The 57,553-nt window shown below is 40.0% G+C and carries 59 protein-coding genes and 1 pseudogene (1 of these 60 cut by a window edge); 30 read left to right on the forward strand and 30 right to left on the reverse strand.

All coding sequences use genetic code 11. The features are described from left to right. Positions 1-102 precede the first annotated feature (102 nt). Positions 103-1,185, reverse strand: coding sequence for a sulfate ABC transporter substrate-binding protein (locus tag IQ226_RS10185; protein WP_193895063.1), 1,083 nt, complete (start codon positions 1,183-1,185; stop codon positions 103-105). A gap of 494 nt (positions 1,186-1,679) precedes the next feature. On the opposite strand from IQ226_RS10185, the gene IQ226_RS10190 reads away from it, so the two are divergent. The 4 genes from IQ226_RS10190 (at position 1,680) to IQ226_RS10205 (ending at position 4,884) form a co-directional block, all read left to right on the forward strand. Further along, positions 1,680-2,795 carry a sulfate ABC transporter substrate-binding protein gene (locus tag IQ226_RS10190; RefSeq protein WP_027402211.1) on the forward strand — a complete coding sequence of 372 codons (1,116 nt, stop codon included), beginning with the start codon at positions 1,680-1,682 and terminating at the stop codon, positions 2,793-2,795. A gap of 74 nt (positions 2,796-2,869) precedes the next feature. After that, positions 2,870-3,739 carry a sulfate ABC transporter permease subunit CysT gene (gene cysT, locus IQ226_RS10195; RefSeq protein ID WP_193895065.1) on the forward strand — a complete coding sequence of 290 codons (870 nt, stop codon included), beginning with the start codon at positions 2,870-2,872 and terminating at the stop codon, positions 3,737-3,739. Beyond that, the gene (cysW, locus tag IQ226_RS10200) at positions 3,726-4,565 is read left to right on the forward strand and encodes a sulfate ABC transporter permease subunit CysW (RefSeq protein ID WP_193895067.1); all 840 of its coding nucleotides are present in this window, start codon (positions 3,726-3,728) and stop codon (positions 4,563-4,565) included. Before cysT ends, cysW begins: the two co-directional genes overlap by 14 nt. A 52-nt stretch (positions 4,566-4,617) precedes the next feature. Beyond that, positions 4,618-4,884, forward strand: a complete 267-nt coding sequence (locus IQ226_RS10205) for an NIL domain-containing protein (RefSeq protein WP_193895069.1) — start codon at positions 4,618-4,620, stop codon at positions 4,882-4,884. A 188-nt stretch (positions 4,885-5,072) separates the two neighbouring features. On the opposite strand, the gene IQ226_RS10210 is transcribed toward IQ226_RS10205, so the two are convergent. The 3 genes from IQ226_RS10210 to IQ226_RS10220 are packed head-to-tail and all read right to left on the reverse strand — an operon-like array spanning position 5,073 to position 7,842. Continuing rightward, entirely contained in the window at positions 5,073-5,732 is a 660-nt protein-coding gene (locus IQ226_RS10210) for a restriction endonuclease (protein ID WP_193895071.1), read from the reverse strand. A 7-nt stretch (positions 5,733-5,739) separates the two neighbouring features. Further along, positions 5,740-6,912 (reverse strand): DNA cytosine methyltransferase, encoded by a 1,173-nt coding sequence (locus tag IQ226_RS10215; protein WP_193895074.1) that lies wholly within the window; start codon positions 6,910-6,912, stop codon positions 5,740-5,742. Between the two features lie 18 nt (positions 6,913-6,930). Further along, positions 6,931-7,842 carry a restriction endonuclease gene (locus IQ226_RS10220; protein WP_193895076.1) on the reverse strand — a complete coding sequence of 304 codons (912 nt, stop codon included), beginning with the start codon at positions 7,840-7,842 and terminating at the stop codon, positions 6,931-6,933. Between the two features lie 697 nt (positions 7,843-8,539). On the opposite strand from IQ226_RS10220, the gene IQ226_RS10225 reads away from it, so the two are divergent. Beyond that, positions 8,540-9,301: a Uma2 family endonuclease gene (locus IQ226_RS10225; protein WP_193895079.1), complete on the forward strand. Its 762-nt coding sequence runs from the start codon at positions 8,540-8,542 to the stop codon at positions 9,299-9,301. Between the two features lie 231 nt (positions 9,302-9,532). On the opposite strand, the gene IQ226_RS10230 is transcribed toward IQ226_RS10225, so the two are convergent. From IQ226_RS10230 to IQ226_RS10245, 4 genes are all read right to left on the reverse strand, one after another. Continuing rightward, positions 9,533-9,757: an acetyltransferase gene (locus tag IQ226_RS10230; protein ID WP_193895081.1), complete on the reverse strand. Its 225-nt coding sequence runs from the start codon at positions 9,755-9,757 to the stop codon at positions 9,533-9,535. Positions 9,758-9,815: 58 nt separating this feature from the next. After that, on the reverse strand, positions 9,816-10,124 hold the full coding sequence (locus IQ226_RS10235) for a DUF3181 family protein (protein WP_193895083.1): 309 nt from the start codon (positions 10,122-10,124) through the stop codon (positions 9,816-9,818). Positions 10,125-10,242: 118 nt separating this feature from the next. After that, positions 10,243-10,500, reverse strand: coding sequence for a hypothetical protein (locus IQ226_RS10240; RefSeq protein WP_193895085.1), 258 nt, complete (start codon positions 10,498-10,500; stop codon positions 10,243-10,245). A gap of 139 nt (positions 10,501-10,639) precedes the next feature. After that, positions 10,640-10,903: a hypothetical protein gene (locus tag IQ226_RS10245; protein ID WP_193895087.1), complete on the reverse strand. Its 264-nt coding sequence runs from the start codon at positions 10,901-10,903 to the stop codon at positions 10,640-10,642. Between the two features lie 687 nt (positions 10,904-11,590). Between IQ226_RS10245 and IQ226_RS10250 the strand changes: the two genes are divergently transcribed. From IQ226_RS10250 to IQ226_RS10280, 7 genes are all read left to right on the forward strand, one after another. Then, on the forward strand, positions 11,591-12,007 hold the full coding sequence (locus tag IQ226_RS10250; RefSeq protein WP_193895089.1) for a hypothetical protein: 417 nt from the start codon (positions 11,591-11,593) through the stop codon (positions 12,005-12,007). A gap of 149 nt (positions 12,008-12,156) precedes the next feature. Continuing rightward, positions 12,157-13,557, forward strand: coding sequence for a TldD/PmbA family protein (locus IQ226_RS10255; RefSeq protein WP_193895091.1), 1,401 nt, complete (start codon positions 12,157-12,159; stop codon positions 13,555-13,557). Between the two features lie 306 nt (positions 13,558-13,863). Beyond that, the gene (locus IQ226_RS10260; protein ID WP_193895093.1) at positions 13,864-15,795 is read left to right on the forward strand and encodes a WG repeat-containing protein; all 1,932 of its coding nucleotides are present in this window, start codon (positions 13,864-13,866) and stop codon (positions 15,793-15,795) included. A gap of 7 nt (positions 15,796-15,802) precedes the next feature. Beyond that, the gene (locus tag IQ226_RS10265) at positions 15,803-16,162 is read left to right on the forward strand and encodes a type II toxin-antitoxin system RelE/ParE family toxin (RefSeq protein WP_193895095.1); all 360 of its coding nucleotides are present in this window, start codon (positions 15,803-15,805) and stop codon (positions 16,160-16,162) included. 10 nt (positions 16,163-16,172) lie between these two features. After that, positions 16,173-16,502, forward strand: a complete 330-nt coding sequence (locus IQ226_RS10270) for a helix-turn-helix domain-containing protein (RefSeq protein WP_193895097.1) — start codon at positions 16,173-16,175, stop codon at positions 16,500-16,502. A 9-nt stretch (positions 16,503-16,511) separates the two neighbouring features. Then, the gene (locus tag IQ226_RS10275) at positions 16,512-16,814 is read left to right on the forward strand and encodes a type II toxin-antitoxin system HigB family toxin (protein ID WP_193895099.1); all 303 of its coding nucleotides are present in this window, start codon (positions 16,512-16,514) and stop codon (positions 16,812-16,814) included. Further along, positions 16,774-17,199, forward strand: coding sequence for a type II toxin-antitoxin system HigA family antitoxin (locus IQ226_RS10280; RefSeq protein WP_193895101.1), 426 nt, complete (start codon positions 16,774-16,776; stop codon positions 17,197-17,199). Before IQ226_RS10275 ends, IQ226_RS10280 begins: the two co-directional genes overlap by 41 nt. Positions 17,200-17,301: 102 nt before the next feature. Here the strand turns inward: IQ226_RS10280 and purQ are convergent, their stop codons facing one another. Both purQ and purS read right to left on the reverse strand, forming a co-directional pair. Beyond that, a complete protein-coding gene (gene purQ / locus IQ226_RS10285) occupies positions 17,302-17,973 on the reverse strand; it encodes a phosphoribosylformylglycinamidine synthase subunit PurQ (protein WP_193895102.1) in 672 nt (223 codons plus the stop codon). Between the two features lie 105 nt (positions 17,974-18,078). Next, positions 18,079-18,357: a phosphoribosylformylglycinamidine synthase subunit PurS gene (gene purS / locus IQ226_RS10290; RefSeq protein ID WP_168504069.1), complete on the reverse strand. Its 279-nt coding sequence runs from the start codon at positions 18,355-18,357 to the stop codon at positions 18,079-18,081. Between the two features lie 127 nt (positions 18,358-18,484). Here purS and IQ226_RS10295 point away from each other — a divergent pair, with 127 nt between their 5' ends. Then, positions 18,485-18,871: a Fur family transcriptional regulator gene (locus IQ226_RS10295; protein ID WP_193895103.1), complete on the forward strand. Its 387-nt coding sequence runs from the start codon at positions 18,485-18,487 to the stop codon at positions 18,869-18,871. A gap of 51 nt (positions 18,872-18,922) precedes the next feature. Here IQ226_RS10295 and IQ226_RS10300 read toward each other — a convergent pair. The 4 genes and pseudogenes from IQ226_RS10300 to leuC form a co-directional block, all read right to left on the reverse strand. Next, positions 18,923-19,264 (reverse strand): annotated as a pseudogene (locus IQ226_RS10300) (YcjF family protein); the annotation flags it as partial. A gap of 176 nt (positions 19,265-19,440) precedes the next feature. Next, positions 19,441-19,902, reverse strand: a complete 462-nt coding sequence (locus IQ226_RS10305) for an EVE domain-containing protein (RefSeq protein WP_193895104.1) — start codon at positions 19,900-19,902, stop codon at positions 19,441-19,443. A gap of 54 nt (positions 19,903-19,956) precedes the next feature. Then, positions 19,957-20,565, reverse strand: coding sequence for a 3-isopropylmalate dehydratase small subunit (leuD, locus tag IQ226_RS10310; RefSeq protein ID WP_193895154.1), 609 nt, complete (start codon positions 20,563-20,565; stop codon positions 19,957-19,959). 78 nt (positions 20,566-20,643) lie between these two features. Beyond that, positions 20,644-22,047: a 3-isopropylmalate dehydratase large subunit gene (gene leuC / locus IQ226_RS10315; protein WP_193895105.1), complete on the reverse strand. Its 1,404-nt coding sequence runs from the start codon at positions 22,045-22,047 to the stop codon at positions 20,644-20,646. A gap of 184 nt (positions 22,048-22,231) precedes the next feature. Between leuC and petE the strand changes: the two genes are divergently transcribed. Beyond that, the gene (gene petE, locus IQ226_RS10320) at positions 22,232-22,651 is read left to right on the forward strand and encodes a plastocyanin (protein WP_039201212.1); all 420 of its coding nucleotides are present in this window, start codon (positions 22,232-22,234) and stop codon (positions 22,649-22,651) included. Between the two features lie 270 nt (positions 22,652-22,921). Here the strand turns inward: petE and IQ226_RS10325 are convergent, their stop codons facing one another. Together IQ226_RS10325 and IQ226_RS10330 are read right to left on the reverse strand one after the other, a co-directional pair. Then, positions 22,922-25,156 carry a glycoside hydrolase gene (locus IQ226_RS10325; protein WP_193895106.1) on the reverse strand — a complete coding sequence of 745 codons (2,235 nt, stop codon included), beginning with the start codon at positions 25,154-25,156 and terminating at the stop codon, positions 22,922-22,924. A 244-nt stretch (positions 25,157-25,400) separates the two neighbouring features. Then, the gene (locus IQ226_RS10330; RefSeq protein WP_193895107.1) at positions 25,401-27,257 is read right to left on the reverse strand and encodes an NAD(P)H-quinone oxidoreductase subunit F; all 1,857 of its coding nucleotides are present in this window, start codon (positions 27,255-27,257) and stop codon (positions 25,401-25,403) included. A gap of 659 nt (positions 27,258-27,916) precedes the next feature. On the opposite strand from IQ226_RS10330, the gene IQ226_RS10335 reads away from it, so the two are divergent. From IQ226_RS10335 to IQ226_RS10350, 4 genes are all read left to right on the forward strand, one after another. Then, complete coding sequence (locus IQ226_RS10335; protein WP_027401081.1) at positions 27,917-28,225, forward strand: carbon dioxide-concentrating mechanism protein CcmK; 309 nt, start codon at positions 27,917-27,919, stop codon at positions 28,223-28,225. A gap of 93 nt (positions 28,226-28,318) precedes the next feature. After that, positions 28,319-28,663: a carbon dioxide-concentrating mechanism protein CcmK gene (locus IQ226_RS10340; protein WP_015080435.1), complete on the forward strand. Its 345-nt coding sequence runs from the start codon at positions 28,319-28,321 to the stop codon at positions 28,661-28,663. A gap of 6 nt (positions 28,664-28,669) precedes the next feature. Continuing rightward, on the forward strand, positions 28,670-28,975 hold the full coding sequence (locus IQ226_RS10345) for a EutN/CcmL family microcompartment protein (protein WP_015080436.1): 306 nt from the start codon (positions 28,670-28,672) through the stop codon (positions 28,973-28,975). 157 nt (positions 28,976-29,132) lie between these two features. Beyond that, the gene (locus IQ226_RS10350; protein ID WP_193895108.1) at positions 29,133-30,794 is read left to right on the forward strand and encodes a ribulose bisphosphate carboxylase small subunit; all 1,662 of its coding nucleotides are present in this window, start codon (positions 29,133-29,135) and stop codon (positions 30,792-30,794) included. Between the two features lie 91 nt (positions 30,795-30,885). Here IQ226_RS10350 and IQ226_RS25575 read toward each other — a convergent pair whose 3' ends face one another. After that, positions 30,886-31,017, reverse strand: coding sequence for a hypothetical protein (locus IQ226_RS25575; protein ID WP_255539957.1), 132 nt, complete (start codon positions 31,015-31,017; stop codon positions 30,886-30,888). Between IQ226_RS25575 and IQ226_RS10355 the strand changes: the two genes are divergently transcribed. The 3 genes from IQ226_RS10355 (at position 31,016) to moaA (ending at position 34,001) form a co-directional block, all read left to right on the forward strand. Continuing rightward, positions 31,016-31,825: a transferase gene (locus IQ226_RS10355; RefSeq protein ID WP_168466353.1), complete on the forward strand. Its 810-nt coding sequence runs from the start codon at positions 31,016-31,018 to the stop codon at positions 31,823-31,825. The two genes, IQ226_RS25575 and IQ226_RS10355, sit on opposite strands and share 2 nt — an antisense overlap. A gap of 100 nt (positions 31,826-31,925) precedes the next feature. Further along, positions 31,926-32,711: a BMC domain-containing protein gene (locus tag IQ226_RS10360; RefSeq protein WP_168466354.1), complete on the forward strand. Its 786-nt coding sequence runs from the start codon at positions 31,926-31,928 to the stop codon at positions 32,709-32,711. Between the two features lie 303 nt (positions 32,712-33,014). Next, on the forward strand, positions 33,015-34,001 hold the full coding sequence (moaA, locus tag IQ226_RS10365; protein WP_193895156.1) for a GTP 3',8-cyclase MoaA: 987 nt from the start codon (positions 33,015-33,017) through the stop codon (positions 33,999-34,001). A gap of 181 nt (positions 34,002-34,182) precedes the next feature. Here moaA and rpsD read toward each other — a convergent pair whose 3' ends face one another. After that, positions 34,183-34,791: a 30S ribosomal protein S4 gene (rpsD, locus tag IQ226_RS10370; RefSeq protein ID WP_096668263.1), complete on the reverse strand. Its 609-nt coding sequence runs from the start codon at positions 34,789-34,791 to the stop codon at positions 34,183-34,185. Positions 34,792-35,055: 264 nt separating this feature from the next. Here rpsD and IQ226_RS10375 point away from each other — a divergent pair, with 264 nt between their 5' ends. Continuing rightward, a complete protein-coding gene (locus IQ226_RS10375) occupies positions 35,056-35,640 on the forward strand; it encodes a hypothetical protein (protein WP_193895109.1) in 585 nt (194 codons plus the stop codon). Positions 35,641-35,701: 61 nt separating this feature from the next. On the opposite strand, the gene hetR is transcribed toward IQ226_RS10375, so the two are convergent. From hetR to IQ226_RS10390, 3 genes are all read right to left on the reverse strand, one after another. After that, positions 35,702-36,601 (reverse strand): heterocyst differentiation master regulator HetR, encoded by a 900-nt coding sequence (hetR, locus tag IQ226_RS10380; RefSeq protein ID WP_193895110.1) that lies wholly within the window; start codon positions 36,599-36,601, stop codon positions 35,702-35,704. Positions 36,602-37,069: 468 nt separating this feature from the next. Beyond that, positions 37,070-39,313 carry an EamA family transporter gene (locus tag IQ226_RS10385; RefSeq protein WP_193895112.1) on the reverse strand — a complete coding sequence of 748 codons (2,244 nt, stop codon included), beginning with the start codon at positions 39,311-39,313 and terminating at the stop codon, positions 37,070-37,072. A gap of 499 nt (positions 39,314-39,812) precedes the next feature. After that, the gene (locus IQ226_RS10390; RefSeq protein ID WP_193895114.1) at positions 39,813-41,069 is read right to left on the reverse strand and encodes an inorganic phosphate transporter; all 1,257 of its coding nucleotides are present in this window, start codon (positions 41,067-41,069) and stop codon (positions 39,813-39,815) included. A 136-nt stretch (positions 41,070-41,205) separates the two neighbouring features. Between IQ226_RS10390 and IQ226_RS10395 the strand changes: the two genes are divergently transcribed. After that, positions 41,206-42,267: a class I SAM-dependent methyltransferase gene (locus tag IQ226_RS10395; RefSeq protein ID WP_193895116.1), complete on the forward strand. Its 1,062-nt coding sequence runs from the start codon at positions 41,206-41,208 to the stop codon at positions 42,265-42,267. A gap of 515 nt (positions 42,268-42,782) precedes the next feature. Here the strand turns inward: IQ226_RS10395 and patX are convergent. The 3 genes from patX to queC form a co-directional block, all read right to left on the reverse strand. Continuing rightward, positions 42,783-43,019 carry a heterocyst-inhibiting protein PatX gene (patX, locus tag IQ226_RS25080; RefSeq protein WP_228039358.1) on the reverse strand — a complete coding sequence of 79 codons (237 nt, stop codon included), beginning with the start codon at positions 43,017-43,019 and terminating at the stop codon, positions 42,783-42,785. A 107-nt stretch (positions 43,020-43,126) separates the two neighbouring features. After that, positions 43,127-44,914: an FAD-dependent oxidoreductase gene (locus IQ226_RS10400; protein ID WP_304511103.1), complete on the reverse strand. Its 1,788-nt coding sequence runs from the start codon at positions 44,912-44,914 to the stop codon at positions 43,127-43,129. A gap of 159 nt (positions 44,915-45,073) precedes the next feature. Then, complete coding sequence (queC, locus tag IQ226_RS10405) at positions 45,074-45,769, reverse strand: 7-cyano-7-deazaguanine synthase QueC (protein ID WP_193895118.1); 696 nt, start codon at positions 45,767-45,769, stop codon at positions 45,074-45,076. A 578-nt stretch (positions 45,770-46,347) separates the two neighbouring features. Between queC and IQ226_RS10410 the strand changes: the two genes are divergently transcribed. The 3 genes from IQ226_RS10410 to IQ226_RS10420 all read left to right on the forward strand — a co-directional run bounded on the left by IQ226_RS10410 (position 46,348) and on the right by IQ226_RS10420 (position 49,335). After that, positions 46,348-47,430, forward strand: a complete 1,083-nt coding sequence (locus tag IQ226_RS10410) for a Gfo/Idh/MocA family protein (protein ID WP_193895120.1) — start codon at positions 46,348-46,350, stop codon at positions 47,428-47,430. 283 nt (positions 47,431-47,713) lie between these two features. Further along, positions 47,714-48,868 (forward strand): ParM/StbA family protein, encoded by a 1,155-nt coding sequence (locus tag IQ226_RS10415; RefSeq protein WP_193895122.1) that lies wholly within the window; start codon positions 47,714-47,716, stop codon positions 48,866-48,868. Between the two features lie 5 nt (positions 48,869-48,873). Further along, complete coding sequence (locus IQ226_RS10420) at positions 48,874-49,335, forward strand: plasmid segregation centromere-binding protein ParR (protein ID WP_193895124.1); 462 nt, start codon at positions 48,874-48,876, stop codon at positions 49,333-49,335. 761 nt (positions 49,336-50,096) lie between these two features. Here the strand turns inward: IQ226_RS10420 and IQ226_RS25920 are convergent. The 5 genes from IQ226_RS25920 to IQ226_RS10445 all read right to left on the reverse strand — a co-directional run bounded on the left by IQ226_RS25920 (position 50,097) and on the right by IQ226_RS10445 (position 53,028). Next, positions 50,097-50,549 (reverse strand): CsbD family protein, encoded by a 453-nt coding sequence (locus tag IQ226_RS25920; protein WP_193895126.1) that lies wholly within the window; start codon positions 50,547-50,549, stop codon positions 50,097-50,099. Positions 50,550-50,594: 45 nt separating this feature from the next. Further along, positions 50,595-51,065 (reverse strand): BON domain-containing protein, encoded by a 471-nt coding sequence (locus IQ226_RS10430; protein ID WP_193895128.1) that lies wholly within the window; start codon positions 51,063-51,065, stop codon positions 50,595-50,597. 14 nt (positions 51,066-51,079) lie between these two features. Next, on the reverse strand, positions 51,080-51,700 hold the full coding sequence (locus tag IQ226_RS10435) for a general stress protein (protein ID WP_193895130.1): 621 nt from the start codon (positions 51,698-51,700) through the stop codon (positions 51,080-51,082). Positions 51,701-51,902: 202 nt separating this feature from the next. Further along, positions 51,903-52,085, reverse strand: coding sequence for a CsbD family protein (locus IQ226_RS10440; RefSeq protein ID WP_027401912.1), 183 nt, complete (start codon positions 52,083-52,085; stop codon positions 51,903-51,905). Between the two features lie 43 nt (positions 52,086-52,128). Then, positions 52,129-53,028, reverse strand: a complete 900-nt coding sequence (locus IQ226_RS10445) for a DUF2382 domain-containing protein (protein ID WP_193895132.1) — start codon at positions 53,026-53,028, stop codon at positions 52,129-52,131. A 493-nt stretch (positions 53,029-53,521) separates the two neighbouring features. Between IQ226_RS10445 and IQ226_RS10450 the strand changes: the two genes are divergently transcribed. From IQ226_RS10450 to IQ226_RS10465, 4 genes are all read left to right on the forward strand, one after another. Then, positions 53,522-54,208 (forward strand): hypothetical protein, encoded by a 687-nt coding sequence (locus IQ226_RS10450; RefSeq protein ID WP_193895134.1) that lies wholly within the window; start codon positions 53,522-53,524, stop codon positions 54,206-54,208. 114 nt (positions 54,209-54,322) lie between these two features. Continuing rightward, entirely contained in the window at positions 54,323-56,074 is a 1,752-nt protein-coding gene (locus tag IQ226_RS10455; RefSeq protein ID WP_193895135.1) for an ABC transporter ATP-binding protein, read from the forward strand. 66 nt (positions 56,075-56,140) lie between these two features. Continuing rightward, positions 56,141-56,812: a HupE/UreJ family protein gene (locus IQ226_RS10460; protein ID WP_193895137.1), complete on the forward strand. Its 672-nt coding sequence runs from the start codon at positions 56,141-56,143 to the stop codon at positions 56,810-56,812. Between the two features lie 186 nt (positions 56,813-56,998). After that, the gene (locus IQ226_RS10465) at positions 56,999-57,292 is read left to right on the forward strand and encodes a hypothetical protein (protein ID WP_015083427.1); all 294 of its coding nucleotides are present in this window, start codon (positions 56,999-57,001) and stop codon (positions 57,290-57,292) included. A gap of 176 nt (positions 57,293-57,468) precedes the next feature. Here the strand turns inward: IQ226_RS10465 and surE are convergent, their stop codons facing one another. Then, positions 57,469-57,553, reverse strand: partial view of a 5'/3'-nucleotidase SurE gene (gene surE, locus IQ226_RS10470; RefSeq protein WP_193895139.1) — the 3' end only. Its footprint extends 596 nt past the window's final position; only the last 85 of its 681 coding nucleotides appear in the window; the start codon falls outside the window, past its right edge; the stop codon is at positions 57,469-57,471.

Genomic DNA, 57,553 nt, shown 5'->3' on the forward strand with positions numbered 1-57,553 from the left:
CCCCCAACCCCCTCCCCGCAAGCGATGAGGAGGCTAAGATGTACCTTATAAGAGGGGAAAACCGCTGTTAGAATAATTAGACTTAATCAAGAATTGCTATATTTAGCGTCTTCTACCCTGAATTCTGTCAAAAATAGCACCATCATCAAAGAACTTCTTCTGTACACCATTCCAACCTCCCAAACTATCCACAGTGTAGAGTCGGGCAATCTTGGGGAATTTACCTTGTACTTCTTTGGCTACAGTAGCATTAACTGGCCGAAAACCAACTTTAGCAAACTCTCGTTGTGCTTCTGGAGTGAACAGGAAGTTGACAAAAGCTTCAGCCACTTCACGATTTCCGTGCTTATCAACATTTTTATCTACAACTGCGACAGGTCCTTCTATAGAAATATTGACTGGAGGAACTTCGTAAGAAACATCTGTTTTTCCTTGCTGTGCAGCTAAAATGACTTCATTTTCATAATTTAGTAATACGTCACCCTGACCTTTTTTGTAAAAAGCATCACTTGATTCTCGTGCATCTTTGGGTAATACAATCACATTCTTAAACACATCAGTGACAAATTTCAAAGCCTGGCTTTCATTTCCGCCATTCCTCACCACAGCACCCCACAAAGCTAGGAAATTCCATCTAGCACCACCCGATGTTTTAGGATTTGCGGTAACAATCTTCACACCAGGTTTTGTTAAATCTGTCCAAGTCTTGATCTTTTTGGGATTACCAGGACGAGTTTCCAGCGCAACCACTGAACGGGTAACAATTGAATTATTGGGAGCTTCCTTCTCCCAACCTGGTTTAATCAAACCGGCTTGTTCGATTTTTTTTGTATCTAATGCTAGAGCTAAAGCTACCACATCTGCGGGTAAACCATCAATAACAGCACGGGTTTGAGAACCAGAACCGCCATAACTTTCCCTAATTACAACATCTTGACCTTTTTCTCTTTTCCATTTCGCTACAAACTGGGGAATGATTTTGGAGTAAGCAGCCTTAGTCACTGCGTAAGTAGCCAGGGTAATTTCAACTTTTTTACCGCTTTGACTCATGAGTTGCGTTTTTTGGGCTGTACCTGCAAATACAGGTAAAATAGTGCTTATGCTTAAGGTTGTGGCTAAGAACAGTGTCGAAAAGAATGGCTTTGTTGTCACGAATTTTTTAGTGTTGGAAGAATTATCTGTCATGGGATGTCCTCAAATTGGCTGCAATACAATCTACGGTATCTCTGTAAAGATACAGTATTTAACTTATCAAAAAAGAGCTTACCAGATGTAATAAATAAAATCAATAGTTTTTGCACTTAAAAACAACTATTTTCCTATCAAGTATTGAATGTATTTAATATTGCAGTTGATTTTTTGGCGTTTTTATTTACAAGCCTTATATAACAAGGTTTTGAGTAAATTAAATTCTATTTTTATCGTCAAGTTTGATTATTTATGTATTTTAATTAACTTATTTTCTAAGTATTTATATTTTGTTACCTCAAGAAAGACAATTAAAAATTGATACTTCTTTATTAGAGACGTTGTAATTTGTCCTAAAACTGGTAAAATCACCATATTCCCTATCGTCAATATGCTGTTTTAAACGGCATTGGCAATTATGTACTTTTGCACTAACACATAACTGCAAGCTAAAAAATTAATTGCCCGTAGTTTTACAGGAGGAAAAAATAATGAATTTGTGGCAACAATTACGGAAAAGATTACAACTGAGGTTTAACCCCAATTCTCTCAAAGGCTTTGTATCACTGGTTCTAGTAGGAACGGTATTGAGTTTATCTCTTGCTGCTTGTTCTGGGACAAACACCAGTAATTCTTCACCAAGTGCAACTAATGATACAGAAAAAAAACAGAATGCAGAACTAACTCTTGTCTCTTTTGCTGTTACTAAAGCTGCTCACGCTGCCATTATTCCCAAATTTGTGGAAAAATGGCAAAAGGAACATAACCAAACTGTAGTTTTTAAACAAAGCTATGGCGGTTCTGGTTCACAAACTCGTGCTGTAGTTGATGGTTTAGAAGCAGATGTTGTTCATCTGGCACTAGCTTTAGATACGCAAAAAATTGAAAAGGCGGGATTAATTCAAGCTGGGTGGGAGAAAAAATTTCCTAATAATGGAATTGTTACTAAATCTGTCGCCGCTTTAGTAACTCGTGAAGGCAACCCTAAAGGTATTAAAAATTGGGCTGATTTAGCTAAAGATAATGTTAAACTAATTACCGCAGATCCTAAAACTTCTGGGGTAGCGCGCTGGAACTTTCTCGCACTTTGGAATTCGGTAATTAAAACTGGTGGAGATGAAGCTAAAGCAACAGAGTTTGTTACTAAGGTTTATAAGAATGTCCCTGTATTAACTAAAGATGCTCGTGAAGCTACAGACGCATTTTTTAAACAAGGTCAAGGTGATGCTTTAATCAACTATGAAAACGAAATTGTTTTAGCCAGAGATAAGGGTGAAAAAACAAACTATGTTCTTCCTGATGTAAATATCTCCATTGATAATCCTATTGCTGTTGTGGATAAAAATGTTGATAAACATGGTAATCGGGAGGTGGCGGAAGCTTTTGTTAAATACTTATTCACTCCAGAAGCACAACAGGAATTTGCGAAAGTAGGATTTCGCCCTGTTGATGAAACAGTAGCTAAGAGTAAAGAGTTTGCTGACAAATATCCCCCAATAAAGACTTTAAGTACAGTTGAAGAATTAGGTGGTTGGGATGCTGTGCAGAAAAAGTTCTTTAATGATGGGGCAATTTTTGACCAAATTCAAGCTAAAAATAGGCGGTAATGGGTAATTGGTAATTGGTAATTGTTAGAAGACAACTAACAACTAACAACTGACAACTGACAACTAACTAAATTATGGCTGTATCTTCTTCTGTACAAACTAATATTAAACCTCCGATTTGGAAGGTGTTTCTAGATAATTTGATTCGTCTTCCTTGGACTTGGCGGATTACTTTAGGATATCTAACTTTCATGTTATTTATTCCTATTGTGGCGATGTTTCTCAAGGCTAGTACAGAATCTCCAGAGAAGTTTTGGGAAATTGCGACTAGTGAGTTAGCATTAGCAACCTATAACGTTACCTTTGTTACGTCTTTATTGGCGGCTTTGTTGAATGGTGTGTTTGGAACTTTGATTGCTTGGGTATTGGTGCGTTACAATTTTCCTTTGAAACGGATTATTGATGCGACTGTAGATTTACCGTTTGCTTTGCCAACATCAGTAGCAGGTTTAACACTGGCAACAGTTTACAGTGATAATGGTTGGCTGGGTTCATTGTTAGCACCAATGGGGATTAAGGTATCCTTTACTCGGTTGGGACTTGGGGTAGCAATGATATTTATATCTTTACCTTTTGTGGTGAGAACTGTGCAACCGGTACTGCAAGAAATGGAATCGGAAATTGAAGAGGCTGCTTGGAGTTTGGGTGCTTCTGAATGGCAAACTTTTTGGAAAGTGATTTTACCGCCTTTATTTCCGACAATTTTAACGGGTGTGGCTTTGGGTTTTTCCCGTGCGGTGGGAGAGTATGGTTCAACAGTAATTATTTCTTCTAATACACCGTTTCAAGATTTGATTGCACCTGTGTTAATTTTCCAACGGTTGGAACAATATGACTATTCCGGTGCGACTGTAATTGGTGTGGTTTTATTAGCCATTTCTTTGGTGCTGTTATTAACAATTAATTTCTTACAAGCTTGGGCGAGAAGATATGACAATAGATAAAGTTAAAAGACAAAAAAAACAAAGTTGGGTGCCGGCGGTTTTAATTGGGATTGCGATCGCCTACCTATTTCTGGTTCAATATATTCCAGCTATTAATGTTTTTTTTGAAGCTTTCAAAAAAGGATCTGGACCATTTTTATCCAACCTGGCAAAACCGGAATTTCTCCATGCAGCTTGGTTAACTCTATTACTAGCTGCGATTTCCATCCCTGTGAATGCTGTATTTGGTTTATGTGCGGCTTGGGCGATCGCTCGACATAAATTCCCAGGACGCGCTATAGTTCTCAGTATCATTGATTTACCCTTTTCCATCTCCCCAGTCGTCGCCGGCTTAATGATAGTCCTACTATACGGCAGACAAGGCTGGTTTGGTCCTTGGCTACAAGCACATAATATCCAAATCATCTTTGCTTTTCCAGGAATGGTAATGGCTACCGCCTTCGTGAGTATGCCTTTTGTCGCCAGAGAAGTAATTCCTATCTTAGAAGAATTTGGTAAAGATCAAGAAGAAGCCGCCAGAACATTAGGTGCAAACGATTGGCAAACTTTCTGGCGAGTAACTTTACCGAGTATTCGTTGGGGTTTACTCTACGGTTTAATCTTAACCAATGCCAGAGCAATGGGTGAATTTGGCGCAGTTTCTGTCGTATCTGGTAACATTGCTAATACAACCCAGAGTTTACCCTTATTCGTGGAAGATGCTTACAAACAATATGAAACTGAAGCTGCTTTTTCTGCGGCTGTATTGTTAGCATTCCTCGCAGTAGTCACCTTGATACTCAAAGAAATCCTGGAACGAAAAACCCAAATTAAAGAAGTTGAATAAGGGGTAATGGGTAATTTTTAGACAGATATAAAATTACATCTTAGGAGTTGTTATGAGCAGTGAAAATACCCTGATAAACAAGCGAATTCGCGTCAGAATCACTCAAGATCATCATCAAGAACCAGTAATTTCTCGCCTAGTTTCCGAATACGGCTTAACAGTAAATATCAAGGCCGCAATTCTCGGACAAAATGCTGTAGGTGATGGTTGGTTTGACTTAGATATCCAAGGAACAGAAACACAAATTCAAAATGGGTTAACCTATTTACGGAAATTAAACTTGCAAATCTGGGACGAAAACAGCATTAGTGATTGGTAAGAAAATTGCCAGCCAGATTAAGCAATAGATCCAACCAATCAGGGCTATTTCATTCTTATTTAGCAGTTGATAGTCCGTTAAATCGGAATTGATTTATTAGCCCTGTTCGCGTAGCGTTTCCGTAGGCTAATTCAGTACAGGGCGAACTATGTTTAGAATCAAATAACCCTGGGTTTCTCTTGAGATTTTTACACTAATAAATTTTCTATTCCTGTTGTCGTCCCTGCTGTGGAAACTTGGATAACTCTGCCATATTGTAACCGCCATTGTAAAGCGTTAGAAATTGTCAGGTAGCCTATTTCTGGAGGTGATTGTAAAATTTTTTCTGCTAGTGTTTCGCGTCCAATTTCATCCAAAGGAAAATTGCGTTCCTCTAAAAAAGCTACAATATCATCTTTATTGCCATTGCGGCGGATAATTTCCATTATTCCATAAGTAGTTTGATAATCTCCAGTTCTTTCCTTGGCTACAAAAACAACATTATTAAATTTTAAATTAGCAGTTAAAGAAGTATGCTCATCAATTTTTTCGTATGCAAATATTAATAAATTATATCCTAAACCATAGACTTTTTGACTGGCATTTCTAAACGGACAGGACGACTGAGGCTGTTTAATAGATGTTACTTTTAAATCTACTTCTAGTCCCGGAAAATCTATACCTAACGCAGCACTACCAAGGGTATATTCATATCTTGAAGATAAATATTGATTAAAAGTAGATTCAACATAAGTACCAACTGCTTTACCATCTGTAACCCCATAAAGATTATGAATTTGTGTTACACTTAATTCTGAGCAAAAATTACGTGCTGCCGTTTTTAAAGATTCTAGTGTTAGTAATTCCATTTTAAAATTAAATAGCCAAACTTAACTGTTGCCAAGAAGATTTAGTAAATTCAATATTGCTTTTACCAATTCTTTGACATACCCATTCTACACAACTAGGGACAATTGCATTACCAAATAAAGAATATTGATCATAAATTCTAGCAACCCGACACCAATCATCAGGAAAACCCATCAATCTGGCATATTCAACATTAGTTAAACGCCGATATTTATCACCTATTTGATAACGTTCATAATGTCTGGATGTGGAAGCAGTTAATGTTGATGCAATTCCATTAATTCCGAAAATTGTATACCCTAATCTTGCTCCTCCATCTTGATTATATAATAATTCCACACCTTGACAATAACGATTTACCGCTTTACTTTGCTTAATTCGTTCTAAAGTATCAGATGTAAAATCAAATTGAGCATCTACCATTAAATCATCTTGGAGAATATCTTTTAATTTCCGTCTAGGTTTGATATCCGGTAAAGCAGGAAGATTCAAAGTTAACATTTTATTTTTATACGCAATTCCCCAATTATAATTCTTGCCTTTATTTGCAACTATAGGCATCATATCTTTTTCTGTTAATATTTCTATATTTTGTAAATCAATTAAATCTGCTTGAGTTAAGAAAACAGATGTATTTTGTAAAAGTTGAGAATTTATATAAACTGAATTTAACTTAGTCCCAAAAATAAAAATCCTGTCTCTATTTTGAGGAATACCAAAGCTAATAGGACTAATGATTCTCCACTCTATAAAATAATCTAATTCAGAAAGTGCATTTAAAATCACTCGAAAATGATAACCATTTTCCATTGTTAAAAGTCTTTTGACATTTTCCAAGAAAAAATATTGAGGTTTTTTTTCATCTATAATTTCTACAATACGCTCAAATAAAGTGCCTCTAACACTATCTCTTACACCCAGTTTTTTACCAGCAGGACTAAATGGTTGACAAGGGAAACCAGCAGTTAAAATATCATGATTGGGTATATGTGATATAGGAATTTTGTTGATATCACCTAAAACTATAGAATCTTTACCAAAATTACTTTCATAAACTTGACAACTCAATTCATTGATATCATTAGCCCATACAGTTTCAATATTAGCATTTTCTAAGCCTAAACGAAATCCACCGATACCAGCAAATAATTCTATAGCTTTAAAATTGGTTGTTTTCATATATTAATTGTATATTGTTTACTCATCTGTAAAATAATCGGAATCTATTTTTTTAATTTCATAAATAGAAACTGTGGAAACACCAACATGATTATCAATCATTAATTGGGCTAATTCTTGTCCATCTATTAACACAATTTTACTATCTATAATAGATACATATTCTCTAGCTTCTTGGGAAAATCTAGAAGTAGTGATAAAAACACCTTTTCTGGCTCTTTGTCCATGTAAAGCCCCGACAAACTTTTGAATTTCTGGTCTACCAACAACAGTATTATCCCATCTTTTCGCTTGAATATAAACAATATCTAAACCTAATTTATCTTCCTTAATTATCCCATCAATTCCTCCATCACCACTTTTACCAATTGCTCTCCCAGCATCACGTCTTGAGCCACCATAACCCATTTTTACAAGTAAATCTACCACTAATCTTTCAAAAAAATCAGGTGAACAACTTTTTACCCGGTTAAGTAACTCTAACTCTAATTCTTTTCTAATTTTTTGATATCCAAACTCTATAGATTCTTGGGGTGTAGTTTCTGATATTTCTATAATTTCCGGTTCTGACTTATCATTATCTTTTTTAGAATTTAGAAACTCTATATGCTCTGGAAACTGATTAAGAAACTTAATATTGATTTTCGTAGGGTTTTGAATTAATAGATCCTTTCCCCGTTCTGTAATTTGAAAAAATCCTCTTTTTGGATATTCCAATAAAACAGCTTTTTTTAAATGAGTTCTAGCCCAACCTACACGATTATCGAAAACCGTTTGTTGTCCACTGGGTAATAAACTCTTTCTTTCTTCATCACTTAAATTAAAAACATCAGCTAAAAATGTAATAGCGTCCCTTAAAGAATGCTCCTTACCATCACTTGCATATTCCAATAAAGGCAGCATAATAGCTTGAAAATCAGGAATAGTCATTTTTCACAAATTAATGTATTACTTTTTTATACCATACTCTTGTATTTTTTTGCAGTATTTTTATATCACTGCGCTAAAGAAATATATTATTATAAATATAAAAGATAAAAAACTGACAAGATAATTTATAACCTTATGAATAAATCACATCGTCCCCCAATTCTCAACCCTGATGAAACATACACATTTCTTAAGTATTTTGAGTTAAGGTTTGCACCTGCGGATATTTTGCAATAACTAGGAGTTAATTTAACTAGAGGAACAATTAATTTTCCAATAAATAATAATCAAATACCTCGATTATTTGATCTCCAGAAACGATTAGAAGAAGCAATTCAAAGAGTTAGTTTAACAAGCGAAGCTGCAAGAAGAGAAGTTTTAATTACGCCAATTCTCTTAGAAGTTGCACATATTACTGAATCTAAAATTAATATTGAATATCCCATTGAAATAAATCAATTTTTGCGAGGTGATTTAGATTATTACTTGCAATCTCAACATCACTTGAGTTCAGTGTTAGGAGTTTCTCCTTCGGAGACGCTACGCGAACAGAGTTATGATTTTTTCAACGAGAGAATAAGGGCTTGAGACTCCTACGTAGGGTGAGTTTTCCACAAATTATCGTTATGTCGAACTCACGTCAGTTGATATACTGTTAATTAATTTGCACAAACATTTCTGGTTGAGGGTTAATACAATGGTACTCGAAGCCCCGTCCATCAAAGCTAAAACAACCATCACCTGGGAACCTCTACCAGCTAATTTTATATTACCAGATGATCCTGTGGAAAATATTCAACAACCCGCCCTCGCAGCGGCTTTAACCGATGCTTTGGGAGCTTCAGGATATATCCAGCCAGAAATGCTAATTGGCTCGAATTTGGGGCTGGTAGCAACAGTTAATAAAAAAATTGTCGTTAAAGCTCCAGACTGGTTTTATGTTCCTCAAGTACATTCCGTACCAGAGGGGGTAATTCGTCGTAGTTATACCCCTAATACAGATGGTGCAGCAGTCATAATTGTGATGGAATTTCTCTCAGAAGCAGAGGGAGGAGAACTATCCATTAGGTCAACCCCTCCCTATGGTAAACTCCATTTTTACGAGCAAGTTCTGCAAGTACCCACTTATGTGACTTATGACCCCTATGATAGTAGTCTAGAAGTCCGTTATTTGCAAGATGGCAGATATATTTTACATCCAGTAGATACCCAAGGGCGGCTGTGGATTCCACAATTGGAATTATACCTGGGAATTTGGTTTGGGGAAAGGTTGGGACAAACCATGAACTGGCTGCGTTGGTGGGATAAATCAGGTAATTTACTGCTATGGAGTTCAGAACAAGCAGAACAAGAACGCCAAAAAGTGGAGGAGGAAAGACAAAGAGCAGATAGAGAACATCAAAGAGCAGAAAGACTAGCTGCTAAATTGCGGGAATTGGGAATTGAGCCAGAACCGTAGAACCGTGTAGAATCTTAGGTTGGGTTAAGCAACAGCGCAACCTAACAGAATCCTAACTAATGTATCAATAGGTTCAGAAAAAATGTGTAAAGAAAAGTAAAATAGCCCAAACCCTCTTCACTCTTGCCTCTTGCATGATTGCCTCTTGCTTTGCCATAACGAGGATTTTCAATGCTAACCTACTTATGCAGATAATTATAGGGTGAGATAAATCACCCTATGTAATTAAAATTAAGCTGCTACGCCTTCTCTTTCTCTAAATTTGGCATCTAACCAACAGCGTGGTAATTTTTCTCCAGAGGGAAATACTAGTTCTTCCTTTTGATAAATGTCCGTTTCTTGTTCTTCTTGTCCTTCTTGGTCTTGGGCGTGGACAATTTTGCTAGTGGGGTCTAATAGTTCTTGAACATCAACTATTTTCACCAAATCTCGGCTATCTTTGATCTGTAAAAACATATTGATCAACCTCCATTATTTAAAATGTGTAAATTTGCCAATGGGAAGAAAATGAAGATTATATTTCCCGTTGATATTTTTCGACAATATCTACTAAGGTAACTTGACATTGCAAGGGCAATAAATTAATTAAAGATAGTTCATTTCTACCACCACCAACTTTAACGGTGATAGATTCTAAAGCGGCAATGACTTTTTCTTCATTAACGCCTTTAGAAGTAATTAAAGGATACAATTTTTCAGCAACAACATGATGCAACTTGGCATCAGCTAAATAAAGATGCCATTTTGCAATATCTATATAAACACTTTCACCAATTTCGGCGGCTAGGGTTTCCAGTAATTCTGTGGTATTAGTTTTAGCCACAAATATAACCTCATTGTTAGTAATATTGGGATCTCTGATTCCATTTCACATTATTACTCAATTAATTAGACTTTAGCTACTACCACAGGTAAGAATTCCCTAGCTGAATTTTCTTTCTTTAGGTAGATTTTGGTGGGGTTTGGTCGTAATTAGCGATCGCACCAATGTAAATTAGATGCAGCAGCAATACTCCTACCCAACCAATTGTTAACCCAGGAAGCCATTCCCAGGCAGTAGTTTTCAAAATGTGGAAAAACCATAACCCAGAAGTGACAGTTGCACAAATACCAACATGAACAGCGAAATTCATGCGATCATCTAGTTTACGGAAATCTGGATCTTGACGATCTGGTTTGCGAGGCCAACGAGGAGGCATAAATATAAATGTTTGTAACAGTAGTTAACGCACCTTAACCATTGTAAGGTCTTTGGGGCTGACTTGCTCAGATCCGCAAATAATTTCCTCCATCTGGGGATTAAAAATGTTGCTAGGATACCCCAGATGGTAATATGTTCTATGAACTCTGCACAGTTGACTCTGCATAGCTAGTGGGGGCAAATTCGCTGCCTCTGGCACTAGGTACTAAAGTCCAACCTGCTTTCAAGAGTTTTTGATAAGTGGCCCAACCCTTAGAACCGCGAGGAATGCGATAATCTGGAACTGAAAATTGCGGAAAAGCTGTGTAAGGTCGCCAAGGTAGTCCAGGTGTAGTTTGCAGGTGTAATATCTTTTCATCATCGCCGCTAGACTTAGATAACCAGCACATTTGTCGAAGCATAATGAACTCCTTGATTGTTTAGCTGAAATATCACAAGGACGCTAACTGCGGATATTTAGTGGTGTGGGAAACTGTTGTCAAAGTGTTTTTCATTCCCAATCTAAAATCCTGAATTAGTATGACATATTTTGATCATGTCATACTGATACCAAATTCAGATGAAGCTACATGAAATCAGATTTCTAGAATCATTGACCGCAGATAAACGCAGATAAACGCGAATAAGGACGGATGAATTCATGGATTTGATGATTCTGTGCAGTCTCAGATAAAGTTGGTATGAATTGTGATAGAGTTGTTTTAACCTTATATTTAAGGCAATCAAGATTATTCTTGTCGGGTAAATTATTTAAGAAGGCAAACTCCTGTAGGTTGCTGTTTATTGAAGATGGTAAGAGGTACAAGAAATGGTTTTTTTGATTCTTGATGTTTCTTACTGTGTGAATATTTTTATCATGTTATCCACTGTTGCCAGAATTGGATGTATCCATAGTTACGATTTTGCAAAAATTATTAAAATTTTATGGATCAGGAAAGTGAGAATGGTTGGAGTTGAGAGTCAGAATGCTTGTCAAATCAGCAATTAACGGATTTGAGTTTGTGGGAAAATGATTAACTATCACCCTTGTAATTTAAGATGGCTGTATAGTATATTGGTTTTTCTATTGATATAGATAAGCAAAGACTATGAATAAACCAGTTATTTGGATCAATGGAGACTGTCTGAGTCCCCATAACCCTGCATTTCAAGAATATCCCCAAGCCCCAGCAATTTGGGTTTGGGATGATGCTTTAATTGCAGAATGGCAAATTAGCCTCAAACGCCTGACTTTCATTTATGAATGTTTGCTAGAATTACCTGTAGAAATTCGCCGGGGAAATGTCGCAGAAGAAGTTTTAGCTTTTGCAAAGGAACATAATACTAATTTAGTTATAACTACAGATAGTCCTAGTCCCAGGTTTGATGATATTTGTGATCAAATAGAACAGTCTGTCAAGTTGGAAGTTTTTGCTGTAGAACCGTTTTTTGAATATGACGGATATATTGATTTAAAGCGGTTTTCTCGTTATTGGAAAGTAGCGGAAAAATATGTGTTTGAATAAATCTAATCTCTCGTCAATTTCAGTTTATTAATCTGTTGGGAATTTTAAATTGTTTATAGTAATATCAGTCAAATAACATACAAAATCTTCTTCTTTCTTCTTTATCCTGACTCCTGACTCGGTGACTCCTACTTATAGCGATTTGTAAAATGACTACTAAACTTACTGATGTTCAAAATCTTCTCTCAGATTTAATCTCCCGTTATTCTTCCCGTGTGGATTATTTGATGATTCGCTTGGAAGAAGCTGAAGGAACAGATATTGTTTTGCGTGGTGATAGAGTGGAAACTCTCAGCGAGGGAATTTCTATTGGTGGTCACGTTCGCACTTGTTATAAAGGTGGTTGGGGATTAAGTAGTTTTAATAAACTAGCAACCATTGAAGAACGTATAGAAGAGGCGATCGCCGCAGCCCGGATAGTGGGTGATGAGGAAACTATACTTGCAGCCATTGATCCCGTACAAGCCGTATGCAAATTACCTCTGTTGGGTACTGATCCCCGTCAGGTTTCGCTAAAGCAGAAAAAGCAATTATGCGATCGCTATACTGACCTTTTGAAAACAGTTGATCATCGAATTACTACCACCTCAGTCCATTACAGTGACAGCACCCAAAGAGTAATTATTATTACATCCGAAGGGACTTTCATTGATCAATCTTGGGTAGATATGGAAATGCGCTTTGCAGCCACAGCCAGGAATGGAGACACTGTACAAACTGGCAGAGAAACCACTGGTTCTCGCAAAGCTTACGAGGATTTAACTAATTTAGACACACAAGTTAAAGGTGCAGCAGCAAGAGCAGTTACGTCTTTATCTTTACCATCTGTTAAGGGTAATACTTACACCGTAGTTATTGATCCTATTCTCAGCGGTTTATTTGTGCATGAAGCTTTTGGACATCTTTCTGAAGCAGATATGGCTTATGAAAACCCTGATATTCTGGAAGTCATGACTCTAGGACGACGTTTTGGCCCCAAAGAACTGCAAATATTTGATGGTGCTGCACCCCAAGGACATCGCGGTAGTTATTTTTACGATGATGAAGGTACACCAGCGACGACTACCCAATTAATTGAAGATGGTGTATTAGTTGGTAGACTCCATTCCCGTGAAACTGCTGGTAAATTGGAGGAGAAACCTACAGGAAATGCCCGTTGTCTCAATTATCACTATTCCCCCATTGTGAGAATGACAAATACCTGGATTGAACGGGGGAGAACCCCAGTTGCGGATTTATTTACGGGGATTAAAGAAGGTGTTTTTGCCCAAAATTGGCTAGGAGGAATGACGAACGGGGAAATGTTCACTTTTAGTGCTGGGGAAGCTTGGATGATTAGAAATGGCAAAATTGCTGAACCTGTAAAGGATGTCACTCTTTCCGGTAATGTTTTCCAAACCCTCGCAGATATCGAAGCCATTGGTGATGATTTTTACTGGGATGAATCCGGCGGTTGCGGTAAAGGTGGACAAAATGGTTTACCTGTCGGTTGCGGTGGTCCGAGTTTACGAATTCGGGATGTTGTGGTTGGAGGTGAAAGTGGAGAATAGTTCTTCCTTATTGAAAAAATAAGGTCAGAATCACGGATTAGACGGATTGCGCTGATTTCACGGATTTTAGTGACTTTTATCATAGCAAACAACCTAATCCGCCCAATCTTTTAATCCGTATAATCCGCGATTCTGACTTTAAAATGAGAATTGCTGACCCATAAAACGCGAAAAATTATCATTTATTTGAGATACTCGACTTTTCCCAGCAGTCGGGTATTTTTGTTTTTGGGGATTTATGGGAGATTGACGTTATCTTTTGTGATTTATAATATACAAAAACAGAGTTATTAAAGCAACATCATTATGATTGGTAATATTCTCCGTCAGCGTTATAAGATTGTCAAACAACTAGATGCAGGTGGGTTTGGGAAAACTTACCTCGCAGAAGATTTAGATATTCCCGTGACTCCTAAACCGGTTTGTGTGGTTAAAAGGCTGCACCCAACAATTATTGACCCCGAAATTATCCGTTTATTTGAACAAGAAGCAGAGATTTTATATAAATTAGGACAAAATCACGATCAAATTCCTAAATTATATGCTTATTTTGAGAACGATGAAGAATTATATTTAATTCAGGAATTTATTGATGGTTATGATTTACGTCAAGAAATCAGTCCTGGGAAAAAGTTGAGTGAAGGTGATGTAATTCAACTATTACGAGATGTTTTAGAAATATTGGTTTATGTCCATGAAAATAGGGTGATCCACCGAGATATTAAACCAGCCAATATCATGCGACGCAAAGATGGGAAATTAGTATTGATTGATTTTGGGGTAGTCAAACAAATTAATACTACCATTGCCATTAAATCAGGTTCAACAAGTCGAACTAGTGGGTTTGGTACAGTCGGATATATGCCTATAGAACAGGCTATAGGTAAGCCGAAATTGAGCAGTGATATTTATGCTTTAGGTATGATAGCAATTCAGGCATTAATTGATCTATCGCCACGCTTATTAGCAGAAGATGATGATGGTGAAATTATTTGGATTGACCAGGTTGAAATAAGTGAGAGGTTAAAGCAGTTTATAAATAAAATGGTGTGTTGTGAATGGCGACAACGTTATAGAAATGCTAAGGAAGCTTTGGATGAATTAAATAAAATTTTTGTAATTAATCAAAGATTATTAGTAGTACCTAAGTTAGTTCCAGTTAGACTTAATGGAAAATATGGTTATGTTAGTGGGGGTAAATTAGTTATTCCCTGCCAGTTTGGTCTTGCTAATAATTTTTCTGAAGGACTAGCAAGTGTAATAAAAGGAGCAAAATGGAGATTTATCAATACTATTGGTGAATTAGCTATCCCCTATCAATTTGATAATGCTTGGCTCTTTTCTGAAGGACTAGCACAGGTAAAAACAGGAGAAAAATGGGGATTTATCAATACTATTGGTGAATTAGCTATCCCCTATCAGTTTGATGATGCTGATAATTTTTCAGAAGGACTAGCAAAAGTAAAAATAGGAGGAAAATGGGGATTTATTAATACTAATGGTCAATTAATTATTCCCTGTCAGTTTGATGATGCTGATAATTTTTCAGAAGGATTAGCAAAAGTAAAAATCGCAGAAAAATGGGGATTTATCAATACTAATGGTCAATTAGTTATTCCTTGTCAGTTTGATAATGCTTGGCTCTTTTCAGAAGGACTAGCACAGGTAAAAACAGGAGAAAAATGGGGATTTATCAATACTAATGGTCAATTAGTTATTCCCTGTCAGTTTGATAATGCTGATAATTTTTCAGAAGGACTAGCAAAAGTAAAAATAGGAGGAAAATATGGGTATATCAACACTAATGGTCAAGTGATTATTCCCTGTCAGTTTGATAATGCTTTCAGATTTTCCGAAGAACTAGCAATAGCAATGGTACAAATAGGAGAAAAATATGGGTATATAAATACCAATGGTCAAATAGTTATTCCTTGTGAGTTTAATCAGATTTATTGGTTCTCTGAAGGACTAGCAGCCGTACAAATAGGAGAAAAATATGGGTATATAAATACTAATGGTGAAATATTTATTTCTTGTCAATTTGATAGGACTCTGTGGTTTTCAGAAGGACTGGCGACTGTACGAATAGGAGATAAATGTGGTTATATAAATACTAATGGTCAAATAGTTATTCCTTATCAGTTTGATAATGCTTATGATTTTTCAGAAGGATTAGCAAAAGTAACAATTAGTGGCAAAGATTACTTAATAGATAAAACAGGAAAGATAGTTTATTAACTAAATTATGACTAATGATACAATCAAAACAGTTATCTGGGTAAACTCTGCCAAAGAAGAACTTCTAGAATTTCCTGAAGATGTAATTGATGAAATTGGATATATTCTCTATCGCGTGCAAATCAATCAAAATCATCCTAAAATAAAACCATTAAAAGGATTTAATGGAGTATTTGAAATTCGCAGCAATTATCAAACTGATACATACCGCACTATTTATGCTATAAAAATTGATGATACTGTTTATGTTCTCCACGCTTTCAAGAAAAAATCACCTAAAGGTATCAAAACACCTCAACAAACTATTGATTTAATTCACCAGCGATTACAAACAGCAATCCAAATTTCACAAACTAGAGAATCATGAGATCAAGATTATGTTAGATTATACAATCAGTTCTGGCAACATATTTCAAGATTTAGGATTTGCTAATGCAGAAGAAAAACTAGCCAAAGTTAAATTAGCTTCTGTCATTGCTGATATTTTAGAACAGCAACAAATCACACCTCAACAGGCCGCACAAATTTTAGGCTTAAAACTTGAACAAATAAATAATTTAACTAACGGTATTCTTAAAGAATTTACAATTGAAAATTTATTAAGTTATTTAATTAAATTAGGTCAAAATGTAGAAATAATGGTAACAAATCAACAAACAGAACAATATCAACCTAAAATTAATGTTGTTTATCAAAAAATTGCTTAACGTCTAGCTATGCACATTATCAGCAGAAAGAGACTAAAAGAATTTTCGCAGCAGCATCCAAAATCTGAATCAAATCTAGAAACATGGTATAAAATTATTAATAAAGCCAAATGGGAAAACTTTGTTCAATTACGTCAAGTATTCCCATCTGCTGATTTAGTTGGAAATTTTACCGTTTTTAATATTAGTGGTAACAATTACCGACTCATCGCTTTAGTAGACTATCAATATCAAGAAGTGTATATTCGCCATATCCTTACCCATGCAGAATATGACAAACAAAATTGGAAACAAGACCCTTGGTACACCTAAAACTTATGTAGAATTAATTACCTCTTTTCCTCCCAGAAAAATTACCTCAGAGGAAGAATTAACCATCACTCAAAATATCATTGATTCTTTATTAGATCAAGAAAGGCTAACTCCTGACGAACGAGATTATCTGCATTTATTAGGGTTAGTAGTATCTGAATATGAAGAAGAAAATTATCCTGTAGCAGATATTTATGGAGTAGAATTATTAAAAGTATTAATGGCAGAATTGAATTTACAACCCAAAGATTTAATGCCAATTTTTGCCGATGAAACTATAATATCTGATATTTTGTCAGAAGAACAACCCCTAACTATTGAACAAATCGAGAAACTTAGTAATTTCTTTCATGTTTCTCCATCTGTGTTTTTAAAAAATGTTTAGTTGATGTAATGAATACTAATAATAATAGAAGAGTTTGATACTAAATATAGTAAATATAGTAAATATAAAAATCCCCGACTCCGCGAAGAAGTCGGGAATCTATTACACCAAAGCTGCTACCTTCCCCAACAAACCCTGAAATAAGCGCAAACCATCGCTATTACCTAACGCGGAATCTGCTGCTCTTTCTGGATGTGGCATCATGCCCAAAACATTGCCTTGAAGATTACAAATCCCCGCAATGTTGTTGAGTGAACCGTTGGGATTTTCTTGATAACGAAATAAAACTTGTCCGTTGGCTTCGATTTCTGCTAAAGTAGTTTCGTCACTGTAGAATCTCCCCTCTCCGTGTGCGATGGGTAAAGTGATGATTTCCCCTTCAAAATAACCTTGAGTCCAAGGTAAATTATTCCGCTCAACTTTCAAGGGAGAGCGATCGCAGATAAAATGCAAATCCTGATTTCTCGCCAATGCCCCAGGTAATAAACCAGCCTCAGTTAATACCTGAAACCCGTTACAAATACCGATGACAAATTTACCTTGTTGTGCATGGTTGATAACTTGCTGCATCACAGGAGAAAAGCGAGCGATCGCCCCACATCGTAAATAATCCCCATAACTAAAGCCACCGGGGACAATCACTACATCTATATCACTAATATCCGTCTCTTGATGCCAAATCATCCGCGTTGGTTGTCCTAGCAAATCTCTAGTCACATAGGCAACGTCGCGATCGCAATTAGAACCTGGAAAAACTAAAATACCGAATTTCATTGTTTGTCAGTTGTCAGTTGTCAGTTGTCAGGGAATAGGCAAAAGGTAATAATTTTCTCCATTACCAATTACCCATTACCCATTACCAATTACCAATTAGCAGTTTCAAAATACGCCAGTTTGTGATTCTACCTCAATCAAGTCAAAGCGATAATTTTCGATGACCGGATTAGATAACATTTGGTCACAGATTTGATTTAAGTCTCGACGTGCTTTCATTTCATCAGGTGCGACAATGGTTAACTCAATGTACTTACCAATTCTCACCTGTTCGACGTTGTCGTATCCCATTTGTTTGAGGCCAGATTGTACAGCCACACCAGCAGGATCTAAAACTGAAGTTCTCAGAGTCACGAAAATTTTAGCTAAATATTTTATTTGCACAGGCTTTTTGCTGAATGCTGCGATCGCTATCCTATAACTTTTCTGGTCTAACTGAGTGAAAATATAATCAGGAGTAGAAGTAATTCATGAATTACCCCTACCATAGATACAAATTTAACCAACATTTATGAGAGCCATACATACCCGTAGTCAAGAACGGATTTTAAACCTGTTACAAGATCTTAAACAAGGCATTTCCGCTCAAGAAATTTACATAGAACTACGTCATCTTAACCAAAACATGGGTTTAGCAACAGTTTATCGTTCCTTGGACGCTCTCAAATTAGAAGGCTTAGTGCAGGTGCGAACTTTGGCAAATGGTGAAGCCCTTTATAGCTTAGTACAACAAGATAAACACCATCTAACTTGTTTACAATGTGGTATTTCCATTCCTATTCATCAATGTCCTGTCCATGAACTCGAAAACCAATTGCAAACCAGTCATCAATTTAAAGTGTTTTATCACACTCTAGAATTTTTTGGACTGTGTACAAAATGTCAAGCTAAGGCTTAGGAATGAAAGAAGGAGTCGGGACTCACTTGAAAATCAGCATTAAACACCCTGTCAGCTTTTTTCTTGATGTGTGATAGTTAGGTTGCGGAAAATGGGTTCCATGACCGTTTGAATTTTTTGAGGATCAGGTTTTTTCCCACCCATTAAATCACCAAAATACACACAAGCAGCCTCACCTACAGCCCAAGTATAAGCACCTGCCCAGGAAACTGCGATCGCACTACCAAAACCGGGGATAAATTTAATTAATTCCCGTGACACTGCCTGGGCAATAAAACCACCTGCTATAGTGCTGACAATGCCTCCAGCTTGAGATGGTGTTACAGTCTGTCCATATAATTTACCCAACAATCCCACCATTGATACTTGTAATGCCGTTAAAACAGGCATAGTGATCCTGTAACCTTTTTTTCCAGGAATTATCATTACCTTGTTCGGTCATAAGTTCCACTCCCTACAATTTAGAGAATATTTTTAGAAACCCGACAGAGGGCGGGGAAACCCGACAGAGGGCGGGGAAACCCGACAGAGGGCGGGGAAACCCGACAGAGGGCGGGGAAACCCCGCCCCTACCTGCCCATTTCTAAAATCTTACTGGCGACTGGTTCTATTACCGGAGTTACTGATAAACGATTGCCTTTTTTCACTACCAATAATTCATCATCATTAAACTTAGCTTTGAGTGTTGATAGTGAAAGAGGATGATTGAAAACTTCGACAAATTCCACTTTTACAGTTTGCCAACGGGGGGATTCAAGAGTTGATTTAGCATCATAATATTTACTATTTATATCAAATTGTGTTGGGTCAGCAATACCTACTTCAACTATCCGCATTAAACCAAATATGCCGGGTGGTTCAGTGTTAGAGTGATAGAAAAAAGCTAGATCTCCTATTTGCATTTGCTTCAAGAAATTCCGGGCTTGATAATTACGTATACCGTCCCAAATTGTCTCACCTTGCTGTTGTAAGTTTGTAATACTATAAACTGCTGGTTCTGACTTCATTAACCAATAATTAATCGTATTCATTTAATAATTAATTCCATAATTTTAGAGACGTTACAGAGAACGCCTCTATATATACTAACTTGCTGCTAAATTACCCCAAGCAATATAAGGTAGTTTTGCTGCTGTTGCTTTTACCTGTTGGGCATTTGCTACTAACTGTCCGCAAGCATCCCAAGTTCCGGTAATAAAGGCGCTTCTTGTTCCTTCACTAATCCCAACTGAGGCAGTAAAATCACTAGTTTGCACTTGCAATTTTTCCAAATCTATGGTTGTAACTACTTGAGGATTGGTAGTAACTAATTCTTGCAGTTGTTTAACTGCTTCTGAATCAGCAGTTACGCATGGTATCCCCATTGCTACGCAGTTACCAAAAAAGATTTCCGCGAAGCTTTCACCAATCAGGGCTTTAATTCCCCATTTTGCCAGGGCTTGGGGTGCGTGTTCTCGTGATGAACCACAGCCAAAGTTGCGGTTAACTATGAGAATTTTTGCACCTTGATATTGGGGTAGATCAAATGGATGTTCACCGTTTAAGGCTTTTCTGTCGTCCACAAATACGCCTGATCCTAAGTCGTCAAAGGTGATGGCTTTTAAGTAGCGAGCGGGGATAATGCGATCGGTGTCTATGTCGTTACCGATGAGGGGAACGGCGTTACCGGATATTTGTTTTACTTCACTGACCATTGGTAATTGGTAATTGGTAATTGGTAATTGGTAATTGAAAAAACTCTTTTCTGTCACCTGTCACCTGTTCACTGTCACCTACAGTAGTTCACGCACGTCGGCGATTTCGCCTTTGATGGCGGCTGTGGCTACCATTGCAGGACTCATTAATAAGGTGCGACCGGAGGATGATCCTTGTCTGCCTTTGAAGTTGCGGTTGGAGGAGGAAGCGCTGATTTGTCTGCCTTGGAGTTTGTCGGGGTTCATAGCTAAACACATGGAACATCCTGGTTCTCTCCACTCGAAACCGGCGGCTTGGAAGATTTTATCTAGTCCTTCGGCTTCGGCTGCTTTTTTGACTCTTTCTGAACCGGGGACTACGAAGGCTTTTATACCTTTTGCAACTTGGCGACCTTGGGCAATTTTGGCGGCTTCTCTCAGGTCGCTGATGCGTCCGTTGGTGCAGCTACCAATGAAGCAGACATCTATTTTTGTGCCTTGGATGGGTTGACCGGGATAGAGATCCATGTAGCGGTATGCTTCTTCGGCGATGAAGCGGTCTTCTTCTAGGAGTTCGGCGGCTGTGGGGACTTTTTCATCTACACCAATTCCCTGACCTGGTGTAATTCCCCATGTGACTGTGGGGGGAATATCTTCCGCATTAAATACTACGATATCATCATATTCTGCATCAGCATTACTACTGAGGGAATCCCACCAAACAATGGCTTGTTCCCAGTCTGCACCTTGGGGAGCAAAGTCTCTATTTTGCAGGTAATCGTAAGTAATATCATCGGGGTTGACGTATCCGCATCGCGCTCCACCTTCTATGGCCATGTTACAAACGGTCATCCGTTCTTCCATGTTCATCTGGGTAAAGGTTGTTCCAGTAAATTCGTAAGCGTACCCTACTCCACCTTTAACGCCTAGAGTACGGATGATATGCAATATTACGTCTTTGGCATAAACTCCAGGTTTTAAGTTGCCATTAACTTCGATTTTGCGGACTTTGAGTTTTGATAATGATAGGGTTTGGGAGGCGAGAACGTCTCTAACTTGGCTTGTACCGATACCAAAAGCGATCGCCCCAAATGCACCATGACTTGATGTATGGCTATCTCCACAAGCGATGGTCATTCCTGGTTGTGTTAGTCCCAATTCAGGGGCGATGACGTGAACTATGCCTTGATTTCCTGAACCAATATTGTAAAAAGTTATGTCATTTTCTTGACAACTCTTTTCCAATGCCTGAATCATTTCTTCGGCCATGCTATCCACAAAGGGACGGGCTTGGTTTTCTGTGGGCACGATATGATCAACTGTGGCTATTGTCCGTTGTGGAAATAATACTTTTAAATCCCGCTCCTTGAGCATTGCAAAGGCTTGGGGACTGGTAACTTCATGAATAAGATGTAGTCCAATAAATAGTTGCGTTAATCCTGATGGTAATGTACCAACGGTGTGTAAGTCCCAAACTTTGTCAAATAGTGTACCCTTGCTCATACATCAATCTACATTAAAGGAGTCGGACTTCCGATTGTATCAGAAATTTGGTGGCAATGGAATTTTAGAAATCTAGCTGCTGATAGTGGTTAACAAAAAAAATATATGACGGGTTGTCATATTTGGCATTGATTGTATTTAAAATGAAATGAGAACAATAAACATACTTCCACAGGACAGAACCATGAAATCTATCGCAGCAACTTTGCGACGCTTGAGCCTAGCTGTATTAACAGTTATTGTAATTTTTGGTAGCTTTGCAGTATTCACTCCTACTGCATCTGCGGAAACATATCAAGTTAAGTTGGGTACTGATAAAGGCTTGTTACAATTTCAACCCAAAAAATTGACTGTTAAGCCCGGTGACACAATTGAATGGAAGAATAACAAAGTTCCTCCCCACAACGTTGTCTTTGATGCTAAGAAGAATCCCAATAAGGATGCTGCTTTGGCAAAATCTTTGTCCCACAAGAAGTTATTATTGAGTCCTGGACAAACCAAAACCACCGTTATTCCTGCTGATGCTGCTCCTGGTGCATACACATTCTATTGTGAACCTCATCGTGGTGCTGGTATGGTTGGTCAAATTATTGTTGAAGGTTAATATATGCCACGAACCATCCTTGTTAATGTACAGAGATGGTACAGTGGCTATCAGCGAATCACTAAGAGGGTGTTTGAAAAACTAACCCTGGCGACTAGAAGTCGCGGCTACACAGACAAAACCCACCTATTCCTTCGGAACGCTACGCGAACGTGGGTTAAGAACCTTGATTTTGTCTTGGTCCACGTATCCCTTACGAGACCGCAGGAATAGGTGGACTTGGTTTGTGTAGTCGCGATTTACAATCGCCGGAAACTTTTCAAACACCCTCTAAGGAACATCAATAGGAATCAGACCATTTTCTGGAACATAACCAGAAAAACAACCATCATCAGAAGACACCAAAATCAACCGCAGAGGATAATCTGGAGGGACTCGCAAATCAGCCCAAGGTACTGCTATTTCTAAACAAGAATCTAACGCAACTTGGGCGCGAGAGGCACGGGGATACCATAGATAATTATCTCCTGCTGCTCGAAACTGCACCGATTGACTGAGTAAATTAACTTCTAAATGATGGTGAAATAGATAATTCAAAGGTGCGCTGTCTGGTACTTCGGCTAGAGGTATGGAACTATTTACCATTGTCCTATCTGGATAATACCAAAATAGGTGTAAATCTGGAGGTATATCTTTGCCGGGAACAGCGCCAGTTTTAAAATCTACTCGCACATAAAAATTCAAATGGTCTACCCCATACCATAAACGTTGGATAGTGCTGCTATTGTGCATAGTTCCTCTAGCACCACCAACTTCAATCCGCCCAGCTTTATCCCAATCCTGTTCATCACCTTTACCATCTATGAAAGGATGAATAAAGCCCTGTGGTTTATGGTCTGAACGGGCTTCATGAATTTCCAGCGGAGTGTGCAGATATGGAGGTATGGGTTCATTTAAGGCTTTGTAAATGCCATAGAGATGTTCCCGAAACAATTGGTCAAAAATGGCATCTTGGTTGGAAGAATGTCCCTCTCCAAACCACCAAAACCAGTCTGAACCTTCAGCCGCATACAAAGCTTCCCAAGCTGCGGGGTTGTTTTCTTCTGTGGCTTCGGGATGATTTGCTAAGACTTGTCTAGCTGCGGTGAGGTAGTCCCAGGCGCGGTTTTTGACGGGATCTCCGATCCATGTGGTAAAATTGCCGTCTACCCAAGAACCACTATGGAGTTGTCCAGCGGGAATAGTGGCGGTGGGTGGGTGTTTTTCAATGAATTCGGAAACGGTGACAAGTTTGATATGGGGTTCATTGCTCAAACTTTCATACAATGTTTCCAAGAAGTCTTTTCCGTCGTGGGGATAAAATTCCCAACAATTTTCCCCGTCTAGGGCAATTGTCACTAACCAAGGTTGACCATCGTTACTTTCTTTTTGTTGTTTAGAAATTGCTTGCAAATGTCCAACTAAATCCGCTGCTGCTTTCTTTGCCGGCATCGCACTGTATGTAAAGCCAATTAAATCTGATAATCTATGATCACGGAAAACAATCGCTACCTCACCAGCGGCAGTTTGCAAACGATAGGGACGATAGAGCAATTCTGGTTCTTGGACATTTCCCGCAGCGTCACGATGAAAGAAGTGTTTTAATGACCAGCCTAAAACCGCTTCATCTGAGCAAATCCACTTAAAGCCTTGTTTAATAATATACGGCAAAATTCCTGGACTAACGGACTGTTCCGAAGGCCATAAACCTCTCGGTTCTTGCCTAAACCTATCTATATATAAATCCCAGGATTTTTGTAAATGCCGAGGTATATCTTCCACCCACTGAAACCGCTGTTTGGGTAATGTCATCTGCGGCACAGCTACCCGTCCGGCGTTAGTATCAGCTAAGAGGGGTAAAATCGGGTGAGTGTAGGGTGTAGTGGTAACTTCCAGTTGTCCACTGTCCTGCATTTTCCGATGTTGGGGAATAATCTGACTAAGAATTTGCCGCTGTTTGGAATAAATGCGTTGGCGATCGCCTAAACTAAAATTACGTCCTTGTGCTAACCAAGCTGCTATTTCCGGGTCATGCCAAAACAAAGGATCAATCCAAGCTAAATTATGCCAAGCTAATAAATCCCCATAATCTGACAACTGCCAATTTGCTAAACACCAATTTTGTCCCTGTTCCTGTCTTTGATAATATAACTGGGCATAACGAGGATGGGGATCAATCAAAGTATGATGATTAGCATCAAAGAAATGTTGAACAATAAACTCCTTCTGTTCACGGGTCAACTTTTCTACAGGAGTCAAACTAGCAGTTAAATAAGGGTCAAAAGCCGTACCCGCAACATAATCTTCTATTTGCAATATTAATGAAGGCACTAAATTCACCGTTTGGTGCAATTTAGGATACTTCTCTAACAATAATATTAAATCTAAATAATCCTTAGTCCCATGTAACCGTACCCAAGGCAAGCGATATTGTTGACTAGTCACCAAAGAACTACCATTTTCAGGAGACTTGTACAACGGTTGATGTTGATGCCAGATAAACGCAACGTGCAGAGGATGAGACATAGATTATGTAAAATAGGTGACAGGGGACAGGTGACAGGTTACAGGTGACAGGGGATAGGTGACAGGGGATAGGTGACAGGTGACAGGTGACAGGGGACAGGGGACAGGGGACAGGGGACAGGTTACAGGGGATAGAGAATAGGGGATAGAGAATAGGGGGAGGGGGCAGGGAAAAATATTAATCTTGCTTTTTCCTCTTCTTTCTTAAATGTCACCTGTCACCTGTCAACTGTCACCTAGTTCCCTAAAAAGGCAATTTCTCGAATAAACCTAATGACAGACTAATTAGGAAACCAAGAATGCTAATAACGACAAGGATTGTTAGCATATAGCCTTGGGATTGACCAGAAATGCTGTATTTTAAACTTTGTCCGCTAAAAATCGCAGCAAAGCCGACTAAGTTCACTAGACCATCTACCAAAAAGCGATCGCTCCACGCGGATATCCTCGATAACAGCGCCACAGCACTTACAATCGTTAAGCGATAAATGCGGTCTATGTAAAAATCATAGCCTAATAAGTCTTGTATAAGTCGCCAAATCAAAATTCTCGATCTTGACCAAGCCTTGTGCAGATAAATTGTTGCGCCAATAGTCACCCCAGCAATGGTAGAAGCTACTAAAGATCCGACTACATACCAATCTAGGCTTTCCCAGCTAGGTAATAAATACCATTGCTGTAGCATCAGGGGTAATAATAGCGTCAGGATAGTTAAAGTCACCATTGGTAATGCCATTGGCCAGGCAACTTCTGGAGCGCGACGGGTTTTTGGTTGGGGTTGTCCCCAAAAAACTAACCGGAATACCCTAGTTAAATTCAAAGCCGTTAAGCCGTTAACTAAGATTAAAACCACAATTACCCAAGGGCTAATTTTTACTAAGCCGTCAGCCCAAGCTAACATTGCCCAAAAACTGCCCAAGGGTAATAGTGTTACCATACCTGCCGAACCGACTATAAAAGCTGTGGTAGTAGCTGGCATTTTTGACCACAAACCCCCCATTTCCGTTAGATCTTGGGTTTGGGTAGTGTAGATAACTGAACCAGAACTCATGAATAATAAGGCTTTGGCAATAGCATGACTCAGGAGTAACATTAACGCCACTCCACCTTGTTCCAAGCCTACCGCCAAAAATACTAATCCCATGTAAGCACTGGTGGAATGGGAGAGCGATCGCTTAATATCAATTTGGGCTAGAGATACCAATGTCGCCCCCACCGCTGTCATTATCCCCACAACCACCAAAGTATTTAAGGCAATAGGGGACAAATATAATAATGGTTGGACTTTGTAGAGGAAATAAGCACCCCCAGCTACCACCAACGAATTCCGCATCACCGAAGCCGGGTTGGGTCCCTCCATTGCCTCATCTAACCACAAATGCAGGGGAAATTGAGCGCACTTACCAGCAGGACCGGCAATTAAACCCAAACAGAGCAAGGTTGATGTCACAGGGTTTAAATCAGCGGTTTGCGCCCACTCATACAAATCCGAAAAGTTTAAACTACCCGCTAAAGTAGAAAGAGTCACCACAGCCATTAGCAGCAATAAATCACCTACCCGCTTTGTTAAGAAGGCATCTCGCGCCGCCGTCACTACCAACGGTTGAGCATACCAAAATCCCACCAGTAAATAAGTCGAAAGGGTGAGAACTTCCAGCAAAGCATAGCTGAGAAACAAAGAATCACTAATTGCTAGACCACTCAGAGCAGCTTCAAAAAATCCGACTAGACCAAAAAATCTGGCTAAAGACCAATCTTTTTCCATGTAGCCTAGGGCGTAAATTTGCGCCAATAGACTTAATCCAGTAATTAAAACTGTCGCCCCAACACTGACTACGGAAATTTCCAAGGCAAAAGATAATTGAAAATCAGCAGCTTGAAACCAAGTAATTACTAAATTTGCCTGTTCTCGATTCCAGATATCTTTAAATACTAATAAACTATGGAAAAAACCTAAGATGGTAGTCAATAAATTCAAGTAAGCCGCAGGTCTAGGTCCGGTACGCTGGATGATTCCTATACTCCAAGGCAAAGTCAAAATTGCCCCTAGTAAACTATAAAGAGGCACAAAGCAACTCGTTAAAAATAGAAACTCGTTCATCTAATATTTTCCTTAACAACTCAGTTCCGATTCTCTTAAGCAGCCTTTAAATAATCATTTGCTCAAAAAGCAATATCTTTGCGAAAATCTATGTTTTCTTAACTTTTTTTAGCTCAATATGCCTAAGCACATTTACTTTAGATTAGCCTATTATTGAGCCATTAAATATAATTTAACATCTTAGATATGCTAATAATTTTTGAACAACATTTTTTTTTATTTTTCTGCTTCTTTTAAATTTGTTTTTTAAGTACGTTGGTAAAATTTGCAGATTTTTACCCACTATTTATGGCAACAGCGAATTACAGGAAAGATATGGCCAGTAGCCCGTCCGTCCCATATATAGCACTCACCAATCCTTCCCATCAAAGAATTAGCTTGGACTATGAACTATAGTAGTTCTCAAAGTGATAAAGAAATTATAAAGCATAAGTTGTCACTCTAGGGATCAGTGAATTTTAATCTCATAAAAGACCGTATGAACTTTTGTTAACTTTTTTTAATATATTTTATTACAAACTATTATAGTAATTTATGTTGCCAGGGATGCCAAGGTTTCCTATGCTTAAATGTGGCAGTATTTTCGGATCAGGATGAGCATCCCCGTCCAAAATTTCCACCCATAGTTCTAATTCGATTAAATTTTGAGGAGTTCTGCGATGCCAATTGCAGTTGGAATGATTGAAACTAAAGGCTTTCCCGCAGTAGTAGAAGCTGCTGACGCCATGGTGAAGGCTGCCCGTGTGACTTTAGTAGGATATGAAAAAATTGGTAGCGCTCGGGTTACAGTTATTGTGAGAGGAGATGTTTCTGAAGTTCAAGCTTCAGTAGCAGCCGGCATTGAAGCAGCTAAAAGAGTCAACGGTGGTGAAGTGGTATCTACCCACATCATTGCCCGTCCTCATGAAAACCTAGAATATGTCTTGCCAATTCGTTATACAGAAGCTGTAGAACAGTTCCGGGCTTAGTCTAATTACTGTTTAAACGAAAAACATTAACGGGGCTGCTGGCTTGAGTTTAAATCTGGTACAAGTAAAAATTTAATTTAAGGACAAAAACAAATGTCAATTGCAGTAGGAATGGTAGAGACTCTAGGCTTTCCAGCCGTAGTGGAAGCTGCTGATGCGATGGTAAAAGCTGCTCGTGTTACCTTGGTTGGTTATGAAAAAATCGGTAGTGGTCGGGTAACAGTTATCGTTCGTGGTGATGTTTCCGAAGTTCAAGCTTCCGTAGGTGCTGGAGTAGAATCAGTTAAGCGCGTCAACGGTGGACAAGTCCTATCCACCCACATCATTGCTCGTCCCCACGAAAACTTGGAATATGTCCTCCCCATTCGTTATACCGAAGATGTAGAACAATTCCGGGAAGGTGTTAACACAATCCGCCCTTTCGGTAGAAGACCATAATTAATAATGCAAATTGCCAGAGTTCGTGGCACAGTAACTAGCACCCAAAAAGATCCCAGTCTGCGGGGTGTGAAGCTACTAATGTTGCAATTAATAGATGAAAATGGCAATCTCCTGCCAGTATACGAGGTAGCCGCCGATAACAGTGTAGGGGCAGGAGTAGACGAGTGGGTACTTGTCAGTCGTGGCAGTGCGGCTCGGCAATTATCAGGTAATGAACAACGACCCTTAGACGCAGCAGTAGTGGCAATTATAGACACCATTTACGTTGAAGATCGTGTAATTTACAGCAAAAAAGACCAGTATAGATAGTCAGGGAATAGGGAACAGGTGACAGGTGACAGGTGACAGGTGACAGGGAACAGAGAAGAAGTAAAAACTGACCACTGACCAATAACCACTGACAACTGACCACTGACAACTGACCACTAATAACTGACAAAAAGCTTATTTCAGGAGGAATCTCGCAATGGTAGTCCGCAGCACGGCGGCACCCCCAACCCCATGGTCAAGGAGTTTAGCAGAACCAAAAATCCATGAAACTGCGTTTGTCCACTCTTCTTGTAACCTCATTGGTGATGTCAATATAGGTGCAAATGTCATCGTAGCTCCCGGTACTTCGATTAGAGCAGATGAAGGAACACCTTTTTGTATTGGTGAAAATACCAATATTCAAGATGGTGTCGTCATTCACGGGTTGGAGCAAGGCCGAGTCATCGGTGATGATGGCAAGGAATACTCAGTATGGGTTGGCAAACGTGCTTCCATTACCCACATGGCACTCATTCATGGACCCGCTTACGTTGGCGATAGTTGTTTTATCGGCTTTCGTTCTACCGTATTTAATGCCAGAGTGGGCGCAGGCTGCATAGTGATGATGCACGCCTTAATTCAAGATGTGGAAATCCCACCGGGTAAATACGTAGCTTCTGGATCAATAATTACTACCCAGCAGCAGGCGGACAGGTTGCCAGATGTACAAGCACAGGATCAAGAATTTGCTCACCATGTAGTAGGGATTAATCAGGCTTTAAGGGCTGGTTATCACTGTGCTGCGGATAGCAAGTGTATTGCGCCCATTCGGGATGAACTTAATCTTTCCGGTGCTAAATCTTATACAAGTATTGAAGTTGAAGAGTTAGAAAGGAGTAGTGACGTGGCGAGCTATAGCTTGGGTGCAGAAACAGTAGATCAATTACGTTATCTACTAGAACAAGGATTTAAAATTGGCACAGAACACGTAGACCAAAGACGTTTCCGTACAGGTTCTTGGCAAAGTTGTCAAGCAATTGAAACTCGGTCTTTAGGTGAAGCTGTTGCGGCTGTAGAATCTTGTTTGCGAGATCACAGTGGCGAATATGTGCGCCTTTTTGGTATTGACAACAATAGAAGACGGGTATTAGAAACTATTGTTCAACGTCCTGATGGGGTAGTTGCTGGTACATCTAGCTTCAAAGCTCCTGCGGCTGCATCTACTAGTAGCTACAACGGTAATGGCAATGGTAACAGTGTTGGTAGTGCCAAACTGAGTGCCGAAACTGTAGATCAAATCCGTCAACTTTTGGCTGGAGGTTTCAAAATTGGTACAGAACACGTAGATGAGCGCCGCTTCCGTACTGGTTCTTGGAATAGTTGTGAACCAATTCAATCTAATTCCACTCAGGCAGTTGTTTCTGCTTTGGAAGAGTGTATAGAAACTCATCAAGGTGAGTATGTACGTTTGATTGGGATTGATACCAAGGCTAAACGCCGTGTCTTAGAAACAATTATCCAAAGACCAAACGGACAAGTAACATCTTCTGGTAGCACCAAATCATTTACCAGTACAGGTTCAAGTTCTGCAACTGCTACGGCGACAGCTACTAGCACCAGTTTAACTGCGGAAATAGTAGGTCAATTGCGCCAACTGTTATCCAGTGGAGCAAAAATTGCGGTGGAACACGTAGATCAACGCCGTTTCCGTACAGGTACTTGGACAGTTGCAGGTCAAATTCAGGCTACATCTGAAAGAGAAGCGATCGCTGCCTTAGAAGGATACGTATCTGAATACCCAGGCGAATATGTACGCTTAGTTGGGACTGACCCCAAAGCCAAACGCCGCGTCTTAGAAGCAATTATCCAACGTCCATAAGAGGCAGGGAGCAGGGAGCAGGAGGCAGGAGGCAGGATGCAGGGAGCAGGGAGCAGGGAGCAGGGAGCAGGGAGCAGGGGAGAAATTTTCTTCATTCTTCCTTCTTCCTTCTTCCAAGTAACCACTGACAACTGACAACTGACAACTGACAACTGACAACTGACAACTGACAACTGACAACCAACAACTGACCATTTCCGGCTTCCGAGGTAATAAATTCCATGTCTGTATCGCTGCTACGCCTGGGCGATAGATTTGATGCTCATATTCATGGCGACGTAATTATTCATCCCAGTGCAGTCATAGCTCCTGGGGTAATTTTACAAGCAGCTACTAACAGTAAAATTGTAATTGGGGCTGGAGTATGCCTGGGTATGGGGTCAATTCTCCAAGTAAGTGAGGGTATTCTAGAAATAGAAGCAGGAGCAAACCTGGGAGCCGGTTTCTTGATGGTTGGTGAAGGCAAAATTGGGGCTAATGCTTGTATTGGTGCAGCTACAACGGTTTTTAACTGTTCCGTAGCACCAGGACAAGTTATTCCCTCTGGTTCAATTTTGGGAGATACTAGTCGGCAGATTGTTGAACCGTCAGCAGTCCAACCAGAATCTACCAATTCTCAACCAGAGAAACCAGAGGAAGCAGCCGAAAACCTAGAATCTTCTCATTTTCAACCACAGAAACCAGAGGCACAGGAAAAAGCATTTTCCTCAACTCAACTCTCGGTTGCAGCTTTTCTGGAGTTTAAACACCAATCCACGCCTGTATCGCCACCTTCACCTACACCGAAAAGCCAGTCTCCACCAGAGTCAGAAACGCCTGTGGCTAGTAATTCTACGCCCATTGAAACCCCGCTACCAGAGTCTCCAGAAACCACTTCCGAAGACTTAGAACCTGGCGATTCTGATCTAGAAACTCACAACATTTTTGGTACGCAAATCTATGGACAAGGTAGCATAAATAGGCTACTGAGTACATTATTTCCCCATAGACAATCCTTGGGTCACGAAAACTCTCACAATTCTTCAGGTTAAGTGTTAAGTATGAAGTATGAACGTAAGTCCATATTGAAATGCTAGTTTTCATTCTGCTGTGATTGAAGACGCTATACGAACCTTATCCCGGAAAATTCAGATGGAAACATATAATCAAAGTGCTTTGAGCAATATTCATGCACCACGTCGCCGTGATAGCCTCAAAGACACTGCTTTAGGTTTAGTCTCGACTCTCAGTTTTCCCGCTATAGTTGGCACGGCTGACATGATGTTAAAGTCGGCTGGAGTCCACTTAGTTGGCTATGAAAAAATTGGTAGTGGTCATTGTACAGCAATCGTCCGAGGTGGCATTGCTGATGTCCGTTTGGCTGTGGAAGCTGGTGTACAAACGGCTGAACAGTTTGGACAGTTGGTTTCTAGTTTGGTAATTGCCCGTCCTTATGCTAATTTAGATATAATTCTACCTATTAACCGTCTGACTCGATTTATGGGAAATGGTGGATACAGCCGTTTGAGTAATCAAGCGATTGGGTTGGTAGAAACTCGCGGATTTCCCGCTATGGTGGGTGCTTGTGATGCCATGCTTAAAGCTGCTGATGTCCAGTTAGCATCTTATGAAAAAATTGGTGCTGGTTTGTGTACGGCAATTATTCGCGGTTCGGTGGCTAATGTGGCTGTAGCTGTGGAAGCGGGGATGTTTGAGGCGGAACGCATTGGTGAGTTAAATGCCGTAATGGTGATTCCTCGTCCTTTAGATGAGTTGGAAGAAACTTTGCCTGTGGCTAGTTGCTGGGTGGAAGAACGCCAACCAGTTAATATACCTATTAATATTAAAGATAAAATAACAGATGTGGAAGCGGTAGAGTTGCCTGATTTGGCGAAACTGCCTGTGAGAGTTAAGGAAGAAATTTGGAATGATGAATAATATCTAGGACTTACGCACTGTACAAATTAACCATCATGTGGATGAACGAGATTTGGTCGTTTCCGGTTTTGCGGATGAAGTCTAGATAAATAGCGATCAGCCTTGATTTGTAGATTGGGTTGTGGAACGTAAACCTATCCCTGCGGGACACTGCGTGAACGCCAAGCAATTAAGTAGTCGGACAAAATTAAATTCACTCGTTGAGAGAGGGAACTCTTAACTGGGATCAGGGAACAGAAAAATCAGTTGTGCAATTAATTCTGTTCCATTACTTAAAATGGAGTTATGACAACTAGCGAAATTATCACCAAGGTGGACTATCTCCGCATCAGTTTAATTGATCGCTGCAATTTTCGTTGTCAATACTGTATGCCATCGGATACAGAACTTGATTATATTGTCAAGGAACAATTGTTGACTGATGAAGAACTGCTTACCCTCATTCAAGAAGTATTTATCCCTGTCGGTTTTACCCGCTTTCGCTTAACTGGTGGTGAACCTTTACTCCGTCCCCACTTAGTTGATTTAATTGAAAAAATTGCTCATTTTCCTCAAACTGAAGATCTAGGAATGACTACAAATGGATTTTTACTCGCTCCCATTGCCCAAAGTCTTTATGATGCAGGTTTAAAAAGAATTAATATCAGTTTAGATTCTTTAGATCCACATATATTTGAAGAAATTATCGGTAATCATGGGCGTGGACGTTGGCAACAAGTATGGCAAGGTATCCAAACCGCGTATAATGTAGGATTTGACCCGTTAAAATTAAATGTAGTAGTAATTCCCGGCGTTAATGACCATGAAATTTTAGATTTAGCTGCTTTAACTATTGATAAACAATGGCACGTTCGATTTATTGAATTTATGCCGATTGGTAACGGAGAATTATTTGAAAATCGCGGTTGGATATCTTCAGCCGATTTACGTCAATCCATCCGACAACGTTGGGGCTTGACAGAATCCCAAATTCGTGGTAATGGACCTGCCGATGTATTTCAAATTCCTGGGGCTAAAGGTACAATAGGATTTATTAGCCAAATGTCAGAATGTTTTTGCGATCGCTGTAACCGGATGCGTCTGAGCGCCGATGGTTGGCTACGTCCCTGCTTATTAAACGAAACAGGTCAAATTGACTTAAAAACAGCTTTACGTACTGGTATTAGCGCCACCGACCTACAAATACAAGTCAGAGAAATTTTAAATATCAAATCAGCAATAAACTTTAAGCAACGCGACTCTGGTACTGTCGGCACATACACCCGTACCATGTCGCAAATTGGCGGCTAGTACCGCAAGGCGGAAGTCAAAAATCAAAAGTCAAAAGTCAAAAGTAATATTGAGCAAGCTTTTTGACGATTAAGAATGGCTGGTTTATTTACTCCGTGCTGTAGGAGTCATTAGTCAGTTGTTCGTTGTCAGTTGTTGCTTTTTTAATAACCACTGACCACTGACCACTGACCACTGACTATTACGCTTGACGTGAGTAGTATTCCACCACGAGTAGTTCATTAACTTGTAATGCTACCCATTCCCGTTCAATTACACCATTGACCTTACCGGCCAACTTAGTTTTATCAAACTCTAAATGACTAGGAAGGTTAGCCAAACCGGGATATTGCAAGTTAGCTTCCACCAACTTCTTAGAAGCTTCTCTGTTTCTCACAGCCACTTCTTCACCAGGACGACATTGATAGCTGGCAATATTTACTGGTTTGCCATTAACAGTTACATGACCGTGATTTACCAATTGACGGGCGGCGGGGATTGTCGGAGCCATACCCATGCGGAAAACGGTATTATCCAGGCGCATTTCTAACAATTGCAGCAACACCTGTCCTGTAGAACCAGATACTCGTCTAGCTTTACGGACATAACGCAGCATTTGTTTTTCAGTTAAACCGTAGTTCATCCGGAGTTTTTGCTTTTCCTCTAAACGGATAGCATACTCAGAGCGCTTTTTACGGTTTTGACCATGTTGTCCAGGGGGATAAGCACGTCTAGCACTCTTCCGAGTTAAGCCTGGTAATTCGCCTAAACGACGGACAATTCTGAGGCGGGGTCCTCTATATCGGGACATGAGTTTCCTTAATTTAATCCTTCTAAAATTTTATTCAGACCTACCATTATGGCATATTTCCCAAAAGCATGGACATTTTATAGCTAAATTGTCTTTTATTCACCGCTAATATTCACAAGCAATCAATCCGTTGAATTCACCACTTTTCGGGGGATTTTTGCGGAAAAGCACCGACATTCCTTGATGGTAGAAAATTGGGACTAGATTCTACGGTAGCATAACCTTGGTGGAATCGAAACCGGTTATGTTAACAAGCGAAAAAAAATGAGTAACTTTGGGAACAAAAAAAACAATTATTCCTTCAGAGGATTTACAGCATCATTTATAACTATAGGTGGATTACTAATCAGTAGTTTACCTGCTCTGGCTGTTACCGATTCCTACGAGAATGACTATCGAGTTTGTGCTGCCCAACTTTTGAGTGTGGGAGTTACAGCTACATCAGCATCTCAAAGTTGTGCTTCGGCAATTCGCCCACGAGAGTTATCCTCATGTGTAGCAAAAATTCATAAGCTTACACAAATCACACCTGTGGATGCCCTTTCTTCCTGTCGTCAGAGTCGCAGTCCACAGGATTTAGCAACCTGTGTAGTTAGCATTAGTAAAAGTTATCAGGGTTCAGAAAATCTAGCTACCTTAACATCCTGTGGTCGCAGTTTGTTACCAGTAACCTTTGCTGAGTGTGTAGTTGGTTTACGTCGGGAAATTGATTTGAGTCCTGTTCAAGCATTAAATACTTGTATTAGTGCCAGTGAAGGATCTAGTGGTTTTGGTGCCGTGTCTACAAAGCCATTGGGTTTTAACCCCAAGCCGGAGACTTTCGCCTTGACCCTCAACTTCCATGAGTAAATAGATTTACAACGTAGGGTTGGTAAATATGCCACCCTACGCAACATAAAAATTTTGTTTTCTATTCATCTTTATTACCAACAACCATCTGCAAGATAATCGGAACTCCGCCTTCTTTGTGATATTTATCACCCCAAGACCGAATAATTTCATCTAGTTCCTCCATTGCTGGCTCAATCCAATCAGGTGGAATATCCAATTCTTCCACAGCCCGCATTGTGTTTGGCTTGCGCTCTGCCCAATATTTCATCATGCGGAAATACCGGGCCGTGTCCTCGACCATTGTGTATGTACGTTCTTGGTCATCGGCTGGAGCATAGAACGGACGGGTGAGAGCATAAAAGGGCATTCCCCAGGGACAATCAATGCGTGTTACCGTTCCTGAATACAGTAGACGACGCTTAATATGTTCGGCTAATGCTTCACTTAAGGGCATCTGATGGCCAGGGGGTAGGTCTTCCTGCGATCGCTTATGGAGAAAGTCAATTAACTCCATAAATTCAAATGAGGTAACTAATTTGGCATCAGGAAGATTGGCTGGGAGCTTTTGCTCAATTTGTTTTTTCTCGTCACTGGTCAAACTTGTACCGGGGACGCGGGATCTTCCTGGTATCCAAGGATACTTTTCCATCCAGACATAGGGAAGTTGAATCAGATAGCGCGGTTCTTGTGAACCTAGCATTTTGAGCAGTTTGCCTTCAGTTAAAGCAAGTCTGACTTCTTCAACAATGATTTTTACTCGTTTTGGCTCAAGGTGGTGCAAATGACCGGTCATTCGCAGGTTTTGTCCTTGCTCTAGATAGGTCATGTAAATTGCACACTTGGCTGCTGTTGCGGCTGCATCTAAAAATGCTCCATGCCTATGGCCACTTGTACGCATAGCACTAAAGGCCAGATAAAGCATGATCTGATCCATCGCACTAGGTCCAAGACGCTTGATCAGATCGATGTCGTTGGTCATATTCTACAGACGGATAAATGGCTTGTTTACAAGTGTGATATTGAAATCAAATTACGGATTATACACCCAGTTGGATACAAATATTTTAAATCTAAACCTAAAATTACTGTTTGACTCGGGAATTTTTAGGCGGTAAATATTGAGGGTGTAAATTGACAGTTTCTCCCATCAGACTAGCTAACCCCTTCCCCTGGTATGACTCAAAGACTTTAGATACTCAGGGTGTTGGGATGCAGGGGGTATAGGATAGGACGGAGGAACCCTAGATGATTTTCGTTTTGTATCTAAGGACTCATTATAACTGCCTATTCCTGAAATATCTATATATTTTTCCAAGAAGTTTTCCAGAAGTTTTTTGCTGATAACTCTATATAACAGGAGTCAGAAGTCAGGAGTCAGAGAAAAAAGAAAATTCCCCACTCCCCTCCCTACTCCCCCAACCTCCTCCACTCCCCCAACTCCCCCTACTCATTTAGATGGTTGTAGCTGATTAGGTGTTTTTTTCCAGCCAATACTCGCTGCACCAAGGGTCACTAAGATAACTCCGATGACTTGGACAATATCTAGAGATTCTTGCAGCAGGATCCCGGCGAAAATTACGGTTAAAATCGGGACTGTAGCTCCAATTAAAGAGGAGAATGGAGACCCTAGTTTACGAATGCCAAAATTATTGAATAAGTAACTGCACAAAGTTAAAACACCTAATATAAACGCACTTAATACCAGTTCAAGGACATTAGATGAGCTAATTGCTAAACCTAAATTACCGGGTAATGGAATTATTAAGCAGATAAAACTCAATAACAACATGGTGGTGAAGTTAATTAAAGTCAAAGATACGGGATGTAACTTGAGTTTAGTAGCACATATCCTGGTGAGAATGACGTAAATTGCAAATGATACCCCGGATAGAATGGCTGTGGTGCTGCCTAATGAGGTGTTATTCACCCCTGTAGACTGACTACCTAAAACTAATAATTCACCGCAAAAAATTGCTGCCATTGCTCCAGTAACTAGTAGATTAGGACGTTCCTGAAATAGAAACCAGGACAGAAACACGCTCATAACTGGATAGATAAAGAAAAGAGCGATCGCCATTCCTGTTCTGACTTCACCAATAGCAATGTAAATAAATACCTGGGATAAAAATAATAAACAACCGCTAATTACTGACAAAAATAGAACTTGTTTAGTTTTGTTCTCAGTAGGCGTTGCATTGGCTTTGAACGAGGCAAATAAATTTTCTAATTCTTGCCAAATAGGAGGATGTAATATAGGCGATGAAAGTAACATTAATGGCACAACCACTAATAAACGTAGCATCAAAATCAAGAAAATATTCCCCAATGTCGGAAAGATTAACTGCTGTGTTGGCAATCCTCCCAAAGGATTAGAAGCCGTAAAGAAAATCGCTTTAATTGCTACGTTGTAAAGAGACGAAACCACTGTAGATAAAGCAATAAACAGGAAACCTATCTGCAACTGTGACCAATTAGGAGATGTCCGGGATCTTTGTTGTCTGGGAGTTATTTGTTGTTTAGGTATGATTGGTTGTTCAGGTGTTGTTGCTTGTCTAGGAGTTGTTTCCCGTCTTAATTTTGGTGTTGGCGGTCTTCCTGTGGGTAAATTAGGAGTTAAAACAGAAAGTGGTTCAGGTTTTGCATCTCCCAGAGAAGGTGCTGTTAATACCTTAGAAGTCAAAATAGCACCAAGTTCAGAATTTTGATCTTCTGATGATCTATCTGAACTTAGGAAAGAACTAGATTCAGATGTTTTGTTGTCCGGTATGACTGTTGGTAAATCTGAACTTACGAAAGAACTAGATTCAGATGTTTCATTGTCCGGTATGACTGTTGGTAAATCTGAACTTAGGAAAGAACTGGGTTTAGGAGTGTTATCTATTGGTGAAGATAATATAACCGCATTGGCGGCTGATGTAGAATCACTGGGTGCTGATTCATGAGGAATCAAAGCCACCGGTTCAACCATGATTCTTTGTGGAGATTTTTCCGAAGAACCATTTTGATGAGTTATGGCTTCGCTACGCAGATTCTCAGATAGTTGTAAGACTGTAGGTGCGCCGCCTGTTGTTGTTTTGACGGAGTTAGCATCTGGATTTTTTTCTACTTCACTTCGCAGACGACTGACAAATTCTGCTAGTATCGCTTCCCCTTGCTGCTGTTGGCTATACATCCGTGACAACTGTTGGGAAAGTTCACCTTGATAGTTTTTAAGTTCTTGTAATAGTGAATTAAAGGCAACAGTTACCGTATCATCTAGACTGCCTAGCATATTAGTGACATTCTGTCCGATTTCATTAATAGCATTATTGTTTAATTGAGTATTTTGCAGCCCAGATGGATCAGAGGAGTCATGCTCTAGGGCTTGAGTAGCTAAAGTTTTCAGTGAGGATTGTAATTGGGAAGATATATGTTTGGCTAAAACTTCTGCTAATTGGCGGATTAATACCTGCTGTTCAGTAATTTGCCGTGATTGTTGGAGATTTTCTTTTTCCTCAATTAACCTTTGAATATCGCCAGATAAGCGATTTTTTTCAGTTTCTAGCCGTTTTACGTCTTCCTGCAACGACCTCAGCAGATTTTGTTGAAGATTTTCTAGATCTTCAACTACATCCCATAGAGCATTTTCTGCGGCTCTGGATAGCTCACCTCTAATGCGTGGGTTTTCTGGTCGCTTCTCAAATCGCCCCATCGGTTTCTAGCCTCTAACACCTTGATGATTAAGTTACTCAGCACTCCGTGCGAACAACACCTATATTAAGTTTCCTTGAGAAAAGACAGGAAACTGAACAATTTCACTCAACTTATCAATTTAATTAACTTATAAAAGCCTTACAAATGAATACCTAACTACCAGCATCAAATCCGTGCGGAATATCAATTGCTTGATAGTTACCATCATGATGGGAGACTATTAACTTATAGAAGGGAACAGGGAATAGATTTTGGCAGATTCCCCTGTTTGTTACATAACATATTTTGTTTTTTCATGTCCACCTATCTAGTACATCACGGCGTAAATAAAGCAACCATATTCAATCGCCAAAAAGCCTACTGTACATTAGTTTTGACTTTTGACTTTTAACTTTTGACTTCCGCCCTGCGGTACTAGTGCCGCACGGCGTAAATAAATCAACCATTCTTAATCGCCAAAAAGCTTGCCCAATATTGCTTTTGACTTCACGGCGGTACTAGTGCCAGTTTAGTGCTTTGAAAATTCCCATAATGGTAAAAATAGTGGCACTCAGGGCGACGCTGATGGGAATGGTAATCAACCAAGCAGCGGCGATATTTTCGATAGTGGCAAATTTTATTGATTTGATGTTTTGTACCAGTCCAATGCCCACAACTCCACCGACAAGGGCATGGGAGGTGGAAACAGGTAAACCTAAGTGGGAAGCTAATAAGATAGTGATGGCTGTGGCTAGTTCGGCGCAAAATCCGCTGCTAGGTTCTAAGGAAATAATGTTTTCGCCGATGGTGGTAATAACTTTTTTACCCCAAACTGCTAATCCTGCCACAATGCCGATCGCACCGAAAACCAGAATCCACAGGGGAATGGGGAGTTCGTCGCGGGGAACTTGACCTTGGTGGTTAATGTAGGCAATTACTGCTAGAGGAGCGATCGCATTCCCAACATCATTAGAACCGTGAGCAAAAGCCACAAAGCAAGCACTCAGCACTTGAAATCTGGCAAATAATCCTTGAATTTTATTTTCAATTTGACTATTTACCAATTGTCGCCAACTGATCAAGGTTAGGGACAATATGGCGATGCCACCGATTAATAAGGTAATGTCGTGGGCAGGAATATTAATTTGTCCCTCTGTGAGTAAGAACTGACTCAAGGGTTGAGTGATTGTCGGCAGAACGATAATACCAAATACACTCAATAGCAATGTACTTAACCAGGGAATCCATTCTCGTAACTGAGAGAGGGGTTGGGGTTGGTTAAAAATCCATTGTTGAATCAGACTATACAAACTAGCAGCGATCGCTCCAGTAATTATTGGTGTTAAAATCCAGCCTATGGTAATTAAACCAATGGATGACCAATCTATTGCTTCTACTCCCAATGCTACCCAACTAAAGCCAGCGATCGCTCCCACAATGGCATGAGACGAAGACACCGGTAAACCCCTAGCTGTGGCAATTTGTAGCCAGATCCCAGCCGTGAGCAGTACCGAAATCATCCCCATCACTAAAGTTTGTGGTATCGTCGCAAATAAAACCGGATTCGCAATTTTCGTGCCGAGGGTAGACGTTACCTCTTGTCCAAACAAGACAGCACCAAGAAACTCTAACACCCCAGCAATCATGATCGCCTGTTTGAGAGTAATAGCCCCAGAACCCACAGAAGTTCCCATCGCATTAGCAACATCATTTGCACCCAAATTCCAGGCGACATAGAAGACTAAAAGAGCGACTATCGCAGTTTGCAGTTCCATAAAATAAACCATTCACACCTGTTAACAGGTAAAAATTGTCATGAATGATTTACATTTTCCATTTTTTTGGCTATAAAAATCTGGACGAGCCATGAAACTCGACACAATCAACAAAACCTAATTTTATCTTTTATCTATGTTTGATATTTTCACAAAATCAAGCTACCAAGCCCTGCAATCAGGGAAGAATTACTTTGCTTTTGCTCACAAAACCGTAAGTTCACAGATCAAAAACCTAATTTATCCATCACTTCAGCCAAATATCAGTCCTTTATCCCCGAAATTGCTCACACAACTCCAAGACAGCATGAACCAGTTATTGGCAACAGACTGGGAAGATAGTCAAGCAGGTGTGTATCCACAAAATTTATTATTTGATAATTCTTGGGAAGATTTCTTCCGTTACTATCCATTAATATGCTTAGACCTACCAAATATCTGGGAACGTATTAAAAACCGGAGATATCAAGAATTTTCCCAGGAAATAGCCACAGATAACTATCCCAGCTACTATGTACAGAACTTCCATTATCAAACAGATGGCTATTTGAGTGAACTGTCCGCCAATTTATATGACTTACAGGTGGAAATTCTGTTTGGTGGCTCAACTGATGCCATGAGAAGACGCATCCTCTGTCCTCTCAAATCCCAACTGACAGCATTTGACCATATTCCCCAAGCACAACTCCGAGTCATAGATATTGCTTGTGGTACTGGACGAACACTGAAGTTAATCAGAGCAGCTTTACCAGACGTATCTTTATTTGGTATAGATTTATCCCCAGCCTATTTGCGGAAAGCCAACGAACTATTATCCCAAATTCCTGGAGAATTACCGCAACTCGTACAAGGGAATGTCGAAGAATTGCCCTATCGAGATAATTATTTTCATGGTACAACTTGTATTTTTCTGTTTCATGAGTTACCAGCGGCAGTTCGTCAAACTGTAATTGAAGAATGTTTTCGGGTCACAAAACCAGGAGGCATTTTTATTATCTGTGATTCTATCCAGGCAAATGATGTACCGGAGATGGAATTAGTTGTCAAAAACTTCTCAGAGACTTTTCATGAACCTTATTACAAGCATTACATTACAGATAACCTCGTAGGGCGGTTAGAAAAAGCGGGATTTGAGCAAATAGAAACCCAAGTTCACTTCGTAAGTAAATATTGGATTGCTCACAAGCCAAGTTACTAGAGATTCAGCATTCACAATGACGGTTGATAACTAAGAAAAGTTTTCTGTACCCTCACTTCCGGTAGTTATTATCACCTATTAACGTCCAATGTCTACCGGACGCGATTACCACAGGTGAGATGGGTAGTGTATTAGTGCCTTGGTCACCAATACACGCCAAGGTTTGAGCAATTACCAGATGTTTTGATGAAATATTGAACAATTTTCGAGAGATGAAGTGCTGTAACTGTCTATGTTTTTAGCAGAGAAATGGCAATACTGATAGCTTGCGTGATGACGCGAGAGCCATGCAACTGATTAAAGATATAGTGCTTGTAACTATCTATATCTGGTGTCAGTCAAAGAGAAATTTACAAACGATAAAATCGAACAAGTGTAGTGCTGTAACTGTCTATATCGTTTCAATTCAAGAAGTGGTATGTAGGATTTAAAAGATCCAATAATCCGGTAACATCATTTCTGGGTTGGCAGGTATTGCGCTCCAACGATTGAATAACAGAACTGAAGTTGCCAACTTATCCATCTAATCCTCTACGACCACTACCTCGATGAGGATTGGGCTTTTCGGGTTGATTGGGGCTAGGTTTGGAGTTATCAGCCAGGTCGAAACTCTGGTTTAACACCAAAGGTGACAGCTGGTAATCGGACTTAGCCATTGACAGAGCGGAAAAATGAGTCTGTACTGCTTCGCAGTTAAAAGCTAAGGAGCCAAATACCAGACTCGATACTAAAAGTGAAATGGCAGCACGCATAGTAGATGTCTATTTTAGAACTCTCTACTTCACTAATACTTAACTCTTATATGTCTATCCGGAAAATTTGCAAAAAAGTATTGTATTTTACTGAATAAATGTTCATTTTATACTTCTTCAATATATTCAACAAGTAACCAATTCCCAGACAAATTTGGCCGCCCCCAAATCTTGAGTATTTTTTCCGGGGGTAACCCTTGTAGTTGCTGATCTATATCAGGTATCAAAGTCACAATCTGCCAATTTGTTGTAGTAAAATTGGTTTCGTTTGTAATATTAAATTGGTAATTTTGCTCACCTAGTCGTTGGAATTTGCCTGTAAAGCAGTTGAGGTTTAATTTATTATCTGGTCTCACCACAATACCAGGGCAGTTACCATCACCAGGATAAGCTTCTGGATGGTCTAAATAATAAGTTTGCCAGTACAACCAATCGGAATGATTAGTTAATAAGTTAAACAAGGGAACAATTACGCTAGGTGCATGGTCGTCTGTCAATAATGCAGCCTGCAAACTCTTCACTGGTAAATCCCTGGGCTGACATTCTAGCACAATGCAAAGAGAAGCTGCCATACCTGCCGCCTGTCCAATTCCCATGACTACTGGTTGAAGTCTGGTAGCGCCGTTGGCAATGTGAGAAACGGAAATGTTTTTTTCACAAACTAGCAAACCATCTGTGGTGGCAGGGATGAGGGCGCGATAGGGAATTGTGAAGGGTGTTCCTGTCCATCTTCCACCCCAACGGATAGATTTAGGTTGCAGTGGGAACTCTACACCGGGATAATGATGATCGTTGGCATAGTTACCGACAGCGATGGCATCATGAAAGGGTAATGCGGTTTTGCCGTTGGCTAAGGGCAAGATATCCTGTTCAGAAACAGTTGTCAAGCCCACTAGGCGGCGACTTTCCCGATAATAGGGATGGAGAGCAAAGGCGGAGTTAACATGGGGAAACAGGTTTTCTGCTAATCCGTAACGCCTACCTAACTGACTTTGAATGTGATGGGCGAAATTCTGACTATGCCAATAACATTCTTGCATAAATTCGCGGTTTTTCTCCCCTAAATCTAACAACCGATTGGCATTTTGGCAGTAATCGTTGCCCGCAATAGGCCAGTTAATCATAAATTGATCTGCTGGTAAGCGTCCATAGTTCAAGAATTTTTCTGGACCATAGTTGTCCCAAGCTCCTATGAACTGGGATGGATTATAGTTGGGGGCGGGGAGAATTTCTGGGGCGGTATTTTCGCCAAAGTCTTGCATGACTACTACCCAGGTTGGTGCTTGGACTGGATAGGTTTGGGTGAGGGCGTTAAAATTTGTTGGTGCGCTGGGTTCTTGCCATTCTGATTGTAGTTCCCAACCCCAACGATGAGGGATTTCTCCTAAAGCTAATAGGTCTCCTAATTCTGTGCCGTCGAGAATGATTTTGGCGTTGATGGTAAAGTCTGCAAAGCGTACACCTGTGATCCTGTCTTGGGTTCGCAATACTTCTAAGGGAAATTGTCCAGAAATCCATTCCAGGTTAGGTAATTCTCGTACCCAGTCGGCAAATATTTCTGCACCTATCCGCGGGTCATAAGTAAAAAAACTGACCCAACTATTATCTAATCCGCCCGGTTGTCTGCGCCGTAATTCTTGTAAGAAAGCCCCCCATAGTCCTGTTTGCCAGGCTTGTAATTCGTTGCCGTCTGGCGCTGATACACCTGCTGAGGTGAGCATTCCTCCTAACCAGGGAAATTCACTCACGAGGATAGTGTTTACACCTCGTCGCGCTGCTTGGATAGCCGCAGCAGTTCCGCCGGTGCCTCCGCCAACGACTAGGACATCGGTTGTATAGATTTGATTCATAGGATTAAGTAGGGTTTGCTGATAGCGAAGCGTGGCGTAAGCCATAAAAGTTGTCTGTGAGGGCTAGGAGTCAGGAGTCAGGAGTTCAGGAGGAAGAAAAATAGTTTTTCACCTATTCCCTATTCCCTATTCCCTGTTCCCTGTCACCTGTCACCTGTCACCTGTCACCTGTCACCTGTCACCTATTCTCAAATGCGTGACAGCTTAAACATAATCAATGGGATCTTCTAAACCTAATTCGGCAAAGGCTGCTAACCGCAATTGACAGGAATCACAGACACCGCAGGCTGAATCACCACCGGCATAGCAGGACCATGTGAGATCCCAAGGTACTGCTAATTGATTACCTAGCTGGATGATTTCTGTCTTTTTCAAATTAATTAATGGGGCGATAATTTCAATAGCTTCTCCCTCGCGTCCTTGTTTTGTCCCCAACTGGAAAACTTGCTGCATGGCTTGGATATAGTCAGGACGACAATCTGGGTAGCCGGAATAATCTAGGGCATTAACGCCAATATATACTCTTTGGGCGGCGATCGCTTCAGCATAGCCCAAAGCAAAACTTAAAAAGATGGTATTCCGGGCAGGAACATAGGTAACAGGAATATTATCTGCCATTTCGTTAAGCGATAGCGAAGCACTCCGCAGGAATCGCCTTGCGGGTAAATCAATCTTGTTGTCTGTTAGCGCTGAACCACCCCATTGTCGTAAATCAAAATTGACCACCTGATGTTGAACTACTCCAGCCGCCTTAGCGACCATAGAAGCAGAATGCAACTCTTTGCTATGACGCTGTTGATAATTAAAAGAAATAGCGTAACATTCACAGCCATCAGCCTTTGCTTGGTAAAGAACAGTAGAAGAATCTAAACCACCAGACAACAAAATTACAGCTTTCATATTCAGAATAGGAAATGGGAGATCAAGAAATAGCAGGAGGAGAGGGAAATTTTCGCAATTACCAATTCCAATTCCTTCATAAATTGCATCCAAAAGATGGGAAAATTAACAGAACACACCAACAAAAATTAAATATGGACAAAAATACTCTTAGGAATGAGAACATTAATTGTATAAATTGCCTAAAACATTATACTCTGAGTATTAACTATGTAATGACTTGTAATTTTACTTATAGAAAGGGTGATTAATTTACCGCTATAAAAACCAAGTATGTATTGAATTTAGTTAATTTCCTAAATACATACCTGAAAATTCCTGTCAAAGGTTACAAAAATTACAGAGCTAAAGAAAAAACACATAATTTTTCTCATAGATGAATCAAAACAGGATAATTAACAACTGTTAACGGAAAAGATCACCAGATGGCGGGAACTGAACCCAAACTTTGAAATTCTTCATAAAGATAATCACTATGTTACCATCTGGATGGTTTAAGACAAATCAAACCTGGCGTTTAAGTATAAAGGCCAACGACCGTAGCGTCTCTAAATTTGGTGGTTGAGGAGAGAACAATAGTGCAAGATAGCATATCAGTGTCAGAACCAAATCTTTATTCACAGCGCAGCCAGCCGCACCATATTCGCATAGGCGTAATTGGGGTTGGTAACATGGGACAACATCATACCCGCGTACTGAGTTCCATGAAAGATGTGGAATTAGTCGGCGTTTCCGATATTAATGTCGAACGCGGTCTAGAAACTGCCAGCAAATACAAAGTCCGGTTTTTTGAAGATTACTGCGACTTACTACCCCATGTAGATGCCATCTGTGTTGCTGTACCTACACGGTTACACTATGCAGTGGGTATAAACTGTTTGTTGGCAGGAATCCATGTTTTAATTGAAAAACCGATAGCAGCTAGTATTTCCGAGGCAGAATCCCTAGTTAATGCTGCGGCCGAATCCCAGTGTATTTTGCAAGTTGGTCACATAGAACGATTCAATCCCGCCTTTAGGGAACTTAGTCAAGTCCTCAAAACCGAGGAGGTTTTGGCTTTGGAATCTCACCGGATGAGTCCTTATTCAGCGCGGGCGAATGATGTTTCCGTGGTGCTGGATTTAATGATCCATGACATTGATTTACTGCTAGAATTAGCCGCCTCACCAGTGGTGAAACTGACTGCTAGTGGGACTCGTTCTTTAGACTCAGGTTATTTAGATTATGTAACGGCTACCTTGGGTTTTGCGAATGGGATTGTTGCTACCCTCACAGCCAGTAAAGTTACCCATCGGAAAATTCGCCGTTTAGTTGCCCATTGTAAAAATTCATTTACAGAAGCAGATTTTCTCAATAATGAGATTTTGGTACATCGGCAAACCCCTGTCAACCCTCTGATTGACCATCAAAAAGTCTTATATAGACAAGATGGTTTAATTGAAAAGGTTTATACCACAAATATTCAGCCTCTCAGTGCAGAATTAGAGCATTTTGTCAACTGTGTTCGTGGTGGCAATCAGCCCTCTGTGGGTGGTGAACAGGCTCTCAAAGCTTTACGGTTGGCTAGTTTGATTGAGCAAATGGCTTTAGAAGAGAGAGTTTGGAATCCATTAGAGTGGTCTTCGGAATCAAGAGTCCAATCTTTAACATCAACCATTTAGCAACATTTTGGTAGTGGGGGAAAATTAATAATTTTTCTCCCACCAATATGAGAGATTAGGAGTGGTAGGGGCAACCCCCTGTGGTTGGATGTCAAGAGGAGGAAGAAAAAAGAAAAGCTTGACATTTCCTAAAACTGACATCAGAAATACTAAATCATAAAAAATTAATGATCGCCTGTTATGAATTTTGACGTATTTCTAGTTACACTTAACCCAACCTAAAATTTTTTGTAGCTCACCTTTTTGTAAGATGAGCATGATAACTTTTTACAGAGGAGATTTCATGACAGATCAACCGCCCGTAGCTAATCCGATGAATGCTGCTGCTATTCCTATGAACCGGACTCCAGCAGCATCAGCAGCCACACCCATGAATTCTGGAAATTCCGGTAAGCCAACCAATATTACTGGTAAAACCATTCTGAGTGTAGATTTAGGTAGAACCTCCACAAAAACTTGTGTGAGCCGTGAACCCGCAAATGTGGCTTTTATACCTTCTAATGTCAAGCAAACATCAATTGAGCAAATTCGCGGTGGTGTGTTTGAAGCTAAGGCTACTGACCCCCTGATGGATTTGTGGCTGGAATATCAAGGTAGTGGCTATGCTGTAGGTCAATTAGCTGCCGATTTTGGAGCTAATCTTGGCGTTGGCCAATCTAAGGTAGAAGATGCTTTAGTCAAAGTTTTATCATCTGCGGGTTACTTTAAGCTCAAGGATGAAATTTACGTGGTTCTGGGGCTGCCTTTCTTATCTTTGGAACAATTTGAAAGAGAAAAGGCACAGTTAACTAGCTTGGTAACTGGGCCGCATGTAGTGAATTTCCGGGGTGAATCCATAACTTTGAATATTGCCAAAGTCTGGGTAATGCCCGAAGGATATGGTAGTTTGCTGTGGTCAGAAACTCAACCTAATAAAGCAACAGCAGTTCCTGATTTCACGAAAATATCTGTGGGGATTGTGGATATTGGCCATCAAACCATTGATATGATTATGGTGGATAATTTCCGCTTTGCCAGAGCTGCTTCTAAGAGTGAAGACTTTGGGATGAGCAAGTTTTATGAACTGGTAGCTGCGGAAATACAAGGTGCTGATAGTCAATCATTGGCACTGATTTCTGCGGTTAATAAGCCTAAAGGCGATCGCTTTTACCGTCCCAAAGGTGCTAGTAAGCCCACCAATTTAGATGATTTTCTGCCTAACTTAACAGAGCAGTTTTCCCGGGAAATTTGCTCTCGTGTGTTAGCGTGGTTGCCAGAGCGGGTAACTGATGTGATTATTACAGGTGGTGGTGGAGAGTTTTTCTGGGAAGATGTCCAGCGTCTACTCAAAGAAGCTAAAATCAACGCTTACTTAGCTGCACCTTCTCGGCAAGCCAATGCTTTGGGGCAGTATATTTATGGAGAAGCGCAATTATCTGCTGCTCGCGCTAGGTCATAAAACTGATGTTCCAATGGTCAAAAAAGGTAGTTAAATCCGTTACATTCAATCCAGACATTGCTGATGAGAGTTTGTTAGCGCAGGTGGAAAACTCCTTAGAGACACAGCCAGATAAAACTTTCAGTGACCTGTGTAAGGAGGCTCTCTGGAAATTCTTGTGTGTCCCAGAACCTGTACAAACAGCTTCTAAGACAGCAAATATAACTACGGTTGAACAAAAAATCGGTGAGATACAAAATCAAATGACTGGTTTTGAGGAACGTTTTTTGGCGAGGGAGTCTCATCGTTTGGAGGCGATAGAAAGTCAAATGATGCAACTTACTCAACAAGTGGCAAAGTTGGCAATTATCCTGAATCAGCAACCACCTACTTATATTCCTCCTGATAGCGTTAACGAGGCGCAAGCCATACCTCAAGAAATAGACCCTGTAATTAATCGCATTGGTCAGTTTCTTGATGATTTTTAAGAAAAGACTCGGTTTTTCTTGGTTTTGACTTTAAGAAAAACCCTTAACTAAACTACCCTAAGTCCCACCAATCAGGCCGAAATGGCTTATGGGTGGGATATTTTGTGTAAAAATTAAAAGCATTTTCGTAGTAACAAGATTAGAATAAGCTTGTTATAACTTCTATTGGCATTAGTAGCACCTAGAGCTACTCTAATAGTTTATCATCAGGACTATAGGCGATCGCTCTCACAGCACGAGAATGTCCGTCAAATTCCTGCCAAAATTGCCCCATATTCACATCCCAGAGCCTCACCATATGAATCCCCATAAATAGGGCTTGCTGAATAAATGCAAGACCTATATATATCAAAGGTTTGAGTCTGCTAAAAAAGAAAATAGGTGTAAGATTGTTGAAGGAGATAGTCCCAAAAGCGTGCATTTTGGGTTGAATAAATCACAAAATTTAGGGATAACAGATAGCCCAAACTCTTGCCTCTTGCCTGCCCTCACAGACAACTTTTTCAGCAACCCCTAAATAGCAATGAATGTTAAAAATAATTGTATTTCTGGTTAATTTACAGCAACTATAGGAATCCGGTTTGATTCTGTGAATTTACTTGTGTGGTCAGGGAACGGGGAACAGGAAAGACAGAATTGATATCTAATGAGTCTTGTATGGCTACGCCACGCAAGCTATCCAAAATCAAATAGGAGTCCTATAGATCCTAAAAATGTTGGGTTTCCTTGCGTCAACCCAACCTATAAGTTTTAATTCAGGATTACTTAAAAGTATTGCGAACCTCTTCTTTCATTTTATTTGCTGGGTTACGAGATTCACTTTTTATATCATTAGTTTTTCCACTAGGTAGATAGTTGGGGTTGACAATACTATTATCTATGGCTTTTTCAGTTTTAGCTTCAATCTTTTTGGTCGCCGCCTTTAATTGTTGTTGCCGAGTCGCATCTTTGATATCTTCAACTGCGTTACGAACTTTACTTTCAGCTTGCTTGGCTTTGCCCATGAATTGATCTTTTTTGTTTCCTGTTACATTACCTAAAGTTTCTTGAACTTTACCTTCAATATTTTTAGTTGTGGCTTCGACTCGATTCATAGTTGTGGCAATTTGAGTCTGGGCAAGACTAACTTCAGCAGTAAAAGCTGTGAAAATTCCCAGACAGAAAACTAAACTAATGATGAGAAAAAACTTGCGAAATTGTGAAAATAGATTCATGAAATTCTCCTCATTTATAGGTTGTTAATTAATAAATACTATCGGTTATAGTTTTGGAGTGGGTACGGCTGGAACAATTTTGACTACAACTTTGACGCTTCTGACACCTTTGATTTCTTTGGCAAGAGAATTAATTTTATTTAATTGTTCTTGAGTCTGGACATTTCCCACCACGACAACCGCCCCATCTTTAGCAGCCACAGTTAATTGACTAGAGGGGATATTCGCCTCCAACTTAGAACGAACCTCACTGGCAAGATCACTATTAGCGCGAGTTGCATTTCCTCCAGTGACGTTATTGCGTTGCTCACGGGCGCGAATATCTGCGTTGAGTTGATCTCGACGAACTTGGCTAGTTGCGTCTTTTTGATTGGCTAGAATTGTTTTGTCTGTGGGAACTTCACCAGTTTTATCAAGAGTATCTGGCGCACTGCTGCTAGTTTTGGCTTTATTGTCACAAGCAACCGTTCCCAGAAGTAAAATGCTACTGAGGACAAAAGGCATAATTGCTTTCATAGTTTGCAACCCTTTTACACACGAGAGACAACAGGGTTGGCAGAACGGCTAATAGTTGGACTATTGTAAACTTCCCATTCACGCATTCCCCTGTGTTTGAAAATGGTTTCTGCTCTGAGAATTTCCGCCTCTGTGCCATCTACAATTACGAGATAATCTCCATCAACTACATAATCGTGGTAGATTTGCGCCCGATGTTCAGGGATTCCTAAACCTACTAAACTACCAATTAAACCACCAACTGCTGCTCCGATAGCTCCACCGGCTAAAGTAGTAGCGATCGCTGTAGCTGCTGCTCCGGCTAACATAATTGGACCAATCCCTGGAATTGCTAGAGTTCCTAACCCAATTAGTAACCCTGTCAGTCCCCCAACTGCTCCTCCTGCCTCGACTCCAGTTTTCGCGCCTTCCTCTACACGGGTGGTTGCATGAGTTTCCGTTGGTTCTTGAACTATTTGTGGTTGAACTTGTGTTTCACCAATTTGGTATCGCTGATTTAGGTCTTCATCGTGTTTAGCAATCACAGATACCTGATTCATGTCAAATCCGTTATCTCGCAGTTCATTCAGAGCATCTTCTACCTCTTGGTGACTAGAAAATACTCCCACTGCTCGTTTATTATTAATCAAGGTCATTTCTTTATCCTCTCAAAAGGGAATCAGTGGCAGGTAACGAGGTAATTAAGAATTAGTTGGAAAGATCAAAAAGCCTTATTTCCCTCGCCCCTGCCTAGTACCGCAGAGCGGAAGTCAAAAGTCAAAGGTCAAAACTAAGACAGTATAGGCTTTTAACAATTGAGAATGGTCGCTTGATTTACGCCGTGTTGTACTAGTTCATCTACTCGATCATTTCTTTGGCTTGATCCTTTACATCTTCAACGGCGTGGCGAATTTTGGCTTCTGCTTGTTTTTCCTTGCCTTCTGCTTGAGTTTTTGGATCTCCGGTTAAATCACCTACAGCTTCTTGAACCTTACCTTCAATGTTTTTGGCAGTTGCCTTAGCTCTATTTTTCATACTCATAATCTGTTCCTAATGGAAAATTTACTACTGCAAAATCTGGGTTTTATCTTCTTTCCACATTCGGATGTTCTTGGGTATTAACATCCAATTCTTCTCGGCGTAGAGTTTCTTCCGCTTCAATAGTTTCGTGATCTACAACTTTATCAACTCTGACTTCTTCTCGTAAGAAAGCTTCTTTATGAATATCCGCAGTTTCTTCATAAAGTTCTATTCGACTCACTTCTGTAGTACCAAAGCTGTCGCTACCTAAAGTCACCGTTTCTCCAGCATTTGTAGGAGTAACTCGCTCAATGACAATTCTTTCTTTATCTATGGGGACTGAAACCCGCGCCTTTTCTGTTTCCGTATGTTTCCCAACAATGACTTCTCCTGTTTTGGCGCGGATTTTGTTGGCAATTAATCGTTCTTGATATAGTTTGAAAGTTTGATGATCCTGATCATTCAAGGCATATAAATTAGGTTCTTGTTGATAGTCATAGCCGCTACCGTTACCTGACTTTCTTGGTGGGGCTATGGGAGGGGCTACCATAGTAGCTCCCGCAGGTCGAGAACTGGCTGTATCTACAGAACCGGAACTTTCTAAGAATGCTTCAGAACGATATACTCCTCTGACTTGTTCTTCATAGTTATAATCAATTTCTTTGTGTTCATTAAATTCGGGTAAATTCTCCGCTTGTTGTTTGGTCATTCCCACTGTATAAATCCGTTCTAAGGTATGATCAATGCGCGAACGACCAACTGGCAACAAAACTTTTTTCCCAAAAATCCATAAGCCTAAATCAACAACGAAATAGCGAAAATGTCCTTGTTCATCTACTAAGATATCGCTGACTGTGCCAATTTTTTCATCTGCGGTTGCATAGACACCCATTCCTTTGATGTCTTTGCCTTCAAAACTTTCTCGATAATTCGGATCAAATTCTTTGATTTTCAAAAGAGACATACTATTTTCCTCCTGTTGCAGTTTCACTATCAGTTGATGTCATCAAATATCAAATTATTCTCAACATTAGAACCTGGTACAATTGGGTTATGAGTTTTTCTGTTCTGTTAGTTCTAATATGTACACATTAGTTATTTTTATGATTAAGACCGTCCATCAAAGGGTTGATTATGACGGTATGTCAATAGACAGAGATTCTTAACTGAGTGGTAGGAAAGTGCCAGATCCCCGACTTCTTGAAGAAGTCGGGGATCTGCATAATCTATATTGGTTTAAAATTGTATAAGTTCGTTTATAACCAAATAATTTAAAAATTCCTCTTAGGGAAAATCGCAAATAATACACTCAGTGTCAAAAAATTGCACTAAAATCACTACGGCGGTAATCTTTGGGTGTGAGGTTCGAGATATTTTTAAGTCAGCTTGACGATAAAATTAATCCACTTCCTGCGGCCTTGAGGCTGACTGCGCTAAAAAATTTAGAGAGTTAATTTATGTTTCAGTTGTTAAGCCGGGTTTTGCTATGGCTCTTAATTGGTGTTGTAGCCTTTTCTTTGTTTCAAAGATTCTATCCATCAGTAACTTTTGTCGGTAGATTTCTTTTAGGGTTGGTCATAGTTGTTTTAGCTTTAGCATTCCTCAATCCTAGTGAACCAGCGGTGGCTTCGTTGTGGCGATTTATCTCCTTCCCACTCAAGCCCTTGGGTGCTTCGGTTTTAATGTTGTTTTTAGCTGCTCAAAAAATCAAAGGCGGTGGTATTGATAAACCGGGCGGTTTTTTATTAGGATGGGCGTTGACGGTTTTGCTTCTGTCCAGCACACCAGCGATCGCTTACTTCCTCGTCAGATCACCAGTTGCTACAGTTGAGGGGATGAACGTCAATCGGCCAACTGCCCCATCTACCTTAGTGGCCTTTGATCTGGCAAATCCTAATTTCACAATCTCAGATATTGGGCAAAATATCATCCCACGTAAGGCAGAGATAAATTCTCCAACTATAGCTTTCAATAGTCTGACTGCGAATATCCCTTCCTATCTCCTCCAAAATCCTCAAGCAATCAGCACCCGCGGATTACGGGTAGAAGACTTTGTTCCTAACGCAGAAACCCTGCAACTTACTACCCAAGTATGGGAAAGTTATCTCAATCAGATTTATGTTTTCTTACGTGGTCGGACGTAGAAGAGGCAGGGGGCAGGGGAGAAAATTCCTCTTTCTTCCTCTTTCTTCCTCTTTCTGACTCCTTGACTCCTAACTCCTCCCTCCACAATACAAAAAAGTTAGATAATTGTTGGCATGGCCAAATCTCACAGACTTGATAAAATCGCTGCTTATTTACGCCCCTATTGGCGCGAAACCGTCTTCGGTATTATTGCTTTATTAGTTGTCAATGGGCTGGGTGTATATATTCCTTTGTTAATTCGTTCAGGGGTAGATACTCTGTCTCAGAATTTTAGTTTTCGCCAAATCGTTCATTATGTAGTTCTCATCGCCCTACTTAGTTCCGCTATGTGGATGATGCGAATGGCTTCTCGGATGTGGATCTTTGGTGTGGGAAGACAGGTGGAATTTGATTTGAAACAGCGAATTTTTCAACACCTATTGCAATTAGAACCTGCTTATTTTACGGTTAATACTCCTGGGGATTTAATTAGTCGCGCTACCAGTGATGTAGACAATATTAGACGGTTGCTAGGGTTTGCTGTGTTGAGTTTGGCAAGTACTTTCTTTGCCTATCTTTTGACACTACCCGTCATGTTGTCTTTGAATGTGGAACTGACACTGGCATCATTAGCAGTGTACCCGTTCATGTTTTTGATGGTGCATTTTTTTAGCGATCGCTTGCGTAACGAACAAACCGCAGTCCAAGAAGAACTTGCAGAAATTAGTGAATTGGTACGGGAAGATATGAGCGGTATGGCGCTGATTAAAATTTACGCCCAAGAAGACAATGAGCGCCAAGCATTTAACCGGAAAAATCAACAGCTATTAACCGCTAACCTCAAACTAGCTAAAACTCGCAACACCCTATTTCCCCTGATTGGTGGATTAGCAAGTTTAAGTTCTTTGATAATTATTTGGTTAGGTACAGCCAGAATATCCTCTGGAACTCTGGCCATTGGTGATTTTCTGGCTTTGCTAATTTATGTAGAGCGATTAATTTTCCCTACCGCTTTATTAGGATTTACTATTACGGCTTACCAACGGGGGGAAGTGAGCATTGACCGCTTAGAAACTATTCTCAGCGTGACTCCGAAAATTCAAGACACACCAGACGCTATTCATGTAGAACCCAGCCAAATTAAAGGGGAACTGACAGCAGTAAACTTTAGTTACACTTACCCCGGTGTAAATACCCCAGTTTTAGAACATCTGAATTTTCAAATCGCACCTGGGGAAGTAGTAGCTATTGTGGGTCCGGTTGGTTCGGGAAAATCAACCTTAGCGAATGCTGTCCCCAGATTATTGGATATTCAGCCTGGACAGTTATTTTTAGATGGGTTGGATATTACAAAAATAGCTGTGAGTGATTTACGTGGTGCGATCGCCTACGTACCACAAGATAGCTTTTTATTCAGCACCACCGTCAAAAATAATATCCGTTATGGTGATCCCCTCTCCGCCGAAGCAGACGTAGTTTACGCCGCCAAAATGGCGCAAATTGACGCAGAAATTCAGAATTTCCCCCAACAGTATGAAACCTTAGTGGGGGAGCGAGGAATTACCCTTTCTGGTGGACAAAGACAACGCACAGCTTTAGCCAGAGCAATGTTAATTGATGCCCCCATCTTGCTGTTAGATGATGCCCTATCCAGTGTAGACAATCAAACCGCTACACAAATCCTCACCAATTTGGCTACAGGGACAAAAAGAAAAACCGTAATTTTTATTACTCACCAGCTTTCTGCTGCTGCCACATCTGACCGAATATTGGTCATGGAACAGGGGAAAATCGTCCAGACGGGTCATCACTCAGAACTGGTGGAACAGCCTGGACTTTATCAAAATTTGTGGAATCAACATCAAGTAGAAGAACTATTACATTGAACCGAAATGGATTAATTTTTGTAATAATTAGCAGTAGTATTAATCACAAAATAGCATAATTTAAAGATGTTTAAAAATTCACAGTTAGTAGCTTCTGAGTCCAGTAACTTATTAACATCTAAACAGCAGCGTCTTTTAGGAGCAATCGCCCTTTTAGTCGTCATTAGTTTACTGACTTCAGCCGGTGGATCACCCATTGAACATAATGTTTCCAGCACCTGGGAAGGTTTTATTTGGGGCATAGCCGATCCAGTGATTAGTTTAGACCGTTTTGCAGGGATTGTAGCATTAGGTTTATGTTCCCCTAGATTTACCCGTGGTAATTGGCTAAATATCACTTTTGTTATTGCTGCTATCTGTGGACAATTGATTAATTTATCTCCAGTGATCTTACCCGCACCAGGAATAGCGATCGCTATTTGTACCATTGCATTAGGAGTAATGTTAGTTACACCAATTCCTATTCCTTGGTTAGTAGTAGCTTTATTAAGTGCTACTGCTGGGATATTTCAAGGTTACTCCGATGCTACATCCATCATCGGTGCAGAAACATTAACTATGATTATCTTTGTAATTAGTGTTGCCTTTACCCAAACAGTAATTATCATGAGTGCCAGAAAAATAGGTGTAAATTTTGGCATCAATGAAATTAACCAAATCTTACCTAAAATCATCCGTTTTGCTGGTTTAGTATTCTGTGCAATTGGTATCGTATTTTTGGGCTACTCAATAATTTAACGGAGGAATTAGGGAGGCGGGATTGGGATTAACACCGCTTGGCGGAAGTCAAAATTCAAAAGTCAAAACCAAGAGGAATGATGACAAATTACTTGATTTATTAATAATGCTGATTATGAAACTATGGAATGAATATTTAGGAATATTGCTGTGATGATTTTTTCTCAAGATTGGAGCAGGCCAGAAATGATTGCAACTGGAATAGAAACAAGAATCAGTCGCTTAGAATCTATTGTTGAACAAATTGGAGACGCTGTACTCTCGACAACTGAGACAATTGAACGTCTTGCTCACAGAGTTGATGCTCTGAGTCTACAAATAGAAGCTCAAGGAAAACAAGTACAGCAGCAAGGTTATCAGATTTTTGCTTTATGTGACGCTGTGCAAAGTTTGGCTGACTCGCAGAAGGATTCTATGGAACAAATCACTCAATTGTCACAAACCTTGGATGGACTTGTATCCTTACTACAAGATGAATAATGATGGAAGTCAGGAGTCACCGAGTCAGAAAGAAGGAGTCACCGAGTCAGGAGTCACCGAGTCAGGAGTATGGCTAACGCCACGCTGCGCAGGAGTTCAGGAAGAAGAAAGAAGGAAGAAGAAAGAAGAAAGAAGAAAGAAGAATTTAGAACCTGAATTATTAAGTCCTAATTACCTTAAACTCTTAACTTTGTCACTGCGATTTTGCCCGAAAAACATATATCAACATCACTATTAGGAGTCCGTTCTCGTTTACCATAT

It is taken from the genome of Dolichospermum sp. LEGE 00240 (assembly GCF_015207875.1).
Classification (GTDB): Bacteria; Cyanobacteriota; Cyanobacteriia; order Cyanobacteriales; family Nostocaceae; genus Dolichospermum; species Dolichospermum gracile.

Bases quoted from the DNA above. Each gene is read 5' to 3' on its own strand.
- IQ226_RS10185 (WP_193895063.1), bottom strand. From the start codon at position 1,185: ATGACAGATAATTCTTCCAACACTAAAAAATTCGTGACAACAAAGCCA.
- IQ226_RS10190 (WP_027402211.1), top strand. From the start codon at position 1,680: ATGAATTTGTGGCAACAATTACGGAAAAGATTACAACTGAGGTTTAAC.
- cysT (WP_193895065.1), top strand. From the start codon at position 2,870: ATGGCTGTATCTTCTTCTGTACAAACTAATATTAAACCTCCGATTTGG.
- cysW (WP_193895067.1), top strand. From the start codon at position 3,726: ATGACAATAGATAAAGTTAAAAGACAAAAAAAACAAAGTTGGGTGCCG.
- IQ226_RS10205 (WP_193895069.1), top strand. From the start codon at position 4,618: ATGAGCAGTGAAAATACCCTGATAAACAAGCGAATTCGCGTCAGAATC.
- IQ226_RS10210 (WP_193895071.1), bottom strand. From the start codon at position 5,732: ATGGAATTACTAACACTAGAATCTTTAAAAACGGCAGCACGTAATTTT.
- IQ226_RS10215 (WP_193895074.1), bottom strand. From the start codon at position 6,912: ATGAAAACAACCAATTTTAAAGCTATAGAATTATTTGCTGGTATCGGT.
- IQ226_RS10220 (WP_193895076.1), bottom strand. From the start codon at position 7,842: ATGACTATTCCTGATTTTCAAGCTATTATGCTGCCTTTATTGGAATAT.
- IQ226_RS10225 (WP_193895079.1), top strand. From the start codon at position 8,540: ATGGTACTCGAAGCCCCGTCCATCAAAGCTAAAACAACCATCACCTGG.
- IQ226_RS10230 (WP_193895081.1), bottom strand. From the start codon at position 9,757: ATGTTTTTACAGATCAAAGATAGCCGAGATTTGGTGAAAATAGTTGAT.
- IQ226_RS10240 (WP_193895085.1), bottom strand. From the start codon at position 10,500: ATGCCTCCTCGTTGGCCTCGCAAACCAGATCGTCAAGATCCAGATTTC.
- IQ226_RS10245 (WP_193895087.1), bottom strand. From the start codon at position 10,903: ATGCTTCGACAAATGTGCTGGTTATCTAAGTCTAGCGGCGATGATGAA.
- IQ226_RS10250 (WP_193895089.1), top strand. From the start codon at position 11,591: ATGAATAAACCAGTTATTTGGATCAATGGAGACTGTCTGAGTCCCCAT.
- IQ226_RS10255 (WP_193895091.1), top strand. From the start codon at position 12,157: ATGACTACTAAACTTACTGATGTTCAAAATCTTCTCTCAGATTTAATC.
- IQ226_RS10260 (WP_193895093.1), top strand. From the start codon at position 13,864: ATGATTGGTAATATTCTCCGTCAGCGTTATAAGATTGTCAAACAACTA.
- IQ226_RS10265 (WP_193895095.1), top strand. From the start codon at position 15,803: ATGACTAATGATACAATCAAAACAGTTATCTGGGTAAACTCTGCCAAA.
- IQ226_RS10270 (WP_193895097.1), top strand. From the start codon at position 16,173: ATGTTAGATTATACAATCAGTTCTGGCAACATATTTCAAGATTTAGGA.
- IQ226_RS10275 (WP_193895099.1), top strand. From the start codon at position 16,512: ATGCACATTATCAGCAGAAAGAGACTAAAAGAATTTTCGCAGCAGCAT.
- IQ226_RS10280 (WP_193895101.1), top strand. From the start codon at position 16,774: ATGACAAACAAAATTGGAAACAAGACCCTTGGTACACCTAAAACTTAT.
- purQ (WP_193895102.1), bottom strand. From the start codon at position 17,973: ATGAAATTCGGTATTTTAGTTTTTCCAGGTTCTAATTGCGATCGCGAC.
- IQ226_RS10295 (WP_193895103.1), top strand. From the start codon at position 18,485: ATGAGAGCCATACATACCCGTAGTCAAGAACGGATTTTAAACCTGTTA.
- IQ226_RS10305 (WP_193895104.1), bottom strand. From the start codon at position 19,902: ATGAATACGATTAATTATTGGTTAATGAAGTCAGAACCAGCAGTTTAT.
- leuD (WP_193895154.1), bottom strand. From the start codon at position 20,565: ATGGTCAGTGAAGTAAAACAAATATCCGGTAACGCCGTTCCCCTCATC.
- leuC (WP_193895105.1), bottom strand. From the start codon at position 22,047: ATGAGCAAGGGTACACTATTTGACAAAGTTTGGGACTTACACACCGTT.
- petE (WP_039201212.1), top strand. From the start codon at position 22,232: ATGAAATCTATCGCAGCAACTTTGCGACGCTTGAGCCTAGCTGTATTA.
- IQ226_RS10325 (WP_193895106.1), bottom strand. From the start codon at position 25,156: ATGTCTCATCCTCTGCACGTTGCGTTTATCTGGCATCAACATCAACCG.
- IQ226_RS10330 (WP_193895107.1), bottom strand. From the start codon at position 27,257: ATGAACGAGTTTCTATTTTTAACGAGTTGCTTTGTGCCTCTTTATAGT.
- IQ226_RS10335 (WP_027401081.1), top strand. From the start codon at position 27,917: ATGCCAATTGCAGTTGGAATGATTGAAACTAAAGGCTTTCCCGCAGTA.
- IQ226_RS10340 (WP_015080435.1), top strand. From the start codon at position 28,319: ATGTCAATTGCAGTAGGAATGGTAGAGACTCTAGGCTTTCCAGCCGTA.
- IQ226_RS10345 (WP_015080436.1), top strand. From the start codon at position 28,670: ATGCAAATTGCCAGAGTTCGTGGCACAGTAACTAGCACCCAAAAAGAT.
- IQ226_RS10350 (WP_193895108.1), top strand. From the start codon at position 29,133: ATGGTAGTCCGCAGCACGGCGGCACCCCCAACCCCATGGTCAAGGAGT.
- IQ226_RS10355 (WP_168466353.1), top strand. From the start codon at position 31,016: ATGTCTGTATCGCTGCTACGCCTGGGCGATAGATTTGATGCTCATATT.
- IQ226_RS25575 (WP_255539957.1), bottom strand. From the start codon at position 31,017: ATGGAATTTATTACCTCGGAAGCCGGAAATGGTCAGTTGTTGGTTGTC.
- IQ226_RS10360 (WP_168466354.1), top strand. From the start codon at position 31,926: ATGGAAACATATAATCAAAGTGCTTTGAGCAATATTCATGCACCACGT.
- rpsD (WP_096668263.1), bottom strand. From the start codon at position 34,791: ATGTCCCGATATAGAGGACCCCGCCTCAGAATTGTCCGTCGTTTAGGC.
- IQ226_RS10375 (WP_193895109.1), top strand. From the start codon at position 35,056: ATGAGTAACTTTGGGAACAAAAAAAACAATTATTCCTTCAGAGGATTT.
- hetR (WP_193895110.1), bottom strand. From the start codon at position 36,601: ATGACCAACGACATCGATCTGATCAAGCGTCTTGGACCTAGTGCGATG.
- IQ226_RS10385 (WP_193895112.1), bottom strand. From the start codon at position 39,313: ATGGGGCGATTTGAGAAGCGACCAGAAAACCCACGCATTAGAGGTGAG.
- IQ226_RS10390 (WP_193895114.1), bottom strand. From the start codon at position 41,069: ATGGAACTGCAAACTGCGATAGTCGCTCTTTTAGTCTTCTATGTCGCC.
- IQ226_RS10395 (WP_193895116.1), top strand. From the start codon at position 41,206: ATGTTTGATATTTTCACAAAATCAAGCTACCAAGCCCTGCAATCAGGG.
- patX (WP_228039358.1), bottom strand. From the start codon at position 43,019: ATGCGTGCTGCCATTTCACTTTTAGTATCGAGTCTGGTATTTGGCTCC.
- IQ226_RS10400 (WP_304511103.1), bottom strand. From the start codon at position 44,914: ATGGCTTACGCCACGCTTCGCTATCAGCAAACCCTACTTAATCCTATG.
- queC (WP_193895118.1), bottom strand. From the start codon at position 45,769: ATGAAAGCTGTAATTTTGTTGTCTGGTGGTTTAGATTCTTCTACTGTT.
- IQ226_RS10415 (WP_193895122.1), top strand. From the start codon at position 47,714: ATGACAGATCAACCGCCCGTAGCTAATCCGATGAATGCTGCTGCTATT.
- IQ226_RS10420 (WP_193895124.1), top strand. From the start codon at position 48,874: ATGTTCCAATGGTCAAAAAAGGTAGTTAAATCCGTTACATTCAATCCA.
- IQ226_RS25920 (WP_193895126.1), bottom strand. From the start codon at position 50,549: ATGAATCTATTTTCACAATTTCGCAAGTTTTTTCTCATCATTAGTTTA.
- IQ226_RS10430 (WP_193895128.1), bottom strand. From the start codon at position 51,065: ATGAAAGCAATTATGCCTTTTGTCCTCAGTAGCATTTTACTTCTGGGA.
- IQ226_RS10435 (WP_193895130.1), bottom strand. From the start codon at position 51,700: ATGACCTTGATTAATAATAAACGAGCAGTGGGAGTATTTTCTAGTCAC.
- IQ226_RS10440 (WP_027401912.1), bottom strand. From the start codon at position 52,085: ATGAGTATGAAAAATAGAGCTAAGGCAACTGCCAAAAACATTGAAGGT.
- IQ226_RS10445 (WP_193895132.1), bottom strand. From the start codon at position 53,028: ATGTCTCTTTTGAAAATCAAAGAATTTGATCCGAATTATCGAGAAAGT.
- IQ226_RS10450 (WP_193895134.1), top strand. From the start codon at position 53,522: ATGTTTCAGTTGTTAAGCCGGGTTTTGCTATGGCTCTTAATTGGTGTT.
- IQ226_RS10455 (WP_193895135.1), top strand. From the start codon at position 54,323: ATGGCCAAATCTCACAGACTTGATAAAATCGCTGCTTATTTACGCCCC.
- IQ226_RS10460 (WP_193895137.1), top strand. From the start codon at position 56,141: ATGTTTAAAAATTCACAGTTAGTAGCTTCTGAGTCCAGTAACTTATTA.
- IQ226_RS10465 (WP_015083427.1), top strand. From the start codon at position 56,999: ATGATTGCAACTGGAATAGAAACAAGAATCAGTCGCTTAGAATCTATT.